The following is a 53,477-nucleotide window of genomic DNA, read 5'->3' on the forward strand; positions in this document are numbered from 1 at the left end:
CCGAAGGCTCGCGCAAAACATCTTGGCTGCCCATCCGCTCGACAAACCTATCGCCAGCAAGATGCGAAGGGCAAACTGGAGCAAAGACTTCTTCTATGACCTCTTTACTCATATGCGATAGCCCTGCACTTTGGGGGGAGATCAGTCGTCACCACAACCTTCGCCAATCTTCAACGCTGCAGAATTGAGCGAAGCGCGGAAGCTGCCAATCTCCCCCCTCGTGGGGGAGATGTCCGGTAGGACAGAGGGGGGCGCGGAGGATCGCCGGCGCTTGTTGAACGGCGCGCTTACGCCGCCCTCTTCCACCCATCCCGGATATGCCTGTACCCCTCCCGATAAACCGCCTCCGGGCTCTCCGAAAAATCCCGCCAAACCTTGGTCGCCGCCGCCAAATCCTTGAGCGACCTGCCAAACGCCTCGATCGTCAGCCAGTCGTCATAGCCGCTCTTGCGGATCGCCGAAAAAGTCTCCTTCCACGGAATGTTGCCACGCCCCGGCACGCCGCGATCGTTCTCCGAAATGTGGATATGCACGACATTCCGCCGGTGCTTGGTATAGGCGCCGATCGGGTCGGCCTCCTCAATATTGGCGTGGAAGGTATCGTACATCGCCTTTATGTGCGGCCGGTCGATGGCGTCGATGTGCTCGGACAGGTCGGCCATCGTGTTGAGCAGGTAGCACTCGAAACGGTTGAGCGCCTCCAGCCCGATGGTGACGTTCCTCTTGCCGGCATGGTCGCCAATGGCGCGCTGCGAGGCGACCGAGCGTTTTTTCTCGGCCGCCGTCGGCCCGCTGCCGGAAAAGGCGCCGAGCGTCGAATGCAGCGGTCCGCTCAGCTTGTCGGAACCGAGTGCCACGCTGCAGTCGATCGCCCATTTCATGTAGTCGATGCCAGCCTTGCGGGTCGCCGCATCCGGCGAAATCAGATTCATCCCCGGATCGCCCATCGCGGTCACAGCCGTGCGCTCCAGCCCGATGTGGTCGAGCATTTCGCCGAGTTTTCTGTAGTCGTCAGGCGTGCCGGCAAAGACGGGGATTTCGACGCCGTCGAAGCCTGTCGCCTTGATGTCCCTGAGCAGCGCCTCATGCTTCTTCGAGACGCTGGTCGTCCACAAAAACATACACATGCCGATTTTCATCGACATTCCCTCCCGATGTGACGGCGCGCGCTGGTTTCTGTCGCCAACTTCGCGCCATGCCCCTCATCCGGCCGCTTCGCGGCCACCTTCGCCCCTAGGGGAGAAGAGACTTGGCGTCGGCGCCACCTCTCCTCTCCCCTAGGGGAGAGGTCGGATTGTCCCGAATTGCCCTTTGCAATTCGGCTGGCAATCCGGGTGAGGGGGAGGCGCCGCCTAAAGTTTCGTCCACGCCCCATTCTTCTTCGACGACTTCACGCAGGCTTCGATAAACGCCATGCCTTCGACGCCGTCCTCGATGGTCGGGAACACCACATCCTTGCCCGGCTTGCCGCCCTTCTTGCGTGCAGCGCGGATCGCCCGCGCGGCTTCCTGGTAGATGTTGGCGAAGCCTTCGAGATAGCCCTCGGGATGGCCTGACGGGACGCGGCTGACGCGGCCGGCGACCGGCAGCGCGCCGGCGCCATTGCGGGTCAGCAGCTGCTTGGGCTGGCCGAACGGCGTGTACCAGAGATAGTTCGGATCGGCCTGTACCCATTCCAGCCCGCCCTTCGAGCCGTAGATGCGCAGCTTCAGCCCGTTCTCGTGGCCGGGCGCCACCTGGCTCGCCCAGATCATGCCTTTGGCAGGATGCGTCTTGCCGACCGGTTTGAAGCGCAGCATGACGTTGACATTGTCGTCGAGCTGGCGTCCCGGCACGAAAGCGTCGAGATCGGCCGAGAGCGAATCGAGCTCCAGTCCGGAAACGAAGCGCGCAAGATTGTAGGCGTGCGTACCGATGTCGCCGAGCGCGCCGCCCGCACCCGCCTGCTTGGGGTCGGAGCGCCAAGCCGCCTGCTTCTGGCCGGTGGCGGCAAGGTCTTCCGTCAGCCAGTCCTGCGGGTACTCGGATTGCACGATGCGGATATCGCCAAGCTGGCCCTTGGCCACCATCTCGCGCGCCTGCCGGATCATCGGATAGGCGGTGTAATTGTGCGTCAGCACGAACACCTTGCCGGTCTTTTCGACTATCGCCGCAAGCTTCTTCGCTTCGGCCAATGTCGTGGCCAGCGGCTTGTCGCAGATCACGTGGATGCCGGCTTCGAGGAAAGCTTTCGCCGCCGGCACGTGCACATTGTTGGGGGTGACGATCGCAACCGCCTCGATGCCGTCCGGACGCTTGGCTTCGGCCTTGGCCATCTCGGCATAGGAGGCGTAGCTGCGCGCCGGGTCGAGACCGAGTTCGGCGGCGGAAGCCTTGGCGCGCTCGGGATTGGCCGACAGCGCGCCGGCCACCAACACGAAGTCATTGTCCATGCGCGCCGCGATCCGGTGCACGGCGCCGATGAAAGCGCCCTGGCCGCCACCGACCATGCCATAGCGGATCGGGCCGCCTCCCGTTTCAGCTTTCGATGCGCCGACCATGATCGTCTCCCTCGTCTTGTGCGTTCTGCTTTTGGCGTCTGCCACTGCCGGCGAAGCCGGTCAGATCCCCATCATCGCGCGCAGCATCTTCTTGTCGGTTGTGCCGCCGGCGAAATCGTCGAATGCCTTTTCCGTCACGCGGATGATGTGGTGCTGGATGAAGGGCGCGCCTTCGGCAGCGCCGTCTTCCGGATGCTTCAGGCAGCACTCCCATTCCAGCACCGCCCAGGAATCGTAGCCATATTGGGTGAGCTTGGAGAAGATGCCGCCGAAATCGACCTGCCCGTCGCCCAGCGAACGGAAGCGGCCAGCGCGGTTGGTCCAGCTCTGGTAGCCGGAATAAACGCCTTGCCGTCCCGTCGGGTTGAACTCGGCATCCTTGGCGTGGAACGCTTTGATCCGCTCGTGATAGATGTCGATGAATTCGAGATAGTCGAGTTGCTGCAACAGGAAATGCGACGGGTCGTAATTGATGTTGCAGCGCTTGTGGCCGCCGACCGCGTCGAGGAACATTTCGAAGGTGGCGCCGTCGAAGATGTCTTCGCCGGGATGGATCTCATAGCCGACATCGACGCCATTCTCGTCATAAACGTCGAGGATCGGCTTCCAGCGTTTGCCAAGTTCGGCGAAGGCCTCCTCGATCAACCCGGCCGGCCGCTGTGGCCAAGGGTAAAGGTACGGGAAGGCCAGCGCCCCGGAAAACGTCACCGAAGCCTTCAGGCCCAGATTCTTCGACGCCTTGGCGCCGAACTCCATCTGCTCGACCGCCCATTTCTGCCGCGCCTTCGGGTTGTTGTGCACCGAGGCGGGCGCGAAGCCGTCGAACTGCGCGTCATAGGCGGGATGAACCGCCACCAACTGCCCCTGAAGATGCGTTGACAGTTCGGTGATCTCGACGCCGGCATCGGCACAGATGCCTTTCACTTCATCGCAATAGGTCTTGGAAGACGCCGCCTTCTTGAGGTCGAACAGGCGTGCGTCCCAGGTCGGGATCTGTACGCCCTTGTAGCCGAGACCGGCCGCCCATTTGGTGATCGAAGCCAGCGAATTGAATGGCGCGGCATCGCCCGCAAACTGCGCCAGAAACAGCCCCGGACCTTTCATTGTCGACGGCATCGGCATCCTCCCAATTCATTTTTCCAGGGACCAAGCATAGCGCCTGATGAAAGCAGGGCCAGCCTCTTTGGTCTTTTGTGATGTGCATTCTCGACTTGCCATTCTGGTATTACCAAATAGCGGAAATGGGTCAAGCCATTTGACTCGCAAGAGCAGCCGGCGGCGCACCCCAAAATGGGGAACATATACAAGCATAATCAATACAGTAAAGGGATGCCGCGATCGCACGGCGGCAGTTCTTGCCGCGTGACAAAAATTGCTGTAGACCTCCATTCAGGCCCAATTGGTCGAACCAGTTTGCGTAAAAATGCTGGAGCGCCTTGGGGAGGAATCATGAGGCGCGCTTCAGTGAGGCGCATCGCAGGCGAACTGGCACAGACGAATTCTGGGAAGGATAGACCATGCATCTTTCGACGCACAACTGGATGCGCGCGGAGCCGTTGGAGGTGACGCTGAAGCGCATCAAGAAATTCGGCTACGAGTCGATCGAGATTTCCGGCGAGCCCGAGCAGTACAAGACCAAGGAGACCCGCGCGCTGCTGAAAGAACACGGCATACGCTGCTGGGGTGCGGTGACGCTGATGCTTGGCGAACGCAACCTGGCCGCCAGGGACCAGGGTCAGCGCGAACGCTCGGTGCAGTACGTCAAGGACGTGCTGACCATGATCAGCGAGCTCGACGGCGAGATCATCACGCTTGTGCCCGCCACCGTCGGCAAGGTGGTACCGGACGGCACCGAGGAAGAGGAGTGGAAGTGGGTGGTCGACGCCACCCGCGAATGCTTCACCCATGCCAAGAAAGTCGGCGTCAAGATCGCCGTCGAGCCGCTCAACCGCTTCGAGACCTATCTGTTCAACCGCGGCGCGCAGGCCCTCGCCCTGGCCGATGCGGTGAGCCCCGAATGCGGCGTCTGCCTCGACGCCTACCACATCCACATGGAAGAATTTAACGTCTATGACGCCATCCGCCAGGTCGGCAAACGCCTGTTCGATTTCCACGTCGCCGACAACAACCGCTTCGCCGCCGGCCTCGGCCAGATCGACTGGCCACGGATCGTGCAGACGCTGAAGGAAGTCGGCTATGATGGCGCGCTGACCAACGAGTTCGTCGCGCCTGTCGACCGCACGCCGGCCGCGCCCTATCCCGACATGGTCGAGCGCCACCCGGTCGACATCTCGCCGGAGCAGTTGAAGTTCATCCAGGATCACGGCTCCAGCGTGCTGACGGAGAAATTCTACACCGACCAGATGCGCATCACCGCCGAAACAATATTGCCGCTGATCAAGTAGCCGATCCGATTTGGAATGCGCCCTTCCGCCTGCCGGCGGCGGGGCCGGGGATGACCATGCGCATCAGAAACGTCCAGGCCTGGTGGGTCCGCATACCGATCGAAGTCGCGAAGCAGCATCGCAGCGACTTCGGCCAGGTGACGACCTTCGACGCCGCCATCCTGCGCATCGAGACCGACGACGGGCTGGTCGGCTGGGGCGAAGGCAAGAACGCCGCCGGCAGCGCCGGCAGCTATGGCGCGCTGGTCCACATGCTGAACCATGAGGTCGGGCCGCAGCTAATCGGCCGCGACCCCGCCGACATCGGCGTCATCTGGGAGATGCTCTACAATGGCGTGCGCCACGAGACAGCCGCGCATGCCGGCCACGCCATGCCGCAACTGGCGCGGCGCGGCATGAGCGTGGCAGCAATCAGTGCCGTCGACATTGCGCTGTGGGATATCCTCGGCAAGTCGCTCGGCCAGCCCGTCTGGCGGCTTATCGGCGGCCGCAAGCTCGATCGCATGCAGGCCTACGCCTCCGGCGGCTGGGCTGCCGCCGACGCCATCGGCGAGCAACTCAAATCCTACATCGCCAAGGGCGGCTTCAAGGCGCTGAAGATGCGCATCGGCGCCATGGACGGCGCCCCGCACATTTCCGCCGCCCGAGTCCGCGCCGCCCGGGAGGCGCTCGGCCCCGATGTCGAACTGATGGTCGATGCCCACGGCACCTATACGGTGGCTGAGGCCAAGCGCTTCATCAGCTTGGCTAGCGATCTCGACCTCGCCTGGTTCGAGGAGCCGGTCATCGCCGACGACAAGCCTGGCATGGCCGAGGTTCGCGCCTCGGGCTCGATCCCGATCGCCACCGGCGAAAGCGAGGCGACGCGCTACGCCTTCCGCGATCTCGCCGTGCTAAAATCGGCCGACATCTTCCAGCCCGATCCGGCCTTTTGCGGCGGCATCAGCGAAGCCATGAAGATCGGCACCATTGCCAGCGCCTTCAATCTGCGCTTTGCCCCGCATCTGTGGGCCGGCGCGCCTTGCTTCTTTGCCGGCCTGCATGTCTGCGCTGCTTCGCCGGCTAGCTTCACCGTCGAATATTCGCTCGGCGCCAACCCGATGATCCACGATCTTGTCGAAGAGACTGTCGAAGCAAAAGACGGTATGATAGCGATCCCTGAAAAGCCGGGTCTGGGATTCACCATTTCGGAGCGGTTCCTGGAGGCGCACGCGCAACGCAGTTGACGATGAAAGAAAAGAACCTTCTCGCCGAACTCGCCGCCTATCTGTTCTCCCATTCGGACAAGGAGACCGGCCGCACGCCCTCGGAGCGCGAACTGGCCGAGCATTTCAGCGTCAGCCGCGGTCAGATCCGCGAGGCGCTGGCCATTCTCGAAGCCATGCGCATCGTCGAACGCCGCGCCAAATCCGGCATCTATGTCGACACCAGGCAGGCTAGCGTCGAGGCGCTGGCGCTGTTCGCGCGCGCGGGCTTGCCGCTCGATCCGGTGCAGATCTACGAGACCGTCGAGCTGCGCAAGATCCACGAGATCAAGGCCGCCGAACTTGCCTGTTCGCGCGCCACAGAGGAGAATTTCGAACGCCTGCGCGAGATCCTGAAAGCTTCCGAAGAGCGCATCGCCGCCGGCGAGGGTCTCGCCAAGGAGGACCGTGAATTCCATCTCGAAATCGTGCGGGCAACCAAGAACGGCGTCTTCCACAACATCTGTAGCGTCTACTATCTGATGGGCGAGCTGCGCCTGCCGATCTACTTCAACGACCCCGAGCGCTCAGTGCGCTCGCATGCCGAGCACATCCAGATCTACGAGGCGCTGCTGCGCCGCGACGGCAATCTCGCCCAGGCGCTGATGAGCGCCCATCTGCAAGGCGCCGAAAGCTACTGGAAGGGGATCATCGAGGGCCGGGGCATGGAGCAGAAAAACGCCACACTCGAAAAGGTCTAGAGCAATTCCGGGAAAAGTGTGAAACGGTTTTCCCCGGGAAAAGCGTGCAGCGCTTTCCCTTGGGATTGCGATAAAAACGGGAGCACCATGCCCAGAATCCTGTCGACGCACACGCTGCATCCGCGTGCCTCCGCCATGCTGGTCGGCGCCGGCGAACTCGTCGTCGCCTCCGCGCTTGACCCCGAAACGCTGACCGCGGAAGCGAAGAACGCCGACGTCATCATCGTGCGCGCGCCGCTGCCGCCGGCGCTGTTCGAAAACGCAACGAAGCTTCGGGCAGCAGTCCGTCACGGCGCCGGCCTCGACATGGTGCCGATGGAGGCCGCCGCCGCGGCCGGCGTGCTGGTCGCCAATGTGCCGGCGGTCAATGCGCGCTCGGTCGCCGAATATGTGATGTTCGCGGCGCTTGCTTTGCTTCGCCGCTTCCGCTCGGTCGACCGCGACCTGCGCGCCAAAGGCTGGAATGCCGGCCGCGACCACGCCAGCCATGCCAGTGAGCTTGCCGGCAAGACCATCGGCATTATCGGCTTCGGCGCCATCGGCCAGGCGGTCGGCCATATCGCCGCGCACGGCTTCGGCCTCAACGTGGTGGCGACGACGCGCAGCATGCAGCCGGCCCCCGACAGGATCGGCTTCCTGTCGATCGACGCGCTGGTCGAACAGAGCGACATCATCGTGTTGTGTTGCCCGCTTACGCCGGAGACACGCGGCCTGATCAACCGCGAGCGCATCGCCCGCATGAAGCCCGACGCGCTTTTGATCAACATTTCGCGCGGGCCTGTGATCGACGACGACGCGCTGATCGAGGCCTTGCGCAAGGACCGCATTGGCGGCGCCGCGCTCGACGTCTTTGCCACGCAGCCGCTGCCGGCAAATCACCCCTATTTCGGCTTTGACAATGTCATCGTCACCCCGCATATGGCGGGCATTACCGAGCAGTCGATGATGCGCATGGGTGTGGGTGCTGCCGGCGAGACCTTGCTGGTGCTGGCCAACCGGCTGCCGGTCAATCTGCGCAATCCCGACGTGGTCGAGCACTACCGCAGGCGGTTTCCGGCCGACTGACGGTTCTGCGACCCGCCTCAATTTTCGCGGATTTGGCGACGAGCTTCGCCGACATGGCCCAAAGCGTTACCCGAATTCTTGTTCTGATTGCCGGCATCTGCATGGCAGCTACCGAGGCTCAGGCCGATGGGCAAGGCAGCTACGTGCCTTGCGACAACGGCCTGCGGTGCGTGATGGCGCCCTGCCCTTCCACCAGCGCGCTTGACCTCACCACTGGCAAGGTCGTCAAGGGCGTGTGGGTCGATATTGACGGCCTGCCGCAGCAGGACAAGGCGCTCGACCTTCCGGACAAACTCTATGCCGGCAAGCTCGTTGTCGCAGGTACCATCGAGAACCGGCCGCACAGCTTCAACGGCAAGCAGTACAGCCTGCCGACATTGGTCGCGACCGGCATCGAACGCACAGCCAAGGACAGCGAACGCAAGCACTGCTCGCCGCGCTGATACTGGACGCCGGTCAGAACAGCCTTTCGACCTCAGCCGCGATGCGCAGCAAATGATGGTCATGGCCGTTGCGCGCCACCAGCATCAGCCCGGCCGGCAACGTCATATCGGGCATCGGCAGCGAGATGGCGCAGAGGTCGAACTGGTTGGCGACCTGCGTGTTGCGCAACAGCAGGCTTTCGGCCTTGTTGCGCAGCGCTTCGTCGCCGGCCATGGTGGCGATCGAGGGCGCGACGATTGGCACGGTCGGCAGGGCAAGCACATCGATCGACGCCAGGCGCTCGGCCATGGCGGCGGCTAGCTCGCCGCAGCGGCGGATGGACCTGATATAGACCGATGCAGGAATGGCGAGTGCTCGCGAAAGCGGCCCGCTGACATGCGGGTCCACCGGAACCGATGCTCCGACGGACAGCCAGTCGGCATGAACCTCGGCACCTTCCATCGATGCGATCGAGGCGCGTTTGGTCGCCGTGCGCATCTCGGCAATCAGATCGTCGATCAACAGGTCGACGACGTGCACGCCGCTTTGCTCCAGCGCGCTCAAGCATCGCTCGAAGCCTGCCGCGACCTCCGGCTCCGTCTCGTCGAACAGCACACCGCGCGGGACGCCAACGCGGAGGCCGGCAACTGACAGTGGCAGATGCAGCGGCGGGAGTTCGTCCCCTGACATGACGGCGTCGGCGACCGCGCAGGCGGCGACGCTCAGCGCGAGCGGCCCAATCGAATCCAGCGTCGCTGACAGGGGATAGGCGCCGGTCAACGGCACCCGCCGAGCCGTCGGCTTGAAGCCGACGACGCCGTTCAGCGATGCCGGGATGCGCACCGAGCCGCCAGTATCCGAGCCGATGGCGATGTCGCATGTGCCCTCGGCCACGGAAACGCCGGCGCCCGAGGACGAGCCGCCGGGAATGCGGCTCGCGTCGGCGGCATTGCCGGGTGTGCCATAGTGCTGGTTGTCGCCGATCGCGGTGAAGGCGAATTCGGTCATGTTGGTCTTGCCGATGATGACAGTGCCGGCCTGCCGCAGCCGGTTGACGATTGCCGCGTCGTGCCGGCGAGGTGCGGTGTCCCTTAGCATCAGTGAACCGGCCGTGGTCGGTTCGCCGGCGACATCGAACAGATCCTTGATCGAGACAATGGTGCCGTCGAGTGGCCCGAGGCTCACGCCGGCCCGTTTGCGAGCATCGCTGGCATCGGCCGCGGCCCGCGCGGCTTCGGCATAGACCTTGGTGTAGACCTTCTCTTCTGCCGCACGATTGGCAAGACGTGACAGGATGATTTCGAGATGATCGCGGATTGATTGCATGTCGATGTCGGACTCCGCCAGGATGCAACGTCTTTAAAGCAAGCACAGAGAGTTCAAGCGGCAGGTTGGGCCTGCGGAAGGGATAACCCGGCCAGCGTGCCTTTGCACCTGCCAGCGATAGGAAGAGACCGATGCTGTACAAAGGCAGCTGCCACTGCGGCAAGGTGGCGTTCGAATTCAAGGCAGAGCTGACCGGCGCCGTGCGGTGCAATTGTTCGATCTGCTCGCGTAAGGGCGCGCTTCTATGCGCTATCCCGCATGCCAGCCTGACCGTGCTGGCCTGGGGTGATGATCTCGGCACCTATACATTCGGCAATCATGCGATGGCGCATCGCTTCTGCCGCACCTGCGGCATCCATCCCTTTGCCGAGGATGTTCGCGAAGGCAGTGAACGCAGTGCCTATATCAACATCCACTGCGTCGCCGATATCGACCCATCCTCCCTGTCGATCTTTGACTTCGACGGCCGCTCGGTCTGAAACCTACTCGGTAGCCTCATCACAACAGCAGCCCGAAAACCGCGATGGTCCTCGGGCCGCTGCCAGCGATGGTTTTCGGGCTAGATTACCCAGCGCTTTTCGGGCCGCGCGCGAACACCAGGATCGCTGCCAGCAAGGTCGCAGCGCCGCAATAGGCGAAGGCGCTGGCCACACCGGCATTGTCGACCAGCAGGCCGCCGAAGACAGCGCCCAGCGCAATCGCCACCTGGAAGGTCGACACCATCAGCGGCGACCCGCTGACCGACATGCTGCGCGGCTTGCGCCTCGACGGCGTCGACTATGGCCGCTGCGTGCTTGGCGAGCCCTGGGCCGTGTCCTTTCCCGCGCAGAAAGCGGCGCGGTTCCATTTCATGGGACAGCAAAGCTGCTGGCTGTTTTCGCCGTCGAAGGAGTGGATCGAACTGTCGGTGGGCGACGCGCTGCTGATCCCGCGCGGCGACGAGCATATTCTGGCCAGCGCGCCAGGCGTGCCACCCGTTCCGATCGGCCGCTACTCGATCGAACCGGTATGCGAGAACATCTACGACGTCTCCAACGGCTGCGATGGCTGCAAGACGTTGTTGTTCTGTGGCAGCATGCACTTCAACCTCGACGGCTCGCACCCGCTGCTCGACATGATGCCCAATCTGATGCAGGCGCATAAGCTCATGACCAACGCGCCAGGCATCCAGCATTTGCTCGATGCCATGGCCGGCGAGGTGACGATGGACCGGGTCGGCTCCGGCGGCATTCTGGCGCGTCTTGCCGATGTGCTCGCCGCCACCATCATCCGCTCCTGGGTGGAGAATGGCTGCGGCGATGCCTCCGGCTGGATTGCCGCCGTGCGCAATCCCGATGTCGGCAAGGTGCTCGCCGCCATTCACCTGCAGCCCGACCGCGACTGGACGGTCGAGGCGCTGGCAAGGCTGATGGGCGCCTCGCGCTCCGCCTTCGCCCAGCGCTTTGCCACCGTCGTCGGCGAAACTCCGGCCAAATATGTGCTGCGCGTGCGCATGCACCAGGCCCGGCAATGGCTTACCCGCGACGGTTTGAGAGTGTCGGTGGCGGCGGCGAAACTGGGGCTACGATTCGGAGGCTTCCTTCAGCCGCGCCTTCAAGCGGGTGATGGGCGTCGCACCGAGCCATCTGCGCAACACCGGCGGCGGCGACATCCACTCGTAAGATTCGGGGACGTCCCGCCAGCCCCTCTGCGGCTGGAGAAATTGCCAAACCTTTTGGACGGCATGTCATTGCAGGCGCGACCAACCTCCATAGTCTCGCAGGCGGAGGAACCACCATGTCCAGTCGCTCTGCGCTTCTAGCGCTCGCCATTCTGTGCATCTTTCCCGCTCGCGCCTTCGCCCTCGAGGACAGCTACCTGCCGGCCGACAAGATTCCCTATGTCGCCGAAGTGCCCGACCAGCCGCATCGCCTTGGCCCATTATGGGGCGAGCGGGCCAAGGGGCCGGCCGGCACCTTGCTGAAAGTTCCCGGAAACTGGCGCGCGCCGGTGCATGCGCACACCGCCGACTACCGCGCAGTGGTGATCAAGGGGCTGTGGGCGCACTGGCAGATGGAGAGCGGCGAAGCGACCAAGGTCGAACTGCCGCCAGGGTCCTACTGGACCCAAAAGGCCAATGAGATGCACGACGACGCCTGCCTGTCGGAGACGGAGTGCGTGATCCTGCTGATCAACGACACGCCCTACGAGACCTATTTCCAGAAATAGCCACACGATCGCCTGTAGATTCGTGACAGGTCAGCCGCCGGCGTAGAGTGCACAAGGGGTCAGCTGGCGTGGCGCAGGCTTACGCCGCTGCCCTTGTCGAACAGCACGACCTTGTCCGCATTCCACGCGAAGCGCACCGATTGCTCGATCGCCACATCGGTCCTGGCCGGCACGGTGGCGCGCAGCGTCGTGTCGCCGACCCGCAGAGTCAGGATCTTTTCCACGCCATGGTTCTCGACATCGTGGACGCGCGCCTCGACCGGTGCACCACTCTCCAGATAGACGTCTTCCGGACGGATGCCGAAGACGAGCGGGCGCCCTTCGGTCGCCGCGCCCGCTTTCGCCCCTCCAAAACCCTTGGCTCCCCCTGAAAGCGGCAGCTCGAAATTCATCGGCGCCATCACCGCGCGATTATCCACCAGCCGGCCGTCGATGAGGTTCATCGGCGGCGAGCCGACGAAGCTCGCCACATAGGTATCGCGCGGATTGTTGTAGATCTCGTGCGGCGTGCCGGTCTGCACGATGCGGCCGTGGTTCAACACGCCGACCTTGTCGCCCATCGACATCGCCTCGATCTGGTCGTGGGTGACGAACAGGAAGGTGGCGCCGAGCTGTATCTGCAGGTTCTTCAGCTCCGTCCGTAGCGCCTCGCGCAGCTTGGCGTCGAGCGCCGACAGCGGCTCGTCCATCAGGAACACGCGCGGCTTGCGCACGATGGCGCGGCCGATCGAAACGCGCTGCATTTCGCCGCCTGAGAGGCGATCGGTCTTGCGGTCGAGAAGATGCTCGATCCGCAGTGTCTTGGCGGCCCGCCCAACGCGGTCCTTGATCTCGGCATCGGGCAGCCGGCGGATCTTCGGCTTCAGCGGGAATTCCAGGTTCTCGCGCACGGTATAACGCGGGTAGAGCGAATATTGCTGCAGCACCAGTGCCACGTCGCGCTCGGCCGCACCCCAGTCGGCGACATCGACGCCGTCGATGAACACCTGGCCTTCCGTCGGCTTTTCGAGGCCGGCGACCATGCGCAGCGTCGTCGTCTTGCCGGCTCCCGTCTCGCCGAGCAGCACGAAGAACTCGCCATCGGCGATCTCGAGATTGAGCCCGGTCAGCGCGGTGTGGTTGCCGAAGCTCTTGGATATATTCTTGAGCTGGATATGCGCCATCAGAGCCTCACCCCAAGCGACTTGCCGCTTGCCGTATCGAAGAAATGCGCCTGCGTCGGATCGATCCTGGCGAAGACCCTTTCGCCGGGGCCACCGACGAAGCCGCTCTTGGTGCGGGCACGCAGCATTTTGGAGCCGACCTTGAGGTCGACAATGTCGAAGGAGCCGAGCGGCTCGACGATCTGCGTTTCGACCGGCAGGAAGCCCTCCGCCGCTTCATGGCGCACCAGCACGCCTTCGGGCCGTATGCCGAGCGCCAGCTGGCCGCCGGCATGGCCATTGAGCCTGGACAGAAGAGCCCGCGGGAATTCGAAACCGGCGGCAGCACCACCGACGGTGACCGAGGCCGAGGACGCTGTTTCTGCGACCGACGCATCGGCGACATTCATCACCGGGCTGCCGACGAACTGCGCCACGAACAGATTGGCCGGATGCGAATAGACCTCGTCTGGCGAGCCGACCTGCTGCAACACGCCCTCATGCATGATGACGATGCGATCGGCGAGGCTCATCGCCTCGATCTGGTCATGCGTGACATAGATGGTGGTCGAGCCCTGCTTGATGTGCAGCCGCTTGATCTCGGCGCGCATCTCCTCGCGCAATTTGGCGTCGAGCGCGCCGATCGGTTCGTCCATCAGCATCGCCTTGGGGCGCCGCACCAGCGCCCTGCCGATAGCGACGCGCTGCATGTCGCCGCCCGACAGCGCCGACGGCTTCTTGGCCAGGAGGCCGGTGATCTGCAGCGTCTTGGCGACCGAGCGCACTTCCTGGTCGATCTCAGCCTTGCTCTTTCGCGTTGCCCTGAGTGGGAAAGCAACATTCTCGTAGACGCTCATATGCGGATAGAGCGAGAACGACTGGAACACCATGGCGATGTCGCGGTCGGCGGCCTTGAGATGCTGCACCGGCTTGCCGTCGATCAGTATATCGCCGCCATCGATCGTCTCCAGCCCGGCAATGGCGCGCAGCGTCGTCGTCTTGCCGCAGCCGGACTGGCCGAGCAGCACGATGAATTCGTTGTCGTTGATTTTGAGGTTGAGGTCCTTGATGACCTGGACGGCGCCGAAGAATTTCTGAACGCCACGAAGCTCGATCTGGGTCAATGCGGTGCTCCCGGATTTCGCGCCGGCTCGTCCGCGCCGTGGCCAGTGCCGGCCTTCTCTTCCGGCGCGATCTTTGAGGTGATGTTGAAGCCGATCAGGCCGATCAGGATGATGGTCACGCCATAACTATGCAGCAGCATGTTCCAGGGCTGGCAGAGCGCGATGATGCCGAGCACCATCAGCACCTGGCTTCCGGGTTCTAGATATTTCTGGTTGATGGCGCGAAAGCTCATTTGCGGATCGCTCCGAAAGACATGCCGCGCAGCAGGTGATTGCGCAGCAGGAAGGTGAAGATCGCGACCGGCAGCAGGAACAGGAAGGTGCCGGCGGCAATCACCGTCCAGTCCGGCAGGCCGGAGCCGACCTGGCTGGGGATGAAGGGCGGTGCCGTTTGGGCACGGCGGCTGGTCATGATCAGTGCGAAGGCATATTCGTTCCAAGCCGTGATAAAGCAGAAGACGGCGGTGGCAGCGATGCCGGTGGCGGCCTCGGGCAGCACGATCTTGAAGAAGGCCTCCATGCGGGTATAGCCATCGACGAGCGCCGCCTCCTCATATTCCTTCGGGATCTCGTCCATGAAGCCTTTCATCAGCCAGACCGAGAAGGACAGGTTGAAAGCGGTATAGAGAATGACCAGGCCGAGATGGGAATCGTTGAGCCCGACCGCGCGGTACATCAGGAACATGGGGATGGCGACGACCACCGGCGGCAGCATGCGTGTCGACAGGATGAAGAAGAGCAGGTCCGCCTCCCCCTTCACCTTGAAGCGCGAGAAGCCGTAGGCGGTGAACGTGCCCATGCCGACCGCCAGTACGGTCGAGGTTATGGCCACGATCAACGAGTTCATGAAGCGGCTCGGATAGCCGGACCACTGCACTTCGCCCTTGCCGTCGCGCACGATCTTTTCGCCACCGTCGAAAACGACCCGCTCCCACCAGGGAGCGGCTGCATACTCTTCCGGCGACGCCGGGTTGCGCATCTGCGAGCGCTTGGCGAACAGCTTCACGAAGGGCGATATTTCCGGCTGGAAGACGACCGTCGGCGGGATGGTGGTGGCGAGATTGCGCGGCTTGAACGCCGTCGAGGCAATCCAGTAGATCGGCGCCAGGAAGATGATCGTCACCAGCAGGACAGCGACGATGGCGACGCGGTTGAAGCCTATTTCGGAAGAAGTGCGGACGGCGGCCATTTCAGCGCTCCTTCACCTTGTTGAGGTACTTCACGTAGATGTTGGTGATCGCCAGCACCATGATCAGCACGATGTAGGCGAGTGCACAGGAGCGCCCGGTCTGCCATTCCTGGAACGCCATCTTGTAGAGCCGGATCGAGATCAGTTCGGCCGTCGGCTGGCTGGTCAGGATGTAGGCGAGATCGAAGGTCTTGAACGCCTCCATGGTGCGGAAGATGACCGCGATCATCAGGATCGGCGCAACCAGCGGCAGGGTGATGCGGAAGAAGGTGTAGAACGGTCCGGCGCGGTCGATCGCCGCTGCCTCATACAGATGCTTCGGCACCGCCGACAGGCCGGCCAGCGACAACAGCATGACGAAGGGCGACCACATCCAGATGTCGGTCAGCGCAACTGCATAGAGCGCCATTTTCGGATCCGACAGCCATTCGAAGGTGCCGAGACCGAGCGCATAGTTGATGATGCCGAAGGACGGATCGTAGAGCAGTTTCCAAAACAGGCCGACGACCGCCATCGACAACATCATCGGCAAAAGCAGCAGCGTCGTCAGCAAGCCCTTGAGCGGGATGTCGCGATTGAGCAGCATGGCGACGCCGAAACCGACGAGCAGCTGGCCGGCGACCGAGATGATGACGTATTTCGCCGTGACGGCGAAGTTGGACCAGACATAGGGGTCGCCAAGCAGGTCGCGATAATTCTGCAGCCCGACGAAATTTGCCGGCGCATTGGTCGACGCACGGAAATCGGTGAAGGAATAGCCCAGCGAATAGATCAGCGGGAAGATGTTGAAGACGATCAGGAACAGGATCGTCGGAATGATGAAGAGGTTGCGGATCGAAATGTCGCTGAGACCGCGTGCAGCGGCTCGCGAGGACCTGTCCAGCGTGGTGATCATCGTGGTCGCCAAGACCCTGCTCCCGGTTCTGAAAAAGAAAACGGAGGAGGCCCCAATCGCCCCCTCCGTGAAGAAGTCGGTTACTGCCCGCGGCCGTATTTCTTGAAGGTCGCGTTCCAGTCGGCGGCAAGCGCATCCAGCGTCTCCTTGGCGGTGCCGGGACCACCGATCACGTAGGGATAGATGCGCTGGTTGAGCTGCTGCAGCAGTTCGGCATATTCGGGCACCGCCCAGAAGTCCTTCACCTTGAACATGGTCTCATAGAAGGCCTTGTTGTAGGGCGTGGCGTTCTGGAACTCGTCCGACTTGAGCACCGCGGCGCTGCAGGTGTAGCCGCCGAGGGCTGCCCACTTCTTCTGGGTCTCGTCCTTGATGAACCATTCAAGGAACTTCGTCGCCTCGTCCTGCTTCTTGGAGTAGGAGACGATGGAGATGCCCTGGCCGCCGAGTGCGGCGAACTGGTCGCCGTTCGGGCCCGGGGGGTTGGCGAAGAAGCCGGTGTTCTTGGCGTTCGGGTTCGACGCCTCGTTGATCAGCGAGGGAAAGAACGCGAAGTAGTTCATGCTCATCGCCGCCAGGTTCTCGGTGATCGCCTGGTTGTCCTCGACGAAGAACGACTTGGCCCAGCCCGGAGGCGTGAACGTGTAGAGTTCCTTGTAGGCGTCGAGCGCCGCTATCGCCTTGTCGGAGTTGATGAAACCATCGACCTTGTAGGTCGAATAGTCACCCAGTTCGCCGCCATAGGAGAACAGCGCGTTCTCGAAGCCCATCGCCATCGCGTCATAGGTATTGTCGGTGTAGATGGCGATGCCGTATTTCTTCTGGTCCGGCCGGTGGAAGAATTCGGCGATGTCGCGCAACGCCTTGAAATCCTTCGGCACGTCGAGATCGTAGCCATACTTGGCCTTGAAGGCTTCCTTTTCCTTGGGGTCTTCGAACCAGTCCTTGCGATAGGACCAGCCGACGGCGTCGCCTTCGAGCGGGATCGCCCAGTACTTGCTGCTGCCGCCCGGATATTCGGCATAGTATTTCACCGTCGCCGGTGCCATCACGTCGCCGACCTTGTGCTTGTTGAAGAAGTCGGTCAGGTCGACATAGTGGCCACCGGTCGAGCCGGCGCCGAGCCATTGCGAGTCGCCGACGACCATATCATAGGCGTCGCCATGGGCGTTGAACTCGGTGAAGGCCTTGGTCTGGAAGTCGGGCCACGGTGTGGTTTCCACCGTGATCTTGACGCCGGTTTCCTTCTCGTACTCGTTGCCGAGTTCCTGCAGGTAATTGGCCGGATCCCATTCCGCCCAGAAGATGGTGAGCGATTTATCCTGCGCGTAAACGGACGTTCCGCAGGCAAGCACTAAGCCGATACCAGCAAGCAGGCTGGTCATTGTCTTGCGCATAATGTTTCCTCCCTTGTGCGCATTCTACCGTATCATGCGAGCCGGCAACGGGGCCGGCCCTGGTAGTTCCTCCCGAGATCGCACCTTTCCGGTTCCAAGCCTCCGCGCTTTGCCGGAAAATGGACCGCAGCTCTCACTTTCGATCCGCTTTATCTGCCCTGATCTGGTATTACCAATTTTGGATAGCCGTCAAGCTCTTTCTTGGACCACAGCCGGAGCTTGCATAACCGGATTTCTCATGTATCTGACTGTTTTCCCTTAATTTTCCTACTCCTTGATATAGGAGAGCCTTGTTTCGGTACCCACATCCAGGTTAACATCGGTAGTGGCCGCTCAAATCTGGTCGAACCAGATTGGCGCTATTTCATCGCTTCCGCCGGCCGCGCCGTATCCGCTTCTGTCATCGATTCCGCCATCGCGGCGCGCACCAAGGCGCCAGCCGCCCATTGCGCGACCGACCGCATGCCGCGGCTGTCGAGCCCCCATATGTCCTTCAGCACGATCAGCAATTCGACGCCGAACATCATCGACAGCGCCTGCGCCAGGCGCTTGAATTCGCGCGGCGGCAGCTGCCCCTTGAGCGGCGCAATTGCATCCTTCAGCAGCTGGACGCGATGACCGCGTGTGAACTGCGGCTCGCCCCCCAGCGTGCCCGCCTGACGCTGCGCCCACTGGTCGAGCGACAGTTTCAGCGCTGCCTTGAAGGTTGCCTCGAAAGCCTCGATGCACGGCATGGCCGTGTCGAACAATTCGGCGACGCGGCGTTGCGGATCTTTCGAAGCCGATTGCCAGGTCAGGATCGGCCCGAGCCCCTCGTCGACCACGGCATGCACCAGGGCTGCCTGGCTCGGGAAATAGCGATAAGCGGTGGCGCGCGAGACTTCAGCCGCTTCCGCGACTTCGCTCACCGACGGAGTGACCCCCGCTTGCATCAGCCGCGTCGCCGTCTCCAGCATCAGCCGCCTCGTGCGGGCGCGCGGGCCGCGTTCGGCAGCCTCTTTGGCGTCGTCGCCTGCTGCAGCTTGTTGACGTGAGACATCCATGTCAATACGATACGCGCGTCTCAAAAAATTGCAATGGCCTTCGTTCAACGAAGGGCCGGGCAAGTGAGCGGCGGGCGGCTCAACGCGGGGTCAGCCGGCGACGGGAGAACGCGATGAAACGCATCTATGTGGTGGGCACAGCCGACACCAAGGGCGAAGAGCTTGCCTTCCTGGCCGATACGATTGCCGCCACCGGCAGTTCGGTAGCCCGCGTCGACATCGGCACGCGCGGCGCCACCGTGCCGGTCGATATTCCAGCCAGCGAGGTCGCCGCACATCACCCGGGCGGAGCTAGCGCCGTGCTCGGCATAGATGATCGCGGTACGGCGGTGGCCGGAATGGGCGCTGCCTTCACCAGCTTCATCCAGTCCCGCGACGACGTAGCCGGCATTATCGGCATCGGTGGCGGCGGTGGTACCTCGATCGTCACCTCAGGCATGCGCGCGCTGCCGCTGGGCGTCCCGAAGATCATGGTCTCGACACTCGCCTCCGGCGACACAGCGCCCTATGTCGACGTCTCCGACATCATCATGATGCCCTCGGTGACCGATATGGCGGGACTGAACCGGCTCTCCCGCACGGTGTTGCATAATGCGGCGCAGGCCATCGCGGGCATGGCGTCGAAACCCGCGCCGGCTGCAACCGGCAAACCAGCGCTCGGGCTGACCATGTTCGGCGTCACCACCCCTTGCGTGACGGCCATCGCCGACCAGCTCCGGGCAAACTACGACTGCATGGTCTTCCACGCCACCGGCACTGGCGGCCGCTCGATGGAGAAGCTCGCCGACAGCGGCCTGCTCGCCGGCGTCATCGACATCACCACGACGGAGGTCTGCGACCTGCTGTTCGGCGGCGTGTTGCCGGCGACGGAAGATCGCTTCGGCGCCATTGCTCGCACCAAGCTCCCCTATGTCGGTTCTGTCGGCGCGCTCGACATGGTCAATTTCTGGGCTCCACCGACCATTCCCGAGAAATATCGCGGCCGGCTGTTTTACGAGCACAACCCCAACGTCACGCTGATGCGCACCACAGCCGAAGAATGCCGCAGCATCGGCGAATGGATCGGCGAGAAGCTGAGCCGCTGCGAGGGACCGGTGCATTTCCTGATCCCGGAAAAAGGCGTATCGGCGCTCGACATCGAGGGCGGTGCCTTCTTCGATCCGCAAGCTGACGCCATCCTGTTCGACGCCATCGAGCGAACCATCAAGCCGAACGCCACGCGCCGCGTGACACGGCTGCCGCTGCACATCAACGACCCGGAATTTGCCAAGGCCGCAACCGCGGCCTTCCTCGACATCGCCAGACAGTGAGAGCCCAGACATGGCTGCCATACCGCGCAAGGACATACTGAAGAAGTTTAAGGCGATGATCGCCGACGGTGTGCCCATCGTCGGCGGCGGCGCCGGCACCGGCCTCTCGGCCAAGGCCGAGGAAGCCGGCGGCATCGACCTGATCATCATCTACAATTCCGGCCGCTACCGCATGGCCGGACGCGGCTCGGCCGCCGGCCTGCTCGCCTACGGCAATGCCAACGAGATCGTCAAGGAAATGGCTTATGAGGTGCTGCCGGTGGTGAAGAAGACGCCGGTTCTAGCCGGCGTCAACGGCACCGATCCCTTCGTCATCATGCCGCTGCTTCTCACCGAGCTGAAGACGATGGGCTTTTCCGGCGTGCAGAATTTCCCCACCATCGGCCTGTTCGACGGCAGCATGCGGCAGAGTTTTGAAGAAACCGGCATGGGCTTCGGGCTCGAGGTCGACATGATCGCCGAGGCGCACAAGCTCGACCTGTTGACCACGCCCTATGTCTTCAACCCGGACGAGGCTCGCGCCATGGCACGAGCCGGCGCCGACATCATCGTCGCCCATATGGGCGTGACGACCGGTGGCTCGATCGGCGCGACGTCGGCCAAGTCGCTCGACGACTGCGTTGTCCAGATCGACGCCATCGCCAACGCCGCGCGTTCGGTGCGCAAGGACGTCATCCTGCTTTGCCATGGCGGACCGATCTCGATGCCGGACGACGCCCGCTACATTCTCGACCGCTGCAAAGGCCTGCATGGCTTCTATGGCGCAAGCTCGATGGAACGGCTGCCGGCGGAAGCCGCGATCGCCAGGCAGACGGCGGATTTCAAAGCCGTCACGCTGCACGACCAGAAGAAAAGAAGGGATGAGAGATGACCGACAAGAGCAAGGTGTTTGTCTACCCGAAGGACGTCAGCGCCTTCGGCTTCGACTGGGGCAAGCTGGCGCTGACGGTCGCTCCGGAAGTGAATGGCGCGATGCGCTTTTCCGGCGGCGTCGTCGACCTGCCCTCAGGCAAGGGCCACACCCGCCACAATCATCCCGGCGCGGAAGAGATCATCTTCGTCATCTCAGGCAATGGCGAGCAGATGGTCGAGGACGAGAACGGCAACCCGGTGGTGGCGAAAGTCGGGCCCGGCTGCACCATCTATGTGCCGGAAAGCCGGTTTCATTCGACGCTGAATACAGGTGACGGACCGATGCAGCTCTTCGTCGTTTACTCGCCGGCCGGGCCGGAACTGGTGCTGCGGGAGCTGCCGGATTTCAGGCTGATCCAGGCGGGTGGGAAATAACCTTATAAGGCAGCGCCGCCCCTCATTGTCCTGCCGGACATTTCTCCCCGTATAGTGACGGGGAGAAAGATGCTCTCATCGACGATTTCGCAAATCGCCAGAGCTGCTCTCTTCTCCCCGTTCTACGGGGAGAAGGTGCCGGCAGGTGGATGAGGGGCAGCGCCTACTTACCCCTTATGAAATCCCACCCCTGTTCCATCCCCGCGCCCTATCCCCGAACATCACATACCCCGTATCCGTCACCGCCAGCGTATCCTCCAGCTTGATGAACCCTCGCGTCGGGTGAAGCATGGTCGTCTCCACCGAGAGCACCATGTTCGTTTCCAGGGGCTTGGCGGCGTAAGTGCCTTCGTACGTCACCGGATGGTTGGTCATCAGGAACGGCGCCTCATGCGTGATCAGCCCCATGCCGTGGGTGAAGAAATCCGTATAGGGCGCAACCTTGGAGGCCTTCAGCACCCCCTCGGCATGCGAAATCATGTCGCCGCCGATGGTGCCTGCCTTGACCTTGGAGAAGGCCGCCTGCTGCACCGTCTCGACCTCGGCCAACAGATCTTCCAGTTCGGCATCGGGTTCACCGAGAATGCCCATGCGGCAGAGATCGCCAATATAGCCATGGTAATTGCCGCCGGAATCGATCGACAGCACCTCGCCCTTCTTCCACGCCTGCGGTGACGCCGCCCGATTGTGGCTGGAGCCTAGCGTCAGCAGGCAATATTCGAAATGCGCGCCGCGATTGGTTTCCTCGCGCCGCAGATGCTCGATAATATCGGCCTTGGTGGTGCCTTCGCGCGCCCATTGGATGGTCGCCAGCATGGAATCGGTGATCAGCTCGGAAGCGATGCGCAGCTTTTCCAGCTCGGCATCGGTCTTGATGGCGCGCACGCGCTCCAGCATGTCGGTCGCGTCGATCAGCTTGGCGTCCGGCAGCGCCTTGCGGATCAGCGCATAGGCGTCGGACGGCAGGAAGGCTGGCTCGATGCCGATGCGCGCGCCAGCCTTGCCGATCTTGAGCACATGCTCCACTGCGAGATTGGCGGCGTCGAGCGTGCCCCAGCAGGCGGCGTGCAGCGTCGGCGTCCAGAACGGGTTGTTCTGATGTTCGGCCCCTTCCATCCGGTTGCCGATATAGGCCGCATGCTCGGGCCCGCCCTTTTCGTAGACGACAACGGGCAGATAGCGGCTGTGGCCGATCGCATCCATGGCGGCAAAGAAGATGAACTTGTAGCCGCCGAGCAGATATTGCGTGTTGTGCTTGGACGTCGCCAGCAGCACATCGATGCCGGCTTCCTCCATCAGCCGGTCGACCCTCGCCTGGTCGAACGGAATATTGCTGACGGCATTCTTGCCCGGGGCAATGTTCATTGTTCTCTCCCTGATTTCAGTGGGATCGCCGGTCGCGCTGCGCCCGATCCCCTGACTGTTGATCAAATCTGCACCATTTTGCTCACTCTGGTCCAGCCAGAAATAGGGAAATGGCGTCACCAGGCCAGTCAGCAAATCGTCATTCGTCGGCTACCCAGCCAATCTGGTCCTACCAGAATGATTGGATGGAGCCACTTCTTCTAACTGGTCCAGCGGACGAAAATTTCAAAGCCAAGCAAGGATGCGCCAATTCCGTCTCTGGCGAAACCCCGCACAAGGCCCATAATCGGCGCTACAAGGAGGCTGGCGGACCCGCTGGTATCCGAGGGAGATTGGCGCGCCCGGCAGGGTCGTGGAGAGGACGGAGTTCGATCATGTCAGATATTTCCAGACGCACGCTGCTTTCGGGGTCGGCCCTGCTGCTGGCCTCCACCGCCATGCCGGCGATTGGCTGGACGCAGACGCCGAAGAAGGGCGGCCGGCTCGTGCTTGCCGCCGATTCCGAACCGCGCAATCTCAATCCGGCGATTGTCGCCTCCAACGGCGTTTTCTTCATCTCCAGCAAGATCGTCGAAACGTTGGCCGAAGCCTCCTTCGACGGCAAGGATGGGCTTGAGCCGCGCCTTGCTCTCTCCTGGGAGGGCGCCGCCGACGGGCTGTCGGTGACCTTCAAGCTGCGCGAGGGCGTCAAATGGCATGACGGCAAGCCGTTCACCTCGGCCGACGTTGCCTTCTCGGCGCTGCAAATCTGGAAGCCGCTGCAAAATCTCGGCCGCACCGTGTTCAAGGATCTGGCCAGCGTCGATACCCCGGACGACTTCACCGCCGTATTCAAATTCGCCAAGCCGACTCCATTCCAGCTCATCCGCAACGCCTTGCCGGCGCTGTCGAGCGTGGTGCCAAAGCATGTCTATGAGGTCGGCAAGATCGAGGAGAACCCGGCCAACAATGCGCCCATCGGCACCGGCCCGTTCAAGTTCGGCGAGTACAAGGCCGGCCAGTACTACAAGCTGACCAGGAATGCCGACTACTGGGGCAAGGACGAGCCCTATCTCGACGAGATCATCTATCAGGTGCTGCCTGACCGCACGTCGGCGGCGGCCGCGCTCGAGGCCGAGGAGATCCAGCTCGCCGCCTTTTCCGCGGTGCCACTGGCCGACCTCGACCGCATCTCCAAGGTGCCGGGCCTGAAGGTCATCTCCAAGGGCTATGAGGGGCTAACCTACCAGCTCGTCGTCGAGATCAACCATCGCCGCAAGGAACTGGCCGACGTGAAGGTGCGCCAGGCGATCGCGCATGCCATCGACAAGGATTTCGTCGTCAAGACGGTGTTCCTCGGCTATGCCGCGACCGCCACCGGCCCGGTGCCGAAGAACGATCCGCAATTCTACACCGCCGACGTGCCGACCTATCCGTTCGACGTCGCCAAGGCCAACGCACTGCTCGACGAGGCCGGCTACGGCAAGGCCGATGATGGCAAGCGCTTTGCGCTCAAACTCCTGCCGGCGCCCTATTTCAACGAGACCAAACAATTCGGCGACTATCTGCGCCAGGCGCTGGCTGCCATCGGCATCGACGCCGAGATCGTCAACAACGATGCGCCCGCGCACATCAAGGCGGTCTACACCGACCACGCCTTCGACCTCGCCGTCGGCCCGCCAGTGTTCCGCGGCGACCCGGCGATCTCGACCACCATCCTGGTGCAGAGCGGCATTCCGGACGGCGTGCCGTTCTCCAACCAGGGCGGCTACAAGAACGATGCGCTCGATGCGCTGATTGCCAAGGCATCGGAAACGCTCGACACCGCAGCGCGCACCGACCTCTACAAGGAATTCCAGAAGGAGGTGGCCGCCGACCTGCCGCTGATCAACGTTGCGGAGTGGAGTTTTATCAGCGTTGCGCGCGACACGGTGGGGAATATCGCCAACAATCCGCGCTGGGCGGTTTCGAACTGGGCGGACACGTATCTGGAATCGTGACACATTTGCGCGGATGAAAGTTCGCGATGAAATTGGTGTGAGGACATGGCGTAGGGCCGCGTTTCTTCACACCCCCTTCTGTCCTGCCGGACAACGCCGACCTCCACCCTCCCCCTTGTGGGGAGGGTCGCCGAGTGGGTGCCGCGAAGCGGCAACCGGTCGGCGGGGTGGGGGTACTGGCGCTGACCTAAGGACCCCCACCCCCCTCCCCACAAGGGGGAGGGTAAGGCAGCCATGACCCGCGCCCTCACCCTCATTCGCCGCCGTCTCGTCGGCAGCATCTTCGTGCTGCTGATCGTCATCATCGGCACCTTCCTTTTGCTCGAAGCCGCCCCCGGTGACGCCGTCGACGCGTATATCGTCTCGACCGGTGGTGATGCCGGCATGATCGAATTGCTGCGTCATCGCTGGGGCCTCGACCAGTCGGAACTGACACGGCTCGCCAACTATCTCTGGGCGCTGCTGCATCTCGACCTCGGCCAGTCAGTCACCTTCTCGCGACCGATCCGCGAAGTCATCATCGAGCGCCTGCCGACGACATTGCTTCTGATGGTCAGCGCCACCGCGCTCTCCTTTGGCTTGGGCTCGGCGCTCGGCATCTATGCCGGCGCCAGACCCGGCAGCTTTCGCGACCGCTTCCTGTCCATCGGCTCGCTGGCGCTCTATGCCGTGCCTGGGTTCTGGCTCGGCCTGGTGCTGATCGTCGTCTTCGCCGTCGATTTGCGCTGGCTGCCGATCGGTGGCATTGAGAGCCTGGCCTCCGACAAGACCGGCTTCGCCCGCGCCGCCGACATCGCCGTCCATCTCGTACTGCCGGTTTCCGCCCTCGGCTTCATCTACCTCGCACTCTATCTGCGCATGATGCGCGCCGGCATGGCCGAGGCCTGGCGGCAGGATTTTGTCCTCGCCGCCCGCGCCAGGGGGCTGTCGCGCCGCCGCATCGTGTTGGCCCACGTCGCCCGCAATGCGCTCTTGCCGCTGGTCACCATGCTCGGCCTGCAATCGGCGCAGATGCTGGGCGGCAGCGTCGTCATCGAGAGCGTCTTTGCCGTGCCCGGGCTCGGCCGGCTGGCGCAGGAAGCGGTGGCGTCGCGCGACACACCGCTGCTGCTCGGCATCATCCTCACCAGCGCCGTCCTGGTCATTGCCATCAACCTTGCCGTCGACATCGCCTACGCCTTTCTCGACCCGCGCGTCGGCGCCAGCGAGGCCGGCGCGTGAGCCCGCTCAACCGGCTCCTGCGCCGGCCGGAAGCGGTCGCCGGTGCGTTCATTCTGGCGGTGCTTTTCGCCATGGCGCTGTCTGCGTCGCTGCTTTTCCCCAGCGACCCTCAAGCCATCGCCGGTCCGGCCCTGCTGCCGTCGTTTCAGGACTGGTCGCTGCCGCTCGGCACCGACCGGCTCGGCCGTGACGTGCTGGCCGAATTGTTCCACGGCGCCCGTACCTCGCTGGCGGTCGGGCTGGCGGCAGCAACGGCGGCGCTTTTCATCGGTGCGGTCGTTGGCACGCTGGCCGGCTTTGCCGGCGGCCTCGTCGACGAGGTGCTGATGCGCATCACCGATGCCTTCCAGACCGTGCCGAGTTTTCTCCTGGCGCTGGCTTTCGTCAGCGTCGTCGGCCCGTCGCTCGGCATTGTCGTCGCGGCGATCGCACTTGGCGCCTGGACCGGGCCGGCGCGTGTGGCGCGCGCCGAGGTACTGTCGATCCGCGAGCGCGACTATGTCGCCGGCGCCCGCGTCATCGGCATGCATCCGATGGCGATCGCTTTCCGCGAAGTGCTGCCCAACGCTCTGCCGCCGGTGCTGGCGCTGTCCTCGGTGATCGTCGCCGCCGCGATCCTCACCGAAGCAGCACTTTCCTTTCTCGGCCTCGGCGACCCCAACCGCGTCACCTGGGGCGGCATGATCGCCGAGGGCCGCACCGTTCTGCGCACCGCGCCCTTCCTGTCGATCGTTCCAGGTATCGCGCTCGTGCTGACCGTGCTCGGTATCTATCTCGCCGGCGAAGGCGTGGTCGAGACGACGGCCGTGCGGAGGAGCCTGTCGTGACCGCGCAGGCTGAGATCCGCGATCTCTCGGTGCACTATCGGCGGGATGGGGCCGAGGTGACGGCGCTGGACAGCATCAGCCTTGATGTTGTTGCAGGAGAGCGCCTGGCGATCATCGGCGAAAGCGGTTCGGGCAAGAGCACACTGGCGCTGGCGATTGCGGGGTTGCTGCCGGGGTCAGCCAAGGTCGAAGGGCGTATTGGGTGGCAATTTCAGGCGCCGCGATCCTTCCCACCCCCCTCTGTCCTGCCGGACATCTCCCCCGCAAGGGGGGAGATTGGCAACACCGCCATTGGCTCTTCAACTTCGAAGATTGGCGAAGGCAGAGATGAGAGCGTAATCTCCCCCCTTGCGGGGGAGATGTCCGGCAGGACAGAGGGGGGTGTGACGGAACGCCGAACATCCGCGATTGGCGGACCCCGACAGCCCCTCCCCGGTCGCGACATCGGCTTCGTCTTCCAGGACCCTTCCGCCAGCCTCGACCCGGTGATGGCGGTCGGCAAGCAAATCGCCGAAGTCGCCCACACCCATCTCGGCCTTGACTGGCCACAAGCTTACGCCAGGGCAAAGCACCTGCTCGAACGCGTCCGCTTGCCCGACCCGGCCTCCGCCATACGCGCCTTTCCTCATCAGCTCTCCGGCGGCCAGAAGCAGCGCGTAGCGATCGCCGCGGCCATTGCCGCCGAACCCAAACTGCTGATCGCCGATGAGGCGACAAGCGCGCTCGACACCATCGTGCAAGCCGAGATCGTCGCGCTGATCCGGCAACTGGTCATCGAGGATGGCATGACGTTGTTGTTCATCAGCCACGACATCGCGCTGGCCGCCGAACTCGCCGAGCGCATCGCCGTCTTCCGGTATGGGGGACTGGTCGAGATCGGCGCGACGGCGCAGATCGTCAATGCCCCGCGCCAGGACTATACGCGCGCGCTGCTCGACGCCCATCTTGGCCTCGACGCCTCGCCGCTGCTGCGACGGACGCCGGCATGACCTTGCTGGCCGTCTCCGATCTGACCAAGCGCTATCGCCGCGGCGGCAAGACCATCGCCGCCGTCGACGGCGTTTCCTTCGCCGTCGAACCTGGCGAGACGCTGGCGCTGGCCGGCCCCTCTGGCAGCGGCAAGTCGACGATCGCACGTCTGGTGCTCAGGCTGATCGAACCGGATGCCGGAAACATACAATTCGAAGGCGATGACTTCCTTACCTTGAACGGCGCTGCCCTGCGCGCCCGGCGAGCCCACCTGCAAATGGTGTTCCAGGATCCGCTCGCCGCCTTCAACCCGCGCGCCACGGTGGCGCGCGTGCTTGACGATCCCTTGCGCATCCATGCCATCGCTTCTCGCGCCGAGCGTCCGGCCCGCATCGCTGCCTTGCTCGAGCGTGTTGGGCTGACGGCCGATCTCGCTCCACGCGCCATCCATGAAATCTCCGGCGGCCAGCGCCAGCGCGTGGCGATTGCCCGCGCCATCGCAACGAACCCGTCGCTGATTGTACTCGACGAGGCGGTGTCGGCGCTCGACGTTTCCGTGCGCGGACAGATTCTTGAGCTGCTACTCGACCTGCAGGCCAGGGAACGGATCGCCTATCTCTTCATTTCGCATGATCTCGGCGTTGTTCGTGCGATCGCCCACCGCGTCGTCCTTCTCGACGCCGGGCGGATCGCCGAGAGCGGCGACGCCCGCGCCGTTATCGACGCGCCGCAATCGGCCATCGGCAAGGCGCTGGTGGCGGCGGCACCAAGATTGAACAGAAGCAGCAGGCAGGTACCATGACAGACGCCGAAGCCAGAGCCGAGAAACTCTCGCGAGAACTCGATTCCGCCTTCCGCAACCGGGCCGATCTCTACCGCCTGTTTCTCGACGAGCTGACCGGCGAACTGGGCGCGGAGAAGGCCGAGGCGATCATGATCCGCACCATCGAACAGCGCGGCAAGGAGGTGGCGGCAGCAGCCTTTGCCCGCTTCGGGCCCAACGACGCAGCGGCCATCGGCGAAGCGTTCCTGGCCGTCAGCCCGGATGGCGGCCTGATGTATCCGACCGATGTCGAGCGCGGACCGGACCACATCGCCTTCAAGGTGAAACGCTGTCCGCTGAAGGAGGCCTGGGTCGAGGCCGGTGTCGGCGATGAAAAGCTCGCCACGCTCTGCCGCATCGCCGGCGCTTTCGACCGCGGCCTGTTCGAGGCGACGGGCGTGCGCTTCGACAATGTCACCTGGACGCCGGGCCACGGCTCCGGCTGCTGCCACATCGCACTGACCAACCGGGATGCTGCGGGATAGGCTGCGGCAACTGCTGATCAGTCGCCGGCAAACACATGCAGCTCCGTGCCCGCCTGTTCGGCAGCAGTGCGCAGGTCGGTCTTCGGTTCGCTGTCGGTGACGATGTCGGCAATGTCGTCAAGTCCGCAGATGCGCTCCAGGCTGGAGCGGCCGAACTTGTCGTGGGTCACCACCAGCACCGTCGACAGTGAACGCGATATCATCGCGCGCTTGACTGCCGCGGCGCCGGAGATCATGTCGCTCGGGCCGTCGGCACTTAGTCCCGACGCCCCGATGATGGCGACGTCAGCGTTGTAGCGGCGCACGAACTCGACCGTGTCTTCGCCCAGTACACTGCCTTCCCTGCTGTCATAGGTTCCGGGGCAAAGCAGCACGCGGAAGGTCGGATTGGCGCCGGCCACCGAGGCCACGCCGGTGGAATTGGTGATGATGGTAAGGTCGCGCTTCAGCTGCGAAAGGTTGCGTGCCACCTCATAAGTGGTCGAGCCGCCGTCGATCATCACGATCTGGCCTTTCTCGACCAGGCCGGCCGCGCCGCGGCCGATGCGGGCGCGCTCGTCGACCAGGGTCAGGCCGCGCTCGGAAATTACCGGTTCGGTCGTCACCAGCGAGATCGTCGCGCCACCATAGGTGCGGTTGATCAGCCCGGCATCGCCGAGTTCGATGAGATCGCGGCGGATGGTCTCGCCTGCGACCCCGATTCGCCGGGCGAGCTTGGAGATGCGAATGGACGCTGACCGGCGCACTTCCGAAAGGATAAGCGCGTGCCGCTCCTTCTTCGTCAGTCGGCCTTGATCCATGGCACTTCCATTCCCTTTGCAGCAATCAACGCGTCGGCAAGCTCGGCAAATCCTTGCGCGCCGCGCCCGCTTGTGACGAAGGCAGGAGATGCCGGAAGTTCGCCGGCGAAGTCCACCACATTAGCGACGCCGACGCTGTTGGGGAAGAAGCCGAACATTGGTGCATCGTTTGGACTATCGCCGACGAAGGCAATGCTGTCCTTGTCGTGGTCTATGTCTATACCGAAACAGTCCTGCAAGAATAGCCGGCTTGTCGACAGTTTGTCGTGTTTGCCGAACCAGCCATTGACATGGATGGACGAGATTTTCGCCGTCGCTCCATAGCGCTGAAAGATACCGACGATCTTCAACACTTCGGTTTTGGGCAGCGGCGCGACATCCTCGCGAAAATCGATCGCCAGATCGGCCTCGCGGTAGGTCTGGTCGGCAGCGACCGCCGCACCCGGAATTTCCGCGAGCACGGCGCGTTCGATCTCGCGCAGGCGCGCCGCGTCGGCCTGCCTTTCTCCGGCACTCCTGGCGTAGTGGCGAACGATCCGCTTGGCAGCGTCGTCGTAGCGAAAATAGAACGCGCCGTTCTCGCCGATCACACCATCCACCGGCCATTGCCGCGCGATCAGGTCGCACCAGCCAGCCGGCCGGCCGGTGACCGGCGCGACGATGAACCCAGCCTGCTTCAGCCGCTCTAGCGCCACATAGGCTTTTGCCGGCAATCGTCCCCTGTCAGTCAAGGTGTCGTCTATGTCGGTCAGCACGACGGCGATCTTGCGCCGGTCCAGGATGGTGAAGTCGGCAAGCGGGCGCAGCACCCGTTCAGGCTCCCGCCGCGACCGTTTCGAGCGAGACGGCCGCGACGTCGAGCATGGTGAACCTGTCGCGGATCAGCCGGGCATTGGCGACTGCTTCGTCGTAGAAGGAAGCCGGTATGGCGACCTCCTGCGGCGTGGTCGGCGCACCGGCGGCACGCAGTGCTGCCGCGATCTCGCGCGCCGGACGGGCCACGCGGGAAAGCCTTTCGCGATACGAACGCCATTGCTCGGCCAGCATGGTGTTGATGGCGGTCGCCCGCTCATGGTCGAGCAGCTTAGGCTTGAACGCTGCCCAGCAGGAGCGTCCAAGCGTTTCGCCAAAAATCTCGATGAAGCGGTCCTGTGTATCGGCGGACGGCGCAAGCTGCAGCTCCGGCAATGCCAGCACACGTTCCTGCAGCCGCGCCATTGTCAACGTCGTCACCGCTATGTGTTCGCCGTGATGCGCCTCGGGCAGGCCCTGGCCGCGCATATCGATGTAGTGGGCGATCAGATGTTCGCCCTGGCTGGCAGGATAGGAGCCGCCGCACAAAGTCATGCCGAGGCCGGACATGACCAGCGTACGCACCAGCACTTCCATTGCCTCAAGGTCCCCTGTCCTGAGTTCGCCGGCCTTGGCGATCAGCGTCTTCTCGTCCTCGGCCAGAAGCATGAACGGCGCCTGCCTGTAGGGCGTGCCGATCAGCAGATGCGCCATCAGCCAGTCCGTCTGGGCGGTCGGCCGCGCCATCGAGTCGCCGAAGCCGGCGGCGATCAGCCGGTGCGGCGCCCGCGCCATCACGTCGAGATCGAGAAACACACCGACCGGCAGGCTTGCCGTCAGCGATTTCTTCAGCCCGTCCTCGGTGATCGCCGCCGACACCGAGGTATAGCCGTTCATCGAAGGTGCGGTGCCGAACACCGCGTAGGGTTTTTGGGTGAGATGCGCGGCATATTTGGTGATGTCGTTGATCGAGCCCGATCCGACCGCGACCAGGCCGCTGGCGTCTTTCGTGCGGGCGATCACCGATCGCACGGCGTCCATGTCCGGATGCGGATGGCGCGGCAGGATGATCTTGTCGACATCGCTGGAGCCGCGCAGCGCGATCGACACCCTCTCGCCCAGCGCCAGGCGCGTGTCGGGATCCATCACCACGGCGAGCTTGCGGCCGAGCGGCAGCGGCTTGACCAGCGCATCGGCCTCATCGCCGAGACCGCGCCCGATGACGATGGTCTTCAGCGGCACCGATAGCATTCCCTCGCTATCCGGGTCAGGCAGCGTGCCGGCAATGAGACTATCGAGCATTTCCTTGGACATCGGGATGCCGTCCAATCAGTCAGCATGGAGCGGGGTCAGGGCATCGAACAGGGTCCGATACCGGCGGTAACTTCTGTCGTAAGTGGCCTTGGCCGAAGGATTGGGGTCGATCGTCTCGATGCCACCGCTCAGCCTTTCGGCCGCCTGCTGCACTGAGGACGAAAGGCCGATGGCGGTGGCGGCAAGGATTGCCGCACCGATCGGCGAGGCATCGGCGGCGCTTGCTATCTCGACCGGCCTGCCACCGACATCGGCGCGGATCTGCGCCCACACCCGGCTGCGGGCGCCGCCGCCCGAGAGCCGGATGCGCCCGGTGGCGATGCCAAGTTCGTCCAGCCGGTCGACAACGTCGCGCATGGCGAAAGCGCAGCCCTCCAACACCGCGCGCGCGCAGGCCGCTTTGCCGTGGAAGGATGTCAGGCCGTAGAAAGCGCCCCGCGCCTCGGCGATCCAGCGCGGCGCCATGGCGCCGGACAGTGCCGGGACGAACAGCAAATCGTCGCTGCCGGCAACGACCGTCGCCGCCAGCTCCGACATTGCCGCCGGAGAATCGACGCCGAAGGTGGACAGGAACCAGGTCACTGCACCGCCCGAAAGCCATCCGGGATTGGAGACGAAATAGCGGTCGTCGAGAAAACCATGCGTCTCGACCAGGCCGCCGGTGTCGAGGCGGAGCGTGTCGGATACCGCGCCGACCACTTCCGCCGTGCCGAGATTGCAGGTAACGACACCGGGCACGACAACGCCGGCGCCGATAGCTGCGGAAAAATCGTCGCCGGTGCCGACTGCCAGCGGCGTGCCCACAGGCAGGCCTGTCAGATCGGCGCCGGCCGCAGTCAAGGCGCCGGCGACCGCCGATGCATCGTCGATGCCGGGCAATTTATCCGCATCGATGTCGAAGGCCGCGAGCAGATCGCCGGCATAGAAGCGCTCCTTCAGCCCATAGAGCATGGTCGTCGAGGCCAGCGCGTGATCGATGACGGCACGGCCGCATAAAGCCGCGACCACGAACGATACCGGCTGGTGCCAGAGTGCTACTCGGCGCGCTTCGGGCAGGTTGCACGTTGCCCAGCGGATTTTCGCCGCCATATGCGTTGCGTCCAGAACGAGACCGGTGCGCTCGCGGATGAAGTCCGGGTCGATGCCGGCAATTTCTCCCGATGCGCGCCGGTCCATCCAGATGATGCACGGCGCCAGAGCCTGACCGCTGCTATCGACAGCGACACAGCCGTCGAGCTGTCCGGCAATGGCGATTCCTTTGATGTCGGATGGCGCCAGCCCGGCCTTGTCGAGCGCGTCGGCAATCGCCGGCTTCAGCGCCGCCAGCCACAGCGCCGGATTCTGTTCGGCCCATCCCGGCGCCGGAAGGGCCGGCTGGTAAAGCACGCCGGCCTCGCCACGCAGCCGCAACTCGTCATCGACGACAACCGCCTTAAGACTCTGGGTGCCGAGATCGATGCCGATAACCGCCATTAGACACGCTCGCAATCCGCGAGGACATCCCGCAGTTGCGAGAGGATAGAACCTTTGGTCGGCGAATAGGAACCGTCGAAAACCGCTGTGCCAATGGTAAAAGCGTCTGCGCCAGCCTGCTTGATTGCCTTGATCCGATCGGCCGAAGCCACCGCGCCGGCTACGATCAGATGCCGCAACGGACCAAGGCCGCGTCGGGCGGCGCGAACCAGTTCGGCCGGGTCGGCCTCGGTGGCGCGATAGGCGAGGATGTCGCATCCCGCACAACCCTTTTCCGCAAAGGATCGGCAGTCGGCCTCGACATCCCCCGGGGAGCCGCCGAGCTTGGTCGGATGGCCGACCGGCCGTCCCGGAAAAGGGTAGTATTCGGTGTCGCTCCCCTCCAGCAGCGCCATGATCTCGTCGACCTGGGTGCCACCAAGCAGGCGCTGGATGCCGAGATCGCGGGCAATGCGCGCGGAGTTGAGGCACGCCTCCGCTGTCGTCGAGACGACTTCCATATAAGTGGTGGCGCCTGTCCGGCGAATGGCGCCGGCGAGCTTGCGCAGCACATCGGGCGCAACGCCAATATCCTTGAAGCCGACATGCTTCAGACCGACCGGCTCGATCAGCTCGACCAGGTCGAGACAGTCCTCGACCGTGCGATCGTTTCGCGTCAGCATGAAGATGAAGTCCATCCGAAAGGTCCCTCGCCTGGTCGGGAAAGCCGGGTTACTGCCGGTCTGTTAACATCTCCCAACCATTTGTTGCAAGGTGCCACATTTTAATTTGCAGTGCCACACATTTTATGACAGAACGGGCGCCGGCCCGTCAGGCACGACTTCTAGGGAGAGGGAAGAATGCTCAAGCCGCTGATACGTGGGAGTACCGCATCCGGACTCCTCGTTCTCGCCGCCCTTATGTGGCAAATCACACAGGCCGCCGCGTGGGATCTGAAAGAGGCGTCGAAGCCTTATAGCGGCCAAACCATCCGCATGGTCGGCGAGGCGCTGCCGCCGCTCGAAGCGTTGAAGAAGATGGCGCCGGAGTTTGAAAAGCAGACCGGCATCCATGTCGAAGTCGAGATGTACGAGCATTCCGAAGCCGTCAACAAGGTGCAGCTCGATCTCAATTCGCACCGCGGCCGCTACGACGTCATCATCCAGCCGCATCGCGAACTCGGGAAATTCGCCACCAACAACCATCTGGTCGAAATCGCCAAGATGATGGCCGATCCGGCTTTGCGCGATCCGACCTTCGAGCCGGAGAAGCAGCTCTACCAGACCGCCTGGCACGAAATCTCCTGGTATGACGGCAAGGAGTACGGCTTCCCCTTCACCGTGCTCAACATGTTCATGTGGTATCGCTCGGATCTGCTCGCCGACCCCAAGGAGCAGGCGGGCTTCAAGGCCAAGTATGGCTACGACCTCGCTCCCGCCAAGGATTGGAAGCAGTATCGCGACATCGCTGAATGGTTCTACCGCCCCGACCAGGGCTTTTACGGCACCGCCCTGCAGGGCAAGCGTCACGAGGCGCTGTGGTATGAGTGGCTCAACTTCCTCTATTCCTTCGGCGGCGACGTGCTCGACGTGAAGAGCGGCTCGGCCTGCGGCCCGGTCATTGTCAACAGCCCCAAGGCCGTCGCCTCGCTCGAATACTACAAGAGCCTGCTGCAATTCTCGCCACCGGACAGCCTCAACTATTTCTGGGACGACGTCATGGCGCTGATGCAGCAGGCCAAGGTCGCCGAGCTGATCATGTGGAACGACGCCACCTATGCCGTGTCGGTCGACACGACGGCCTCCACCGTCGTCAGCAAGGTCGGCTTCGATCTCGTGCCGCAAGGCGACGGCGGCAAGATCGGTCAGGTCGAGGGCTGGACCTACCTGATCCCCGTCTATTCGAAGAACCAGCAGGCGGCCTTCCTCTTCGTCCAGTGGATGATGGGCTATGATCGCCAGCTCGAACAGCATCTCAATGGCGGCGCCTCGGGCCGGCCCGATGTCTATGCCTCGGCGGAGGTGCAGAAACTGCCCTACGCCAAGGCCTCGATGGAGGCCAACGAGCATGCGGTGCCGAAGGCGACGCTGCCGCAATCGGCCGAGATTACCGACATATTGGTGCGCGAGCTGTCGTCCTACCTCGCCGGTGAGAAGGAAGCGCAGGCTGCCCTCGACACCGCCGCCACCGACATCTCGACATTGCTCGGTTCTTGCGCACCCATGACCTATCCGGCACGATAGGCCTTGAGATGTCGCGCAGAGGCTACCCGCACAAGCGGGTAGCCATTCTTGTCCGCAGGAAACGCCCGTGACGAACCGCACTCCATCGCTGCGCGGAATGCCGCTTCTCGACCGTGGGGTGGGACCGCTGCTGATGCTGCCGGCGACGCTGCTCGTCGTCGTCTTCCTGGTCGGCCCGTTCTACTACATGGTCTATACCGCGCTGACCGACCTCAGCTTTGCCGATGCCAGCCACGCGGGCGCCTTTGTCGGCTTCGACAATTTCCGCAAGCTGATGCGCAACGATCCGTTCTTCTGGGCGTCGTTCCTGCTCACGCTGAAATTCGTCGTCATCGCCGTGGGCCTCGAATTCCTGCTCGGCTTCGCGCTCGCCTTCCTGATCTTCCGCTTCGTCGCCAGCCAGCGGCTTTTGACCACGCTGCTGCTCATCCCGATGATGATCGCGCCGGTCGCCGTCGGGCTGATCTGGCGCCTGCTTTTGCAGGGCGATTTCGGCATGCTCACCTTCTACATGCGCAAGGTCGGCCTGCTGGCGCAGAACGCGGCGGTGCTTTCGGCACCCGACCTGGTCTTTCCGACCATCGTCGCCATCGATGTCTGGCAGTGGACGCCTTTCGTCACCCTGATCATGCTGGCCGGCATGATGAGCCTGCCCCGCGCACCGTTCGAGGCGGCGATGATGGACGGCGCCAAACCGTTCCAGATCTTTCGCGACGTCATGCTGCCACTGCTCAGACCCGTCATCGCACTGGTGCTGCTCTTGCGCGGCATCGACGCCTTCAAGGAATTCGACAAGGTCTTTCTGATGACCGGCGGCGGTCCGGGAACGCTGACCGAGCTTGTCTCGATCTATGCCTACCGCGTCAACTTCCGCAACTGGGACCTCGGCTACGGCGCGGCGGTCGCCTTCATGATCTATCTCGTCGTGCTGATCCTGTGTTCGGTCTTCTACAAGGCTGTGTACTGGTCGAGCCGCAAGCCGGCGGCCGCGTTTTGAGGGCGCGGCGATGATCGACCAGTCCACAAGCCGCGCCTGGAAAAGCTTTGCCTGGGCCGTGCTGCTGGTCGCCGTCGTGGTCGCCTTGACGCCTTACGTCTGGATGGTGCTGGCCTCGTTCAAGAACCGCGTCGACCTGTTGTCGTCGGTACCGAAATGGGTCTTCACGCCGACACTCTCCAACTATCCAGCCGTCTTCATCGACAAGGAATACTGGCCGCTGGCGATCAATTCGGTGCTGATCTCGGTGTCGTCAACTGTGCTGTGTATCGTCATCGGCGCGCCGGCCGCCTATGGCTTTGCCCGTTCGGATTTTCCGGGCAAGGAAGACCTGTTCTTCTTCTTCCTGACCACCCGCATGGCGCCGCCGATCTCGATTGCCGTGCCGCTGTTCCTGTTCTTCACCTCGCTTGGCCTGATCGACACCATCTACGCCGTGGTCATCGCCCACACCTCCTTCAACCTCTCGCTCGTCGTCTGGATGATGCGCGGCTTCTTCGCCGAAATCCCCAGGGAGATCGACGAAGCCGCGATGATGGACGGCCGCTCGCGGCTCGGCGCGTTCTTCTTCGTCGTCGCGCCACTGGCCGCACCCGGCATAGGCGCCACCGCCGTGCTCTGCTTTATCCTGTCGTGGAACGAGTTCCTCTATGCCTTCATCCTCGTCGCCTTCGACGGGAGGCCGCTGACTGTCGGCATACCCGGGCTGGTGACGCCGCATGGCACGCTGTGGGGACAGGTTGCGGCGGTCGCCATCGTGGCGACACTGCCGATCGTGCTTTTCACGTTCCTTGTCCAGAAACAGCTGGTTCGCGGCCTCACCTTCGGCGCAGTCAAGGGTTGAAGGGATCTCGCATGGCAATTGTTTTCGACGGCGTCACCAAGGCCTTCCCGGACGGGACGGTGGCGCTGCAGGCGCTCGACCTTGCTTTCGAGCCTGGCGAATTCCTTGTCCTGCTCGGCCCTTCGGGCTCCGGCAAGACGACAGCCTGCCGGCTGCTTGCCGGCCTCGAACGTCCGACCGCCGGCCGCATCCTAGTCGAGGGCCGCGATGTCACCGATCTGCCGCCGCGGCTGCGCGGCATGGGCATGGTGTTCCAGAACTATGCGCTCTACAGCCACAAGAGCGTCTACGAGAACATCGCCTACCCCCTGCGCATCCGCAAGATGCCGGCCGCCGAACTCGACCGCTGCGTGCGCGCCATGGCCGAGTTGCTCGAAATCACCCGCTATCTCGACCGCCGGCCCTCGCAATTGTCGGGCGGCCAGGCGCAGCGCGTCGCCGTCGCCCGCGCCTTGGTCTGGCAGCCGAGCCTGTGCCTGATGGACGAGCCGCTGTCCAATCTCGACGCCTTGCTGCGGCTGCACATGCGCACCGAGCTGAAGCGGCTGCATCGCGAGCTGAAGAAGACCTTCGTCTTCGTCACCCACGACCAGGAAGAGGCGATGACGTTGGCGACACGGGTCGCGGTGCTGCGCGAAGGCGCGCTGATCCAGTATGACGATCCACGCGAGATCTATCGGCGGCCGGCCAACCGCTTCATCGCCGAATTCATCGGCCGTCCGGCGATGAACACCTTCGACGGCGATGTCCGCGGCGGCGTCTTCCACGCCAGCGGCTTTAGCTGCCCGCTGCCGGGAAAGCCTGACGGTCCCATCGTGCTCGGCATCCGCCCCGAGCAGATCCAGCTCGTCGACGCGTCTGCCGGCGATGCGATCCAATTTGCCGTCGATGTCGTCGAACCGGTCGAACCCGATGTGCTGATCTTCGCCAAGAGCGAGGCAAACGCGCTGATCGTCAGGACAGTGAATGACGATCGCGCCTACGATCCCGGCCAGAAGCTACATCTGCGCTTTCCGCCGGCAGCGCTGCACACGTTCGATGCGGTGTCGGGAGCGCGGCTGCCGTGAGCACGCTGCTCGCTCTGGTGCCGCTGGCCGCCGCAGCGCTGGTCTGGCGGCTGTTCTATGTTTTCAACAAGTCGAGGCGCTGGTTCTCGACCGGCGAGCTCATCTTCTGGGACGCCATTGCGCTGGTCATCCTGCAGCTTGTCTGGCTGATCTGGTTCTGAATACGCGTCGAGAGTAGCCGATCGCGCAACCGTCCTTACGTGGATACGATGTTGCCGGCATCGCTTCCGTGGGGCGAATCGGCGAGCGGCCGGGGAACTGAAAATCACGCATGCAATCCTCCGATGATCCCCGCCCGCCAGCGGTAACTCAGTGCTTGATGCGGTCGCGCATGGCGTACCACAACATGCCGAGCACATAGAGCGGACCACGCAGCGCCGTGCCGCCCGGGAACGGCATCGGCGTCAGCGTCGAGAACAGGTCGAGCCGTGAGGCATCGCCGGTGATCGCTTCGGCCAAGAGCTTGCCCGACAGCGTCGACAGGATGACGCCCTTGCCGGAATAGCCATGCGCCAAATAGACCTCGCCATAGTGCCCGACATGCGGCAGCCGCGACGTCGTCACTGAGACCAGCCCGCCCCAGGCATGGTCGATGCGGCAGCTCTTCAGTTGCGGGAAAGTGGCCTCCATATGCGGCCGCACGAAGCCGGCAATGTCGGCCGGCGGCGACGGCGTGTAGCGCTCGCCGCCGCCGAACAACAACCGTCCGTCCGCCGACATGCGGTAGTAGTTGACGACGAAGCGTGTGTCGGACACCGCGACATTGGCCGGGATGACGTTGCGCTTGCCCTCCAGCGGCTCGGTGGCGACAATGTAGTTGCCGACCGGCATGATGCGGCTGTTGACGCGCGGCTCCAGCCCGTGCAGCAACGCATCGCCGGCCAAGACGACATGTTTGGCCCGCACAGAGCCCTTCGATGTCGAGACCCGGATCGAAGGCTCGCGCTCCAGCTTCACCGCCACCGAATTCTCATGGATGACGACACCTGCCGCCACAGCGGCACGGGCAAGCCCGAGCGTGTAGTTCAGCGGATGCATGTGGCCGCCAAGCCGCTCATACATGGCCCCATGGTAAGGCGTGTCGACCTTGGCCCGCGCGTCCGCCGCCGACAGGATCTCGACGTCGCGAAACTTCATCACGCTCTCAAGGCATCTCGCCTCTTCTTCGAGATCCCTAAGATCGGAGCCGTTGACCGCGCCGACCAGATGGCCGGTCAGTCTCAGATCGCAATCGATGACGTGGCGCTCGATAATGTCGAGCACCAGGCCGCGCGCCTCGAAGGCGAGGTCGAACAGCGCCTTCGCCCGCTCGGGGCCGTAGAGCTTGACCAGCCCCTTGGCGCCCTTGCGCAGGCCGGGAATCATCTGGCCGCCATTGCGGCCCGACGCCCCCCAGCCGATCTTGCCGCCTTCGAGCAGCACCACCTTCAGGCCGCGCTCGGCGGCATGAAGGGCGGCGGACAGGCCGGTGCAGCCGCCGCCGACCACCACCAGGTCGGCCTCGACATCTCCCACCAGCGCCGGATGGTCCGGCGCCGGATTGGCGGTGGCGACATAATAGGATTTGCCGATATCGAGACCGGAATTGAAACCCGTTGAACTGGAGGTCATGATCACACCTTCAGCAACAAATGGTCGCGTTCCCAGCTCGTCACCACGCTCTGGAAAAGGTCGAGTTCGACACTCTTGACGCGCAGATAGGTCTGGAAGAAATCCTCACCCAGCAACGCCCGCACCGGCTCGCAAGCGGTGAAGCGGTCGAGCGCCTCCTCCATGGTTTTCGGTAGCGTGCTTTTGATCTTGTAGGCATTACCCGACGCCTCAGCCGAGCGCGCTAGCTTCTGCTCGACGCCGAGATAGCCGGCGAGCAGCGAGCCGGCGATCGCCAGATAGGGATTGCAATCCGCACCCGGTAGCCGATTCTCCACCCGTCTTGCGGCACGCCCGCCAGCCGGCACGCGCAGGCCGCAGGAACGGTTGTCATGCGACCATTCGATGTTGGCCGGCGCGCTGTGGTTCGGCCGGATGCGGCGGAACGAATTCACGTTCGGCGCAAACAGCGGCATGATCTCAGGCACGTACTTCTGCAGGCCGCCGATGAAATGGTCGAACATTTCGGTGTCGGCATCATCAGCGCTGGCAAACAGCGCCGCGCCGGTCTTCTCATCGACGACGGACATGTGCAAATGCATCGAGCTTCCCGCCTGCGCGGCGATCGGCTTGGCCATGAAGGTGGCATGCACGCCGCTCTGTTGCGCGGCCTGGCGCGTCAGCCGCTTGAACAGCAGCACCTGGTCGGCTAGCGGCACCGCATCGCCATGGAGCAGATTGATCTCCAACTGCGCGGTGCCCGATTCATGGATCAGCGTGTCCAGCGGCAGACCGGCGGCTGCGGCATAGTCATAGACGCGCCGGATCACCGGCTCGAATTCTTCCAGCGCCACCATGTCATAGGGATGCTGTGAGCCTTCGGCGCGGCCATTGGCGCCGACCGGCGCGGTCAGCGGCTGGTCTGGATTGGGATTGGGCGCGGTCAGATAGAATTCCACCTCCGGCGCCACCACCGCCCGCCAGCCACGCTGGCGATAGAGATCGAGCACGGCTCGCAGCACGTGCCGCGGCGAGGCCATCCATGGTCTGCCGTCCATGTGGAAGGCGTCGGCGAAGACATAGGCTTTGCCAACACCGCCGCCCGGCGCCAGGCACAGCGTCGATACGTCGGGCACCATGCGCATGTCCGGATCCTGATAGGCAAAGCCTTCATCGATCGAGCCGGAATAGCGGCCATCAATGCTGACCAGGAAAGCGCTGCTCGGCAGATAAAGCGCGCGGTCTTCCAGCGCCTTGAGAAACTTCGCCGTCGGCAGCGCCTTGCCGCGCAGCACGCCGTTCATGTCTGGCACCAGGCACTCGACTTCGGTGATGCCGTGCCGAGCGAGCCAGTTCTTGGGATCGTTGCCGGTGAAGAGAGTGGTGTTGGTATTTTTGTCCTGCATTTTGGTTCACGTACCTATGAGAGAGAGTATGGCTTGCGCGGCCACATCCGTTCCAGGGGTCAGCGCCATCCGGGCTGCATTCTCCCTGAGGCGGGCGCGCATCACATCGTCGGCCAGCAGGCCGAGAATGGCTCTCTCCAATCCCCCTTCGGTCCAGGCGTCGCGGCCGATATGGTCGCCGACGCCCGTCTCTCCCGCGCGTTGCGCATTGTCATGTCCGTCCCAGCAATAGGGCATGATCAGCGACGGCACGCCGAAGCGCAGCGCCTCGCAAAAGCTGTTGTTGCCGCCGTGATGGATGAACAGGTCAGACTTCGCCACCACAGAAGGCTGCGGAAACCAGGCGTCGAGATAGACATTGTCCGGCACCGCGCGATAGGCGTCGCGCAGTCCGCCGGCATTGACGATGAAGCGCGCCGGCATCCTGTCGAAGACGGCCAGCATGCGCTCGATCAGACCGACATCCATGGCGCCAAGGCTGCCGAAGCTGACATAGACCAGCGGCCCGCCATTGCGCGGAAACACCGGCACCTCGAACGGCCCTTCCGACCGCACGCAGCCTTCGAGATAAATGAAGCGTTCGGGGTCGAGCGGCTCGGCGCGCTCGCGCCGCACGATCGTCGGCGTCAGCAGCAGGTTGAGGTCGGGCGATGTTTCGAGGAACAGGCCTTTGGGCAGCGGCGCCAGGCCGGAATCCGCGCGAAAACGGTTGAAGCGGTCATGTGCCGGCGCCGAGGCCGACAGATAGCGCGCCTCGAACGCCTCGCGTTGCGGGTCATCGGCAGCCATTCCTGAGAGATAAGGCGGCACTTCGGCATCAGGCAATTCCGTCTCGGCGCAGGAGACGACACGCACCCACGGGCAACCGGCGGCAGCAATCGCCGGGAACATGATGACATTGTCGAGCACCACCGCGTCGGGCTTCAGCCGCGCCAGCAATTGGCGCAGCGGCGCCTCGGCATTGACCGCAGTGTCGACGATCGCTTGCCAGGTCGGCGCGACATAGGTTTCGAGCTGGTCGATCGGGCTCAGCCGGAAATGCGGCAAGTGCCGGCGCACGAAGGCCTGCCAATAGCTCTGGCGTTCGCTGTCGCTCAGCGGCTCGTCGGTCGGCAGTTGGTATTCCTGGAACCCGTAGTCGGCAAAGACGCCGGAGAAACCGGCATGGCAGATGAAGACGGGCCGGGCGCCCCGTGCGCGCAATGCCTGTGCGATACCGACGCAATTCAATGCGGCGCCGAAACTGGCTTCGGGAAACAGCGCGATGGTCGGGCTGGCTTTACGCGTCAATTATTCCTCTTCAGTCCGGCCGGCTGATCATGCCGAACAGTGCGGGAGCTCCGCGGCTGGCCGCTTGCGGTCGCTGGTTGCGGGAGAGCCGCAGGTGGATGCGAAGCAGATCGGCAGCCACCTCATACTGCCGGCTTTCAAGATAGTCGAGTATGCCTAAGTGTTCGCGCAGCGATTGCCGCAGCCGGAAGACGTTGACGCCGGCATAGATGCCAGGCAACCGGCGCAGGCGGAGATGATCGGCCAGCGCATCCGACACAAAGCGGTTGGCGCAGCCTTCGGCGATCATGCCATGAAAATCCATGTCCAGCCGCTGGAACTCGCGCGTGTCCAGGGTCGCGTCCGGCAATGCCGAGAGCGCTTCCATGCCCTGGCGCAACGCTGCCGCCCGCGCACCATCCAGCCGGAAGCCGGGCGTCAGGATCGCAGCCGGCTCCAGCAGCAGGCGGAATTCATAGCTCTCGCCTTGCGCCTCCGGATCGTCCGGCGCGCGCCGGAACAGCCAGGACTGGCCGGGCGCACGATCAAGCAGATTCTCGTCAGTCAGTTTGTTAAGCGCTTTTAGTACCGTCTTGCGATCAGCATCGTACCGCCGCATCAACCCCGCGACGGTCACCGTCTGGTCAAGCCTTCGCGCTGAGCGATCGCGCAGGATCGCTTCGGCAAGCTCGTCTTCTTCAGCACTGGGAAGCTCGGCGGCAATGGCCGGCTGCGCGGCGAGGTCGACCGCCAGGTGATAACCCGTGTCGGCCTCCCAGCGCACCACGCCCTGCCCGGCAAGCAGGCTGAGCGCCGCGCGCACCGGCGTGCGTGAGACATTACAGAGCGAGGCGATCTGCTGTTCGGGCAGGCGCGCGCCGGGCTCAAAACCGCGCTGGCGCGCGACATCGAGGATGCGCTGCGCCAGATCGAGATGGTTGGTGCGAGGTCGTCGGGCTGCGGCTTGCATGACTGGTCTCGGCGGACGGAAGTGACGCATTGGTTTTGGCCGATCGCCGGAACGGACGCAATCGGCCAGATTCCTCGGTCGGTTGGCAAATTATGGATTGACGTACTTTTTTCTGCAATAGTACTGTCAGCACAATCGGCGAGAAAAGACCGAGGGAACAGGATCGAGGCATCGGCGCGGGTCGCCGGCTTTGGTCCGGCAAATGATTTCGACGATCAAACCGAATGGGAGTCTGCCATGACCGCTACCAGCCTGCGGCGCCGTGCGCTCAAAATATCTTCAATCGCTCTCGGCCTTGCTCTGGCGCTGTCGGCGCCGGCTGCCGCCGCCGACCTCGTCATTTCCAACTGGGACGGCTACATGGCGCCCGACGCCATGGCCGCCTTCAAGACCGCCACCGGCGTCTCCGGCGAAGTGGTGGTGCACGCCACCAATGAAGAGATTATGGGCAAGCTGATTGCCGCCGGCGGCAAGGGCTATGACGTGGTTTTCGTCTCCTCGCCCTTCGCTGAAGTGTTGAACAAGCTCGGCCTGACCGAACCGGTCGATCACGCCAAGATCCCCAACCTCGCCAACCTCTATCCGGAGGCGACCAAGCTGCCGCACGATGTCGGCAACGCTTTCTCCGTCCCCTACACCTGGGGCACGACGGGCCTCTGCTACCGCTCGGACCTGGTCAAGACAGCGCCGACCAGCTGGAGCGACTTGCTCGCGCCTTCCGATGAGCTGAAGGGCAAGACCACCATGCTGGCGACCGACCGCTGGTTGCTGGCCGCCGGGCAACTCGACAAGGGCTATTCCGTCAACGAGACCGACCCGGCCAAGATGGCCGAGGTCAAGGACCTCTTGATCTCGGCAAAGAAAACCCTGCTCGCCTATGACGACACCACCTTCTACTCCAAGCTGGTTTCCGGCGAGGCGTTGATGGTGCAGGCCTGGGACGGCTGGTGCAACTACGGCATCGCCGACAAGCCCGAGATCAAATACGTCATCCCCAAGGAAGGTTCGGACCTGTGGGTCGACACGATGGTGGTGATGAAGGCGTCCGAACACAAGGACGACGCCTTCAAGTTCATCAACTTCATGCTCGACGCCAAGAACCACGCCTGGGCGGCACAGAATATCGACTACAAGGTGCCGAACAAGCCGGCGATGGAAAGCCTGCCGGCCGATTTCCTGGCCAAATTCCCCAACATGGCGATGCCGGTGGCCGACCTCGTCAAGTTCGAACAGCTACGTGACGTCGGCGAAGCCCAGCGCGACTATTCCAAGATCGTCAGCGAGATCAAGGCCGCGCAGTAAGCGGCCTGCCACTTCGATCACTGGAAGCAAGCTTGCATTCCCTCGCGCCCCCCTCTGGCCTGCCCGTCCTCCGCAGCAGCTGCGCTGCAGCTGCGGAGGGTGGACCGGCCATCTCCCCTTTGACGGGGGAGATTCGCCGGCTTGCAGCATTTCGCCAATCGGCGGCGCAGCGCCCCCTCATCCCGCCGCTTCGCGGCCACCTTCTCCCCGCTGGGGAGAAGGGGAAGGTGCCAGCGCTGGCCATCTCCTCTCCCCTCGGGGAGAGGTCCGATTGCCCCGAATTGGCCTTCGCAATTCGGCTGGCAATCCGGGTGAGGGAGCATTTCGATGCAGTTGAGATGATCGGCAGGGGTGCGGCGTGACGCGGATCTCCCGCTCCTCGCTGCTGATGGCTCCCGCGCTGGTCTGGCTGACTGCGCTGATGGTCGTTCCATGCGCGCTGGTGCTGGCGCTCGCCTTCTTCCGGCGCGGCATCTATGGCGGCATCGACTACACGTTCACGCTGGAGAATTTCGGGCTGGTCTTCGACCCGCTCTACGCCGGCATCTTCCTGAAATCGGCGCGCATCGCCGGCACCGCGACGCTGATCGCGGTGGTGATCGGTTATGCCGCCGCCTATGCGATTGCGGCCGCCCCGCGCCGGTGGCAGCCGGTGTTCCTGTTCTTCGCCGTGCTGCCGTTCTGGTCCAACTATCTGATCCGCACCTATGCCTGGATCGTGCTGCTCAACCGCGAAGGGCTGATCACGCAGCTCTTGCGCTGGTTCGGTTACACAGGCGAGCCGCCGTCGATGCTCTACACCGAAGGCGCCGTCATCGCCGGCCTGGTCTACAACTATCTGCCCTTTGTCATCCTCGCCTGCTACGCGCCGCTGTCACGCCTCAACCCGGAGCTCGCCGAGGCCTCGCGCGACCTCGGCGCTTCGGCCGCCACGACATTTCGCCGTGTCATCCTGCCGCTCACCGTGCCGGGCATCGCTGCCGGTGCGGTCTTCGTCTTCGTGCTGTCGATCGGCAATTTCGTCACCCCGGCGCTTCTTGGCGGTGGCCGTTTCCAGATGATCGGCAACCTCGTCTACGACCAGTTCCTGACCGCCAATGACTGGCCGTTCGGCGCCGCACTTGCCATGGCGCTGATCGCCATAATGCTTCTGGTGCTGATGGCGCAGGCGCTGGCCGCCGATCGCGCCGCGGGGCGTGCGGCTGAGGTAAAAGCCGATGGCTGAGTGCGGCGCGATCCTTGCCTTCTCCCCGTTCACGGGGAGAAGGTGCCCCGAAGGGGCGGATGAGGGGCGACGCCAGCGCCTGCAAGGTTGGGCGCTGCCCCTCATCTGCCTGCCGGCATCTTCTCCCCGTGAACGGGGAGAAGGACGCAGTTCGTTCACGCGGCTCCAAACTGTCGGAGGCTCGCGATGAACCAATCCTTCACCCGCACTCTCGGCATGCGGACGATCCTCGTTCTCGTCTTCGCCTTCCTCTACATCCCCATCGCCGTGCTAGTGGCGCTGTCCTTCAACGAAGGCGGCTTGCCGACGGCGTGGTCGGGCTTTTCGCTGAAATGGTATGCCTCGCTGGCCGGCAATGCCGCGATCCTGTCCGCAGCGCTCAACACGCTGATCGTGGCGCTGGTCTCGACCGCCATCGCTACGCTGCTCGGCACACTGCTGGCGATCGGCGTCGAGATGCGCCGGCAATACGGCAAGGGCCTGGAGGCGCTAATCTTCGCGCCGATGATCATTCCCGACATCGTGCTGGCGATCGCGCTGCTGTCGTTCTTTTCCATGCTGAACCTGACCATGGGCCTGCACACCATCATCCTTGCCCATGTCGTCTTCAACCTCGCCTTCGTCTGTTCGGTGGTGCGCGCCAGGCTGAAGAGCTTCGACTGGTCGATCGTCGAGGCCTCCGCCGATCTCGGCGCCTCCGCCATCACCACCTTCAGGCGGGTAACCTTGCCGGTCATCCTGCCGGCGGTGATCGCCGGTGCACTGCTCGCCTTCACGCTGTCGGTCGACGAATTCATCATCGCCTTCTTCACCGCCGGCGCCGGCCGCGCCTCGACCACGCTGCCGATGCAGATCTACGCCATGATCCGCTTCGGAATCACGCCGGAGATCAACGCGCTGGCGACCATCGTCATGGCGGTAAGCATCACCGCGCTCACCCTGTCGCAGCGGCTCAACCGTGGGATCATCGGCCAATGAGCGAACCGCGCACGCTGCTGGCCATCGACAATGTGTCGAAGAAGTTCGGCCGCGTCACCGCCGTCGACAGCATCTCGCTCGACATCCGGGAGAACGAGTTCTTCGCGCTGCTTGGGCCCTCGGGTTGCGGCAAGACTACGCTCTTGCGCATGCTGGCTGGCTTCGAGACGCCCACGGACGGACGTATCCTGCTCGATGGCAACGACATCGCCCGGACCCCGCCCAACAAGCGGCCGGTCAATCTGATGTTCCAGTCCTACGCGCTGTTCCCGCATATGAGCGTGCGCGCCAACGTCTCCTATGGGCTGGAGATGGAGCGTTTGCCGTCAGCGGAAATCCGCTCCCGCGTCGACGCCATCCTGGCCACCACCGAACTCGTCCCGTTCGCTGACCGCAAACCGGAGCAACTGTCGGGCGGGCAGAAGCAGCGCGTCGCGCTCGCCCGTGCCTTGGTCAAGCGGCCCCGGCTGCTACTGCTCGATGAGCCGCTCGGCGCGCTCGACAAGAAACTCCGCGGCGCCATGCAACTGGAACTGAAGCGCCTGCAGCACGAGGTCGGCATCACCTTCGTCATCGTTACCCATGACCAGGAGGAATCGCTGGTCATGGCCGACCGCATGGCAGTGTTGAAGGACGGCAAGCTGCTGCAATGCGATACACCGCACGCCATCTACGAGCATCCCGCCGATCGCTTCGTTGCCGACTTCATCGGCGTGATGAATTTCGTGCCGGGCAAGGTATCAGCCGATGGCGTGATAGCGGCGAACGGCGCGCGCATTATGGGCAAGGTTCCCGCCGCGCTTGCATCCGGCGCACCAGCTGTCGCTTCGGTGCGGCCCGAACGCATCCGGCTGTTCCCGTCAGCTGAGACCGCCAACCGGACCAGCGGCACGGTCGAGGCGCTCGCCTATCACGGGCTCGACCTGCAGCTCCATGTCAGCACGCCCTTGTCGCCGAAACGCTTCCTGGTCCGCGTCACCGCTGATGCGGCCGACCGCCGGCCGGTCTCGTCGGGCGACCAGGTCGAGCTCGGCTGGGACGCCGCCGATGTCAGAATTTTTGAGGAATGAGAGGAGAAGCCTGATGGCGCAGAAGACGATCGCGTTTTTTCCAGAGGCAGCCTACGGCCCGGCGCTCAATTCCGTCGGCATCGCGCAAGCCGTCGAGGCGCGCGGACACAAGGCTGTGTTCCTGTCCGACCCCGGCTTCGTCGATGTCTACAAGGGCTACGGCTTCGAGGCGCATCCGGTGAACCTGTCGGAACCGATGCCACCCGAGCAGATGGCCAAATTCTGGGAGGATTTCATCAACGGCCACATCCCGAACTTCCGCAAATCGCCCTACGATCAGGTCGACAATTATGTGAAGGATTGCTGGACCGCGATCGTCGACAGCGCCAAGTGGGCGCAGAAGGATCTGCCGCGCGTTCTGGCCGCCATCGAGCCGGACGTTATCTGCGTCGACAACGTCATCCTCTTCCCGGCCATCAAGCAGTTCGGCAAGCCCTGGGTGCGCGTCATCTCCTGCTCGGAAAACGAGATCGAGGATGAGGACATCCCGCCGCATCTCTCAGGCTGCGGCGAGAACGACCATGTCGGCCACCAGCGCTACCGCGATCACTTCAACGCCGTGATCAAGCCGATCCATGACGACTTCAATGCCTTCCTCACCGCCAACAACGAGGCGCCTTATCCGATCGGCCAGTTCTTCGAGGCCTCGCCCTATCTCAATCTGCTGCTTTATCCCGAAGCGGCCAAGTTCAAGCGCCGCCATCCACTCGATCCCAAAAAATTCCAGTATCTCGAAGGCTGCGTGCGGCAGGAAAAGCCTTATACCGTGCCGACCTTCGCGCAGAATAATGACGGCCCGCTGCTCTATGTCTCGTTCGGCAGCCTGGGCGCCGGCGATGTCGATCTGTTGAAGCGCATCATCGCGACGCTGGGCAAGACGCGCTACCGCGCGCTGGTCAATGTCGGCGGCTACAAGGACCAGTACACGGACGTGCCCGGCAACGTCATCGTCGAGAGCTGGTTCCCGCAGCCGTCGGTCATTCCGCAGGTCGATGCCGTCATCCACCATGGCGGCAACAACTCGTTCACCGAGTGCCTCTATTTCGGCAAGCCGGCGATCATCATGCCCTATGTCTGGGACGGCCACGACAATGCCACAAGGGTCCAGGAAACCGGCCACGGCTTCGGCATGCCGCGCTATGACTGGAGCGATGCCCAGCTGGTCAGCAGGATCGAAACCTGCCTGACCGACCCGAAGATGAAGGCCAAGCTGGCGAAGACCTCGGCGCAGATGCAGGCGCAGAACGGCCCGGAGAAGGCTGCCGGCTTGCTGGAGGCGCTGCTGTGACTTCCTCCGCTCCGCACCTCTACCAGGCCTCGACCCGCACCGATCTCGTCGACTGGGGCGTTCAGCCGGATGCGCTGGACGGTGCTTCGCACTCGACCGGCAAACTTGTCCACAAAGGGCCGAACAACCAGCCGGAATCCGGCATCTGGGTGTGCACGCCCGGCCGCTGGCGCCTCTCGATCCCGCGCGACGAATTGTGCCATTTCGTTGCCGGCCGCGCGACCTACCGGTCGGATGTCGGCGAGGTGATAGAAGTCGCGGCCGGGACCGTGGTCATGTTCCCCGCCGGCTGGACGGGCGAATGCACCGTGCATGAGACTATGCGCAACGTCTACATGCTGGCCTGACATCGCTGCACAGGAGCAAGACATGCCGACACCGCACTGGCCAAAAGTCTCGACCGTGGAACTGGAGGATTGGGGCGCGGGCAGCAACACGCTGGCCGGCTCGCCGCGCGCTTCGGGCAGGATCCTGTCGCAGAACCCTGACGGTTCGAGCGAATGCGGCCTGTGGTCGTGCACGCCGGGCTCGCGAAAAGTCACCTTTGCCGCCGACGAGTTCTGCCATTTCCTGTCGGGCCACGGCACTTATGTCCACGAGAACGGCGAAGAAATCCCGGTCGAGGCCGGCACGCTGGTGTTCTTTCCCGCCGGCTGGACCGGCACCTCCATCGTTACCCAAACGCTGACCAAAGCCTTCATGTGCCGCTGAGCACTTTTTCAAGGAAATCGCTATGACCACGCCCATCATGCAATCCCCGCTCACCATTACCGAACTCGTCGACTGGGGCGTCATCCCGACGATGATCGAGGGTGAGTCCCACACCTCGGGCAAGCTGCTCTACAAAGGGCCGGAAGGCCGCTCCGAATGCGGCCTGTGGGTCTGCACCCCGGGCAAGTGGCATTGCCACGTCACCCGTGACGAGTTCTGCCACTTCCTCGAGGGACGCTGCACCTATGTCCATGAATCCGGCGAGGTCATCGAGATCGAGCCGGACACGGCAGCGTTCTTTCCGCAGGACTGGAAGGGCATCTGCACCGTCCATGAGACGATCAAGAAGGTCTACATGATTCGCTGAGCGGATCTGAGAGGATGTCCATGGATTTCTCCGCTGACCGGCCGGCGTTCTTCGTCAATCCGGACTACCGACCGATGACCGGCGCGAAAAAACCGGTGATCGATCCGGCGACGCTCGAAACCGTCGGCACCATCTCCGCCGCGACGAATGGCGAGATCGACGCCGCGTTGACTGCGGCGACCACAGCGCAGGCCGCCTGGAAAAAACTCGACGCCAAGAGCCGGGCAAAACACCTGCATGCGGTCGCCAATGCCATCGAGGCGGCCGACTTCACCCGATGCGCCGAACTGATGGTGCGCGAAATGGGCAAGCCTTATCCGGAGGCGATCGGCGAGATCGCCAATTGTGCGCCGATCTTCCGCTACTATGCCGAGATGGCGCGTGATGATGCCGGCAAGGTGGCCGGCACGACGCAGGCCGGCTCGTTCCAATATGCGCGCTACGAGCCGTACGGCGTCTCGGTCCACATCATGCCCTACAATTTCCCGATCCTGCTGATGTGCTGGACAGTGGCGGCTTCGCTTGCCGCCGGCAATGCCTGCATCATCAAGCCGGCCGAGGCGACGACGCTGTCGACGCTCGACTATATGAGCGTATTTCGCTCGCTGCCGGAGGGGCTTGTCTCCTGCCTGCCCGGCGCAGCCGCCACCGCCCAGGCGCTGATCGCGTCCGACCGCACCCATGCGGTGGCCTTCACCGGCTCGGTCGCTGCCGGCAAGGCCGTGGCGGTCGCCTGCGCCGAACGCATGAAGTCTTGCGTCATCGAGGCCGGCGGCAGCGATCCGCTGATCATCAGCCAGCACGCCCCGCTGGAGGTGGCGGCCGCCGGCAGCGTCACCGCCGCTTTCCACCTCACCGGCCAGGTCTGCACGTCGGCCGAGCGCTTCTTCGTCGTCGATTCGGTGCATGATCGCTTCGTCGAACTGTTCGCCGAGAAGACGCTGGCGCTTCGCATCGGCAACGGCATGGACAAAACCGAGATCGGTCCACTGATCAGCGAGGCCGCGAGGGCAAAAGTGATGCGGCTGGTCGACGACGCCATTGCGCGCGGCGCCAGGGCCGTCACTGGCGGCCGTATCCCGCCGGCGCACAACACCGGCTGGTTCTACGAACCAACGATCCTGACCGGCGTCACCCCCGATATGGCGATCGTACGCGAAGAGTGTTTCGGGCCGGTCGCCGCGATCTGCCGCGTCAAGGATTTCGACGAGGCGATCCGGCTTGCCAATGACAGCCCGTTCGGCCTCGGCGCCTCGGTCTTCACCACCGATCTTGCCGAGGCACATGAGGCGGCCGAGCGGCTCGAAGCCGGCATGGTCTGGGTCAACAATCCGCTGATCGACAATGACGCCTTGCCCTTCGGCGGTTGGAAGGCCTCAGGCCTTGGCCGCGAGCTCGGCCGCCAGGGGCTCGACGCTTTCCGCCGCTCCAAGATGGTCATCATCGACCACAAGCCGGCGATCCAGGACTGGTGGTACCCCTACCCCGACAGCTGGTTCCGCGAGACAGGCGGCCGCAAGCACGTATGAGATGATCCGGCAGAGCTTTGCGTCAGCCGATGCCATGCCGCTCGCTCGCCTTGAATTGCCTGCCTTGCCAGCCAATCACGGGCCACGTTCGCGCGGCGGTTTGCGCGACTGGTTGGAGAGCCATCGCTGGCCTTGTCGCGCGATGGCGGATGAATCTCGCAGTCAAGGCGCTCAGGGAAACCAATCGCACTATTGACGAGATCGGACGAGCGATCGGCTATGAATCGGCGCCTTCATTCTCGCAGGCTTTCACCCGGCTGATCGGCCAGGCTCCCGGTCGCTATCGCCGAAGTTTGCAGCCGATTGGCCCGACGACCTGAGTACCTGACCCCTCCGATATCAGCTGGCTGGGCCGGCAGATCTCGCTGATCGCACCAAATTTCATCGAGAGAGTAGACCGACCCGATCTCGGTCGAGAAATCAGGGTTCCGGGATTGGTTGGCGGCTTGGCTCGTCCTTGCTTAGCCGACGACCGCGATCGCATCGATCTCTATCAGGTAGCCGGGAGACATCACAGCTATCCCGACTACGACGTTTGCTGGCTTGTGATCCCCGAACAGCTCGATCTGGGCCTGTTCAATGATCGGCACGTGTTCGTCACGTTTGTAGTCGACGATGTAAATTGTGATCTTGCAGACTTCCTCAGGCCGAGCGCCGGCGGCAGCAAGCGCGCGGCCAAGATTCCCGAATGCCAGGCGCGCCTGGGCTGCGAAATCACCATGGCCAACGAGCTTGCCGTGTATGTCTTCCGGCTGCTGGCCTGAGACGAACACCAGCTTGCTTCCTGTTGCGACGACGACCTGGCTGTACATTTCTGGAACGGGCAGATCGTGGGGATTTATGCACTCGAGCGGCATTGAATAGGTCTCCTGCTATGATTGACGGGAACTGGCTACTTCACGGATCAAAATGCCAGGGTCTATTTGCCGGTCTACGACATTGTCGCCGAAGCGGGCGCTTCCCCTCGCAATCACAACCGCAAGCATCCGCATGTGAGCATCGCCGTGCACTGAACCGCTTCGGGCTCGCCGGCGGCTCCGAGGGTTAGGTTAGGCTCCCATGCGCGCCTCGTCGAGCATGGCGTAATATCGTCGGCCTCGGCGGGCGGAATGTTGCCGAAAGGCTCGAGCGGGCGGAGATGTTTGAGCCCAGTCCGGCCGGCTGCCGCATACAAAAAGGCCCGCACGAGGCGGGCTTTTTTGATTTGGTTGCGGGGACAGGATTTGAACCTGTGACCTTCAGGTTATGAGCCTGACGAGCTACCGGGCTGCTCCACCCCGCGTCAACCTTAGAGG

Annotated in this window: 53 protein-coding genes, 1 tRNA gene and 2 pseudogenes; 32 read left to right on the top strand and 24 right to left on the bottom strand. The window is 63.6% G+C overall.

Annotation, left to right across the window (positions count from 1 at the left end):
- Window positions 1–287: 287 nt before the first annotated feature.
- The 3 genes from JQK88_RS30775 to JQK88_RS30785 form a co-directional block, all read right to left on the bottom strand.
- The gene (locus JQK88_RS30775) at window positions 288–1,139 is read right to left on the bottom strand and encodes a sugar phosphate isomerase/epimerase family protein (protein ID WP_192259228.1); all 852 of its coding nucleotides are present in this window, start codon (window positions 1,137–1,139) and stop codon (window positions 288–290) included.
- A 213-nt stretch (window positions 1,140–1,352) separates the two neighbouring features.
- Window positions 1,353–2,540, bottom strand: coding sequence for a Gfo/Idh/MocA family protein (locus tag JQK88_RS30780; RefSeq protein ID WP_192259229.1), 1,188 nt, complete (start codon window positions 2,538–2,540; stop codon window positions 1,353–1,355).
- Between the two features lie 60 nt (window positions 2,541–2,600).
- Window positions 2,601–3,656, bottom strand: coding sequence for a sugar phosphate isomerase/epimerase family protein (locus tag JQK88_RS30785; protein WP_192259230.1), 1,056 nt, complete (start codon window positions 3,654–3,656; stop codon window positions 2,601–2,603).
- A gap of 401 nt (window positions 3,657–4,057) precedes the next feature.
- On the opposite strand from JQK88_RS30785, the gene JQK88_RS30790 reads away from it, so the two are divergent.
- The 5 genes from JQK88_RS30790 to JQK88_RS30810 all read left to right on the top strand — a co-directional run bounded on the left by JQK88_RS30790 (window position 4,058) and on the right by JQK88_RS30810 (window position 8,398).
- Window positions 4,058–4,945 (top strand): sugar phosphate isomerase/epimerase family protein, encoded by an 888-nt coding sequence (locus tag JQK88_RS30790; protein ID WP_112562828.1) that lies wholly within the window; start codon window positions 4,058–4,060, stop codon window positions 4,943–4,945.
- A gap of 56 nt (window positions 4,946–5,001) precedes the next feature.
- Complete coding sequence (locus tag JQK88_RS30795) at window positions 5,002–6,171, top strand: mandelate racemase/muconate lactonizing enzyme family protein (RefSeq protein ID WP_203280429.1); 1,170 nt, start codon at window positions 5,002–5,004, stop codon at window positions 6,169–6,171.
- A 2-nt stretch (window positions 6,172–6,173) separates the two neighbouring features.
- Window positions 6,174–6,890 carry a FadR/GntR family transcriptional regulator gene (locus tag JQK88_RS30800; RefSeq protein ID WP_192259232.1) on the top strand — a complete coding sequence of 239 codons (717 nt, stop codon included), beginning with the start codon at window positions 6,174–6,176 and terminating at the stop codon, window positions 6,888–6,890.
- A gap of 87 nt (window positions 6,891–6,977) precedes the next feature.
- Complete coding sequence (locus JQK88_RS30805) at window positions 6,978–7,955, top strand: NAD(P)-dependent oxidoreductase (protein WP_192259233.1); 978 nt, start codon at window positions 6,978–6,980, stop codon at window positions 7,953–7,955.
- A 53-nt stretch (window positions 7,956–8,008) separates the two neighbouring features.
- Window positions 8,009–8,398: a hypothetical protein gene (locus tag JQK88_RS30810; protein WP_192259234.1), complete on the top strand. Its 390-nt coding sequence runs from the start codon at window positions 8,009–8,011 to the stop codon at window positions 8,396–8,398.
- 13 nt (window positions 8,399–8,411) lie between these two features.
- Here the strand turns inward: JQK88_RS30810 and JQK88_RS30815 are convergent, their stop codons facing one another.
- On the bottom strand, window positions 8,412–9,704 hold the full coding sequence (locus JQK88_RS30815) for an amidase (RefSeq protein WP_203280430.1): 1,293 nt from the start codon (window positions 9,702–9,704) through the stop codon (window positions 8,412–8,414).
- Window positions 9,705–9,835: 131 nt separating this feature from the next.
- Between JQK88_RS30815 and JQK88_RS30820 the strand changes: the two genes are divergently transcribed.
- Window positions 9,836–10,183, top strand: coding sequence for a GFA family protein (locus tag JQK88_RS30820; protein ID WP_203280431.1), 348 nt, complete (start codon window positions 9,836–9,838; stop codon window positions 10,181–10,183).
- An 85-nt stretch (window positions 10,184–10,268) separates the two neighbouring features.
- Here the strand turns inward: JQK88_RS30820 and JQK88_RS30825 are convergent.
- Window positions 10,269–10,442: pseudogene (locus JQK88_RS30825) on the bottom strand (MFS transporter); the annotation flags it as partial.
- 7 nt (window positions 10,443–10,449) lie between these two features.
- Between JQK88_RS30825 and JQK88_RS30830 the strand changes: the two are divergent.
- Together JQK88_RS30830 and JQK88_RS30835 are read left to right on the top strand one after the other, a co-directional pair.
- Window positions 10,450–11,365 (top strand): annotated as a pseudogene (locus JQK88_RS30830) (AraC family transcriptional regulator).
- A 115-nt stretch (window positions 11,366–11,480) separates the two neighbouring features.
- Window positions 11,481–11,912, top strand: a complete 432-nt coding sequence (locus tag JQK88_RS30835) for a DUF4437 domain-containing protein (RefSeq protein ID WP_203280432.1) — start codon at window positions 11,481–11,483, stop codon at window positions 11,910–11,912.
- A gap of 59 nt (window positions 11,913–11,971) precedes the next feature.
- Here JQK88_RS30835 and JQK88_RS30840 read toward each other — a convergent pair whose 3' ends face one another.
- The 7 genes from JQK88_RS30840 to JQK88_RS30870 form a co-directional block, all read right to left on the bottom strand.
- Window positions 11,972–13,075 carry an ABC transporter ATP-binding protein gene (locus tag JQK88_RS30840; RefSeq protein ID WP_203280433.1) on the bottom strand — a complete coding sequence of 368 codons (1,104 nt, stop codon included), beginning with the start codon at window positions 13,073–13,075 and terminating at the stop codon, window positions 11,972–11,974.
- Window positions 13,075–14,178 (bottom strand): ABC transporter ATP-binding protein, encoded by a 1,104-nt coding sequence (locus tag JQK88_RS30845; RefSeq protein ID WP_203280434.1) that lies wholly within the window; start codon window positions 14,176–14,178, stop codon window positions 13,075–13,077. Before JQK88_RS30845 ends, JQK88_RS30840 begins: the two co-directional genes overlap by 1 nt.
- A complete protein-coding gene (locus JQK88_RS30850; RefSeq protein WP_203280435.1) occupies window positions 14,175–14,411 on the bottom strand; it encodes a hypothetical protein in 237 nt (78 codons plus the stop codon). Before JQK88_RS30850 ends, JQK88_RS30845 begins: the two co-directional genes overlap by 4 nt.
- On the bottom strand, window positions 14,408–15,367 hold the full coding sequence (locus JQK88_RS30855) for a carbohydrate ABC transporter permease (RefSeq protein WP_203280436.1): 960 nt from the start codon (window positions 15,365–15,367) through the stop codon (window positions 14,408–14,410). Before JQK88_RS30855 ends, JQK88_RS30850 begins: the two co-directional genes overlap by 4 nt.
- A 1-nt stretch (window position 15,368) precedes the next feature.
- Window positions 15,369–16,274 carry a carbohydrate ABC transporter permease gene (locus JQK88_RS30860; protein WP_203280437.1) on the bottom strand — a complete coding sequence of 302 codons (906 nt, stop codon included), beginning with the start codon at window positions 16,272–16,274 and terminating at the stop codon, window positions 15,369–15,371.
- Between the two features lie 68 nt (window positions 16,275–16,342).
- The gene (locus JQK88_RS30865) at window positions 16,343–17,659 is read right to left on the bottom strand and encodes an ABC transporter substrate-binding protein (protein WP_203280438.1); all 1,317 of its coding nucleotides are present in this window, start codon (window positions 17,657–17,659) and stop codon (window positions 16,343–16,345) included.
- A 359-nt stretch (window positions 17,660–18,018) separates the two neighbouring features.
- The gene (locus JQK88_RS30870; RefSeq protein ID WP_203280439.1) at window positions 18,019–18,702 is read right to left on the bottom strand and encodes a TetR/AcrR family transcriptional regulator; all 684 of its coding nucleotides are present in this window, start codon (window positions 18,700–18,702) and stop codon (window positions 18,019–18,021) included.
- Between the two features lie 113 nt (window positions 18,703–18,815).
- Here JQK88_RS30870 and JQK88_RS30875 point away from each other — a divergent pair, with 113 nt between their 5' ends.
- From JQK88_RS30875 to JQK88_RS30885, 3 genes are read left to right on the top strand one after another with little or no spacing between them, the layout of a single operon-like run.
- Window positions 18,816–20,012: a Tm-1-like ATP-binding domain-containing protein gene (locus tag JQK88_RS30875; RefSeq protein ID WP_203280440.1), complete on the top strand. Its 1,197-nt coding sequence runs from the start codon at window positions 18,816–18,818 to the stop codon at window positions 20,010–20,012.
- A gap of 10 nt (window positions 20,013–20,022) precedes the next feature.
- Window positions 20,023–20,883 (top strand): phosphoenolpyruvate hydrolase family protein, encoded by an 861-nt coding sequence (locus JQK88_RS30880; protein ID WP_203280441.1) that lies wholly within the window; start codon window positions 20,023–20,025, stop codon window positions 20,881–20,883.
- Window positions 20,880–21,299 carry a cupin domain-containing protein gene (locus JQK88_RS30885; RefSeq protein WP_203280442.1) on the top strand — a complete coding sequence of 140 codons (420 nt, stop codon included), beginning with the start codon at window positions 20,880–20,882 and terminating at the stop codon, window positions 21,297–21,299. The genes JQK88_RS30880 and JQK88_RS30885 overlap by 4 nt, the downstream gene beginning before the upstream one ends.
- 174 nt (window positions 21,300–21,473) lie before the next feature.
- Here the strand turns inward: JQK88_RS30885 and JQK88_RS30890 are convergent, their stop codons facing one another.
- On the bottom strand, window positions 21,474–22,664 hold the full coding sequence (locus tag JQK88_RS30890) for a M24 family metallopeptidase (RefSeq protein ID WP_203280443.1): 1,191 nt from the start codon (window positions 22,662–22,664) through the stop codon (window positions 21,474–21,476).
- A 374-nt stretch (window positions 22,665–23,038) separates the two neighbouring features.
- Here JQK88_RS30890 and JQK88_RS30895 point away from each other — a divergent pair, with 374 nt between their 5' ends.
- The 6 genes from JQK88_RS30895 (at window position 23,039) to JQK88_RS30920 (ending at window position 28,968) form a co-directional block, all read left to right on the top strand.
- The gene (locus tag JQK88_RS30895; protein WP_203280444.1) at window positions 23,039–24,643 is read left to right on the top strand and encodes an ABC transporter substrate-binding protein; all 1,605 of its coding nucleotides are present in this window, start codon (window positions 23,039–23,041) and stop codon (window positions 24,641–24,643) included.
- 234 nt (window positions 24,644–24,877) lie between these two features.
- Window positions 24,878–25,864, top strand: a complete 987-nt coding sequence (locus tag JQK88_RS30900; protein ID WP_192255504.1) for an ABC transporter permease — start codon at window positions 24,878–24,880, stop codon at window positions 25,862–25,864.
- Window positions 25,861–26,691: an ABC transporter permease gene (locus tag JQK88_RS30905; RefSeq protein ID WP_203280445.1), complete on the top strand. Its 831-nt coding sequence runs from the start codon at window positions 25,861–25,863 to the stop codon at window positions 26,689–26,691. Before JQK88_RS30900 ends, JQK88_RS30905 begins: the two co-directional genes overlap by 4 nt.
- Complete coding sequence (locus JQK88_RS30910) at window positions 26,688–27,680, top strand: ABC transporter ATP-binding protein (RefSeq protein ID WP_203280446.1); 993 nt, start codon at window positions 26,688–26,690, stop codon at window positions 27,678–27,680. The genes JQK88_RS30905 and JQK88_RS30910 overlap by 4 nt, the downstream gene beginning before the upstream one ends.
- Complete coding sequence (locus JQK88_RS30915; protein WP_203280447.1) at window positions 27,677–28,462, top strand: ATP-binding cassette domain-containing protein; 786 nt, start codon at window positions 27,677–27,679, stop codon at window positions 28,460–28,462. Before JQK88_RS30910 ends, JQK88_RS30915 begins: the two co-directional genes overlap by 4 nt.
- Complete coding sequence (locus JQK88_RS30920) at window positions 28,459–28,968, top strand: L-2-amino-thiazoline-4-carboxylic acid hydrolase (protein ID WP_203280448.1); 510 nt, start codon at window positions 28,459–28,461, stop codon at window positions 28,966–28,968. Before JQK88_RS30915 ends, JQK88_RS30920 begins: the two co-directional genes overlap by 4 nt.
- Window positions 28,969–28,985: 17 nt before the next feature.
- Here the strand turns inward: JQK88_RS30920 and JQK88_RS30925 are convergent, their stop codons facing one another.
- From JQK88_RS30925 to JQK88_RS30945, 5 genes are read right to left on the bottom strand one after another with little or no spacing between them, the layout of a single operon-like run.
- On the bottom strand, window positions 28,986–29,768 hold the full coding sequence (locus JQK88_RS30925) for a DeoR/GlpR family DNA-binding transcription regulator (RefSeq protein ID WP_203280449.1): 783 nt from the start codon (window positions 29,766–29,768) through the stop codon (window positions 28,986–28,988).
- A complete protein-coding gene (locus tag JQK88_RS30930; protein ID WP_203280464.1) occupies window positions 29,750–30,574 on the bottom strand; it encodes an HAD-IIB family hydrolase in 825 nt (274 codons plus the stop codon). The genes JQK88_RS30925 and JQK88_RS30930 overlap by 19 nt, the downstream gene beginning before the upstream one ends.
- 7 nt (window positions 30,575–30,581) lie before the next feature.
- Complete coding sequence (locus JQK88_RS30935; protein ID WP_203280450.1) at window positions 30,582–31,874, bottom strand: iron-containing alcohol dehydrogenase; 1,293 nt, start codon at window positions 31,872–31,874, stop codon at window positions 30,582–30,584.
- A 15-nt stretch (window positions 31,875–31,889) separates the two neighbouring features.
- On the bottom strand, window positions 31,890–33,347 hold the full coding sequence (locus JQK88_RS30940) for a xylulokinase (RefSeq protein ID WP_192255518.1): 1,458 nt from the start codon (window positions 33,345–33,347) through the stop codon (window positions 31,890–31,892).
- Window positions 33,347–34,024 carry a beta/alpha barrel domain-containing protein gene (locus JQK88_RS30945; RefSeq protein WP_192255520.1) on the bottom strand — a complete coding sequence of 226 codons (678 nt, stop codon included), beginning with the start codon at window positions 34,022–34,024 and terminating at the stop codon, window positions 33,347–33,349. The genes JQK88_RS30940 and JQK88_RS30945 overlap by 1 nt, the downstream gene beginning before the upstream one ends.
- Window positions 34,025–34,186: 162 nt before the next feature.
- On the opposite strand from JQK88_RS30945, the gene JQK88_RS30950 reads away from it, so the two are divergent.
- From JQK88_RS30950 to JQK88_RS30970, 5 genes are all read left to right on the top strand, one after another.
- On the top strand, window positions 34,187–35,569 hold the full coding sequence (locus JQK88_RS30950) for an ABC transporter substrate-binding protein (RefSeq protein ID WP_192255522.1): 1,383 nt from the start codon (window positions 34,187–34,189) through the stop codon (window positions 35,567–35,569).
- A 67-nt stretch (window positions 35,570–35,636) separates the two neighbouring features.
- A complete protein-coding gene (locus tag JQK88_RS30955; RefSeq protein ID WP_192255524.1) occupies window positions 35,637–36,566 on the top strand; it encodes a carbohydrate ABC transporter permease in 930 nt (309 codons plus the stop codon).
- A gap of 10 nt (window positions 36,567–36,576) precedes the next feature.
- Window positions 36,577–37,410: a carbohydrate ABC transporter permease gene (locus tag JQK88_RS30960; RefSeq protein ID WP_192255526.1), complete on the top strand. Its 834-nt coding sequence runs from the start codon at window positions 36,577–36,579 to the stop codon at window positions 37,408–37,410.
- Window positions 37,411–37,421: 11 nt separating this feature from the next.
- On the top strand, window positions 37,422–38,477 hold the full coding sequence (locus tag JQK88_RS30965; RefSeq protein ID WP_203280451.1) for an ABC transporter ATP-binding protein: 1,056 nt from the start codon (window positions 37,422–37,424) through the stop codon (window positions 38,475–38,477).
- On the top strand, window positions 38,474–38,638 hold the full coding sequence (locus JQK88_RS30970; RefSeq protein WP_192255530.1) for a hypothetical protein: 165 nt from the start codon (window positions 38,474–38,476) through the stop codon (window positions 38,636–38,638). The genes JQK88_RS30965 and JQK88_RS30970 overlap by 4 nt, the downstream gene beginning before the upstream one ends.
- 148 nt (window positions 38,639–38,786) lie before the next feature.
- On the opposite strand, the gene JQK88_RS30975 is transcribed toward JQK88_RS30970, so the two are convergent.
- Genes JQK88_RS30975 through JQK88_RS30990 form a run of 4 tightly spaced genes read right to left on the bottom strand, consistent with a single transcriptional unit; the run spans window position 38,787 to window position 43,712 of the window.
- Entirely contained in the window at window positions 38,787–40,088 is a 1,302-nt protein-coding gene (locus JQK88_RS30975; RefSeq protein ID WP_203280452.1) for an NAD(P)/FAD-dependent oxidoreductase, read from the bottom strand.
- 2 nt (window positions 40,089–40,090) lie between these two features.
- Window positions 40,091–41,473, bottom strand: a complete 1,383-nt coding sequence (locus JQK88_RS30980; protein ID WP_203280453.1) for a glutamine synthetase family protein — start codon at window positions 41,471–41,473, stop codon at window positions 40,091–40,093.
- A 6-nt stretch (window positions 41,474–41,479) separates the two neighbouring features.
- On the bottom strand, window positions 41,480–42,763 hold the full coding sequence (locus JQK88_RS30985) for a glycosyltransferase (RefSeq protein WP_203280454.1): 1,284 nt from the start codon (window positions 42,761–42,763) through the stop codon (window positions 41,480–41,482).
- 10 nt (window positions 42,764–42,773) lie between these two features.
- Window positions 42,774–43,712 carry a GntR family transcriptional regulator gene (locus JQK88_RS30990; protein ID WP_203280455.1) on the bottom strand — a complete coding sequence of 313 codons (939 nt, stop codon included), beginning with the start codon at window positions 43,710–43,712 and terminating at the stop codon, window positions 42,774–42,776.
- A 237-nt stretch (window positions 43,713–43,949) separates the two neighbouring features.
- On the opposite strand from JQK88_RS30990, the gene JQK88_RS30995 reads away from it, so the two are divergent.
- The 10 genes from JQK88_RS30995 to JQK88_RS37605 all read left to right on the top strand — a co-directional run bounded on the left by JQK88_RS30995 (window position 43,950) and on the right by JQK88_RS37605 (window position 52,502).
- A complete protein-coding gene (locus JQK88_RS30995; RefSeq protein WP_203280456.1) occupies window positions 43,950–45,014 on the top strand; it encodes a polyamine ABC transporter substrate-binding protein in 1,065 nt (354 codons plus the stop codon).
- Between the two features lie 388 nt (window positions 45,015–45,402).
- Window positions 45,403–46,239: an ABC transporter permease gene (locus JQK88_RS31000; protein WP_112562896.1), complete on the top strand. Its 837-nt coding sequence runs from the start codon at window positions 45,403–45,405 to the stop codon at window positions 46,237–46,239.
- A gap of 186 nt (window positions 46,240–46,425) precedes the next feature.
- Complete coding sequence (locus tag JQK88_RS31005; protein WP_192255542.1) at window positions 46,426–47,217, top strand: ABC transporter permease; 792 nt, start codon at window positions 46,426–46,428, stop codon at window positions 47,215–47,217.
- Window positions 47,214–48,287, top strand: coding sequence for an ABC transporter ATP-binding protein (locus tag JQK88_RS31010; RefSeq protein ID WP_192255544.1), 1,074 nt, complete (start codon window positions 47,214–47,216; stop codon window positions 48,285–48,287). The genes JQK88_RS31005 and JQK88_RS31010 overlap by 4 nt, the downstream gene beginning before the upstream one ends.
- Before the next feature lie 13 nt (window positions 48,288–48,300).
- Complete coding sequence (locus JQK88_RS31015) at window positions 48,301–49,575, top strand: glycosyltransferase (RefSeq protein ID WP_203280457.1); 1,275 nt, start codon at window positions 48,301–48,303, stop codon at window positions 49,573–49,575.
- A complete protein-coding gene (locus tag JQK88_RS31020; RefSeq protein ID WP_203280458.1) occupies window positions 49,572–49,922 on the top strand; it encodes a cupin domain-containing protein in 351 nt (116 codons plus the stop codon). The genes JQK88_RS31015 and JQK88_RS31020 overlap by 4 nt, the downstream gene beginning before the upstream one ends.
- A gap of 22 nt (window positions 49,923–49,944) precedes the next feature.
- A complete protein-coding gene (locus JQK88_RS31025; protein WP_203280459.1) occupies window positions 49,945–50,286 on the top strand; it encodes a cupin domain-containing protein in 342 nt (113 codons plus the stop codon).
- Window positions 50,287–50,308: 22 nt separating this feature from the next.
- A complete protein-coding gene (locus JQK88_RS31030; protein ID WP_203280460.1) occupies window positions 50,309–50,653 on the top strand; it encodes a cupin domain-containing protein in 345 nt (114 codons plus the stop codon).
- 20 nt (window positions 50,654–50,673) lie between these two features.
- Entirely contained in the window at window positions 50,674–52,182 is a 1,509-nt protein-coding gene (locus tag JQK88_RS31035; RefSeq protein ID WP_203280461.1) for an aldehyde dehydrogenase family protein, read from the top strand.
- Window positions 52,183–52,211: 29 nt separating this feature from the next.
- Window positions 52,212–52,502 carry a helix-turn-helix domain-containing protein gene (locus tag JQK88_RS37605; protein WP_376740477.1) on the top strand — a complete coding sequence of 97 codons (291 nt, stop codon included), beginning with the start codon at window positions 52,212–52,214 and terminating at the stop codon, window positions 52,500–52,502.
- A 141-nt stretch (window positions 52,503–52,643) separates the two neighbouring features.
- Here JQK88_RS37605 and JQK88_RS31045 read toward each other — a convergent pair whose 3' ends face one another.
- Both JQK88_RS31045 and JQK88_RS31050 read right to left on the bottom strand, forming a co-directional pair.
- Window positions 52,644–53,039, bottom strand: a complete 396-nt coding sequence (locus JQK88_RS31045; protein ID WP_203280463.1) for a RidA family protein — start codon at window positions 53,037–53,039, stop codon at window positions 52,644–52,646.
- 348 nt (window positions 53,040–53,387) lie between these two features.
- Window positions 53,388–53,464, bottom strand: a tRNA-Met gene (locus JQK88_RS31050).
- Window positions 53,465–53,477 lie beyond the last annotated feature (13 nt).

It is taken from the genome of Mesorhizobium caraganae, from assembly GCF_016836705.1.
Taxonomy (GTDB): domain Bacteria; phylum Pseudomonadota; class Alphaproteobacteria; order Rhizobiales; family Rhizobiaceae; genus Mesorhizobium; species Mesorhizobium caraganae.

Excerpts from the sequence above, each read along its gene's own strand:
- JQK88_RS30940 (WP_192255518.1), bottom strand. The coding sequence starts at position 33,347 with ATGGCGGTTATCGGCATCGATCTCGGCACCCAGAGTCTTAAGGCGGTT.
- JQK88_RS30850 (WP_203280435.1), bottom strand. The coding sequence starts at position 14,411 with ATGAGCTTTCGCGCCATCAACCAGAAATATCTAGAACCCGGAAGCCAG.
- JQK88_RS30960 (WP_192255526.1), top strand. The coding sequence starts at position 36,577 with ATGATCGACCAGTCCACAAGCCGCGCCTGGAAAAGCTTTGCCTGGGCC.
- JQK88_RS30875 (WP_203280440.1), top strand. The coding sequence starts at position 18,816 with ATGAAACGCATCTATGTGGTGGGCACAGCCGACACCAAGGGCGAAGAG.
- JQK88_RS31035 (WP_203280461.1), top strand. The coding sequence starts at position 50,674 with ATGGATTTCTCCGCTGACCGGCCGGCGTTCTTCGTCAATCCGGACTAC.
- JQK88_RS31005 (WP_192255542.1), top strand. The coding sequence starts at position 46,426 with ATGAACCAATCCTTCACCCGCACTCTCGGCATGCGGACGATCCTCGTT.
- JQK88_RS30870 (WP_203280439.1), bottom strand. The coding sequence starts at position 18,702 with ATGGATGTCTCACGTCAACAAGCTGCAGCAGGCGACGACGCCAAAGAG.
- JQK88_RS30820 (WP_203280431.1), top strand. The coding sequence starts at position 9,836 with ATGCTGTACAAAGGCAGCTGCCACTGCGGCAAGGTGGCGTTCGAATTC.
- JQK88_RS30950 (WP_192255522.1), top strand. The coding sequence starts at position 34,187 with ATGCTCAAGCCGCTGATACGTGGGAGTACCGCATCCGGACTCCTCGTT.
- JQK88_RS30895 (WP_203280444.1), top strand. The coding sequence starts at position 23,039 with ATGTCAGATATTTCCAGACGCACGCTGCTTTCGGGGTCGGCCCTGCTG.
- JQK88_RS30815 (WP_203280430.1), bottom strand. The coding sequence starts at position 9,704 with ATGCAATCAATCCGCGATCATCTCGAAATCATCCTGTCACGTCTTGCC.
- JQK88_RS31015 (WP_203280457.1), top strand. The coding sequence starts at position 48,301 with ATGGCGCAGAAGACGATCGCGTTTTTTCCAGAGGCAGCCTACGGCCCG.
- JQK88_RS37605 (WP_376740477.1), top strand. The coding sequence starts at position 52,212 with ATGCCATGCCGCTCGCTCGCCTTGAATTGCCTGCCTTGCCAGCCAATC.
- JQK88_RS30990 (WP_203280455.1), bottom strand. The coding sequence starts at position 43,712 with ATGCAAGCCGCAGCCCGACGACCTCGCACCAACCATCTCGATCTGGCG.
- JQK88_RS31000 (WP_112562896.1), top strand. The coding sequence starts at position 45,403 with ATGGCTCCCGCGCTGGTCTGGCTGACTGCGCTGATGGTCGTTCCATGC.
- JQK88_RS30840 (WP_203280433.1), bottom strand. The coding sequence starts at position 13,075 with ATGGCGCATATCCAGCTCAAGAATATATCCAAGAGCTTCGGCAACCAC.
- JQK88_RS30790 (WP_112562828.1), top strand. The coding sequence starts at position 4,058 with ATGCATCTTTCGACGCACAACTGGATGCGCGCGGAGCCGTTGGAGGTG.
- JQK88_RS31045 (WP_203280463.1), bottom strand. The coding sequence starts at position 53,039 with ATGCCGCTCGAGTGCATAAATCCCCACGATCTGCCCGTTCCAGAAATG.
- JQK88_RS30880 (WP_203280441.1), top strand. The coding sequence starts at position 20,023 with ATGGCTGCCATACCGCGCAAGGACATACTGAAGAAGTTTAAGGCGATG.
- JQK88_RS30925 (WP_203280449.1), bottom strand. The coding sequence starts at position 29,768 with ATGGATCAAGGCCGACTGACGAAGAAGGAGCGGCACGCGCTTATCCTT.
- JQK88_RS30795 (WP_203280429.1), top strand. The coding sequence starts at position 5,002 with ATGCGCATCAGAAACGTCCAGGCCTGGTGGGTCCGCATACCGATCGAA.
- JQK88_RS30780 (WP_192259229.1), bottom strand. The coding sequence starts at position 2,540 with ATGGTCGGCGCATCGAAAGCTGAAACGGGAGGCGGCCCGATCCGCTAT.
- JQK88_RS30900 (WP_192255504.1), top strand. The coding sequence starts at position 24,878 with ATGACCCGCGCCCTCACCCTCATTCGCCGCCGTCTCGTCGGCAGCATC.
- JQK88_RS30920 (WP_203280448.1), top strand. The coding sequence starts at position 28,459 with ATGACAGACGCCGAAGCCAGAGCCGAGAAACTCTCGCGAGAACTCGAT.
- JQK88_RS31010 (WP_192255544.1), top strand. The coding sequence starts at position 47,214 with ATGAGCGAACCGCGCACGCTGCTGGCCATCGACAATGTGTCGAAGAAG.
- JQK88_RS30915 (WP_203280447.1), top strand. The coding sequence starts at position 27,677 with ATGACCTTGCTGGCCGTCTCCGATCTGACCAAGCGCTATCGCCGCGGC.
- JQK88_RS30975 (WP_203280452.1), bottom strand. The coding sequence starts at position 40,088 with ATGACCTCCAGTTCAACGGGTTTCAATTCCGGTCTCGATATCGGCAAA.
- JQK88_RS30995 (WP_203280456.1), top strand. The coding sequence starts at position 43,950 with ATGACCGCTACCAGCCTGCGGCGCCGTGCGCTCAAAATATCTTCAATC.
- JQK88_RS31030 (WP_203280460.1), top strand. The coding sequence starts at position 50,309 with ATGACCACGCCCATCATGCAATCCCCGCTCACCATTACCGAACTCGTC.
- JQK88_RS31025 (WP_203280459.1), top strand. The coding sequence starts at position 49,945 with ATGCCGACACCGCACTGGCCAAAAGTCTCGACCGTGGAACTGGAGGAT.
- JQK88_RS30980 (WP_203280453.1), bottom strand. The coding sequence starts at position 41,473 with ATGCAGGACAAAAATACCAACACCACTCTCTTCACCGGCAACGATCCC.
- JQK88_RS30865 (WP_203280438.1), bottom strand. The coding sequence starts at position 17,659 with ATGCGCAAGACAATGACCAGCCTGCTTGCTGGTATCGGCTTAGTGCTT.
- JQK88_RS30890 (WP_203280443.1), bottom strand. The coding sequence starts at position 22,664 with ATGAACATTGCCCCGGGCAAGAATGCCGTCAGCAATATTCCGTTCGAC.
- JQK88_RS30965 (WP_203280451.1), top strand. The coding sequence starts at position 37,422 with ATGGCAATTGTTTTCGACGGCGTCACCAAGGCCTTCCCGGACGGGACG.
- JQK88_RS30935 (WP_203280450.1), bottom strand. The coding sequence starts at position 31,874 with ATGTCCAAGGAAATGCTCGATAGTCTCATTGCCGGCACGCTGCCTGAC.
- JQK88_RS30945 (WP_192255520.1), bottom strand. The coding sequence starts at position 34,024 with ATGGACTTCATCTTCATGCTGACGCGAAACGATCGCACGGTCGAGGAC.
- JQK88_RS30855 (WP_203280436.1), bottom strand. The coding sequence starts at position 15,367 with ATGGCCGCCGTCCGCACTTCTTCCGAAATAGGCTTCAACCGCGTCGCC.
- JQK88_RS30810 (WP_192259234.1), top strand. The coding sequence starts at position 8,009 with ATGGCCCAAAGCGTTACCCGAATTCTTGTTCTGATTGCCGGCATCTGC.
- JQK88_RS30775 (WP_192259228.1), bottom strand. The coding sequence starts at position 1,139 with ATGAAAATCGGCATGTGTATGTTTTTGTGGACGACCAGCGTCTCGAAG.
- JQK88_RS30785 (WP_192259230.1), bottom strand. The coding sequence starts at position 3,656 with ATGCCGTCGACAATGAAAGGTCCGGGGCTGTTTCTGGCGCAGTTTGCG.
- JQK88_RS30805 (WP_192259233.1), top strand. The coding sequence starts at position 6,978 with ATGCCCAGAATCCTGTCGACGCACACGCTGCATCCGCGTGCCTCCGCC.
- JQK88_RS30800 (WP_192259232.1), top strand. The coding sequence starts at position 6,174 with ATGAAAGAAAAGAACCTTCTCGCCGAACTCGCCGCCTATCTGTTCTCC.
- JQK88_RS30835 (WP_203280432.1), top strand. The coding sequence starts at position 11,481 with ATGTCCAGTCGCTCTGCGCTTCTAGCGCTCGCCATTCTGTGCATCTTT.
- JQK88_RS30885 (WP_203280442.1), top strand. The coding sequence starts at position 20,880 with ATGACCGACAAGAGCAAGGTGTTTGTCTACCCGAAGGACGTCAGCGCC.